Raw genomic sequence first — 56,462 nt, forward strand, 5'->3', positions numbered from 1 at the left:
AGAACTGCTCGAAGCCTGACCACCAGTAATAAATCACCCGCAGTCCACTGCGCTTGCCCTTGCCGCGACGTTGATCGAAGAAGCGGATTTTGCGCAGCCCACCTGTACCCTCAATGAGATCTCCCGCTGCTGGGTTTTTCAGCAGTTCCAGTTGAAAGCTGCGAAACAGATCGTCATCCAGATAGTCGTCTCGGTGTTTCTGAAACGCAGGTAATTCGATAAAAAGAGCATCCATGTTCTGTACGTTGCTTGCGTATAGTGTTGTCTCGATAACCGAATAGGTCAAGGCATAGAAGCCGTCCTTTTCGTCCCTGTTCTCAAGATAGATCCCGGTCGCAAAAACACCTGTAGGACGAGTCGACCGGTGTGGTGAGAACGTTCGATCAAAGAGAGGGGAGACGTCGCAAATGAAGTGTCGGAACAATGCCTCCAGCGAGCAGCAAATGCTGGACTGGATCTAGGGTTCGGCTGAGGACGGTTACGGTGTACTCATGGGAACGCATTTTTATCTGGGGGGGAGGAGCTTGCGATCTACCATGCCTCCTTCGGACTTCAACTGGCCTGCGTGCCCATGGTGAAGAAACTGTGAAGGTATAAACGCAAAAACGGCACCCGAAGGCGCCGTTTCTGTTTTCTACCGAGTGTCGCTTAAGCGATCAACCCGCCAGACCCGCCTGCTGAACCAGCACCAGCAATGGCTGCGGATACAGGCCCAGGAAGAACGCCAGTGCGGCGATGGCCAGCAGCATCACGCCGCCTGCACGTTGTTCCCAGTGCAGTTGTGCATCGTGGCGACGCAGGTTCGGCTCGATCAGGAACAGAGTGACCATCACACGCAGGTAGTAGAAAACGCCGATGGCGCTGCCCAGTACCAGGGAGCCGACCAGCCACCACTGATGCGACTCGACGCCAGTCGCGATGATGTAGAACTTGCCGATGAAGCCCGCGGTCAGCGGGATACCGGCCAGGGACAGCATCATCACGGTCAGCACGGCGGTCAGGTACGGACGGCGCCAGAACAGGCCGCGGTATTCGTACAGGGCATCCGCGTCACGGCCGTTGTACGGCGAGGACATCAGGGTGATCACGCCGAACGCGCCCAGGCTGGTGATCACGTAGGTGACCAGGTACACGCCGATGGCTTCCACGGCCAGACCCTTGCTCGCCACCAGGGCGATCAGCAGGTAGCCGAAGTGCGCGATGGACGAGTAACCCAGCAGACGCTTGAGGTTGCTTTGGGTCAGTGCCAGCAGGTTACCGAACAGGATCGACGCAATGGCGATGATGGTCAGTACGTCGCTCAGCACACCACTGCTTGCCGCTGGAGAGATCTGGAACAGACGCACCATCACGGCGAACACAGCAACCTTGGAAGCGGTAGCGAGGAACGCTGCAACCGGCGCCGGAGCACCTTCGTAAACGTCCGGGGTCCAGAGGTGGAACGGTACCAGCGACAGCTTGAACGCCAGACCGATCAGCATCATGCCCAGGCCCAGTTGTGCCAGCGAGCTTGGCAGACCGGTAGCCGCCAGGGCCTGACCGATACCGACGAAGCTCAGGGAGCCGGAGTCGGCGTACAGCAGGGCCATACCGAACAACAGGAACGCGGAACCGGCAGCCGACAGCACCATGTACTTGATACCGGCTTCCAGCGAACGCTTGTTGAAGAAGGCATACGCCACCAGACCGTAGACCGGTACCGAAAGCAGTTCCAGACCGACGAACAACCCGGCCAGGTGCTGCGCGCTGACCAGAACCAGGCCACCGGCGGCGGACATCAGGATCAGCAGGTAAAGTTCTTCACGGTTGCCCGGGTAACCCGAACCGCCATCGCCGAGGTAGGCGTGGGCGAGGGTTACACAAGCGAGGGTGGCGACCAGGATCAGCGCCATGTACAAGCAAGCGAAGCTATCAATCTGCAGCAGTGGGGTCACCGCCAGGGGCGCGACTTTCAAGGCTGGCAGGATCGACAGTAACGCCAGGTTCAGGCCCGCCACGGAAATCAGGAAGGTCTGCGAGTGGTTGCGGCGCCAGGCGATCGCCAGCATCACCACGATGATCGTGGCGCTGGTGATCAACAACGGCGCTAGCGCGATAAAGTGTTGAGTCGTGAATTCCATAGCGCTCTTACCGGGCCGAAGCGAGTTGAGTGAAGGCGGTGCCAAGCCACTGCTGCACGCCATGCATCGTCGCGGCAGAGGTGTCGAGGAACGGCTGCGGGTACACGCCGATGAAAATCAGCAACGCTGCCAGACCGACCACCATGATCAGTTCGCGACCATCCATGCCATGCAGCACCGCGTCCGATTTGGACGGGCCGAAGTAGGCACGGTGGATCATGATCAGCGAGTAGACCGAACCGAACACCAGGCCGGACGTCGCGAGGATAGTGATCAATGGAGCGCTCGGGAACGTGCCGATCAGGATCAGGAACTCACCCACAAAGTTACCGGTAGCCGGCAAGCCCAGGGACGCGGCGGCGAAGAACAGGCTGATGGCCGGCAGGTAAGCGATCTTCGACCACAGGCCACCCATTTCACGCATGTCGCGGGTGTGAGTGCGTTCGTACAACTGACCGCTGAGGATAAAGAGTGCCGCGGCCGACAGACCGTGCGCCAGCATCTGCATCACCGCGCCCTGCAGCGCCAGTTGGCTGCCGGAGTAGATGCCGATCAACACGAAGCCCATGTGGGAAACGGAGGAGTAGGCGATCAGACGCTTGATGTCGGTTTGGGCGAAGGCCAGGAACGCACCGTAGAAGATCCCGACCAGACCCAGGCTCATGGCAACCGGCGCGAACTCGGCCGACGCATTCGGGAACAGCGGCAGGGCGAAACGCAGCAGGCCGTAAGCAGCTGTCTTCAACAAGATACCGGCCAGGTCGACCGAACCTGCGGTTGGCGCCTGGGCGTGAGCGTCAGGCAACCAGGAGTGGAACGGTACGACGGGCAGCTTGACCGCGAAAGCGATGAAGAAGCCGAGCATCAGGATGTACTCGGTGGTCATCGACATCTTGGTTTTCAACAGGTCGGCGTAGTTGAAGGTAATCACGCCAGTGCTGTTGAAGTTGACCAGGACCAGGCCCAGGATCGCCACCAACATGATCAGGCCGGACGCCTGAGTGAAGATGAAGAACTTGGTCGCCGCGTAGATCCGGGTTTTCTTGCCGTCCGAAGAGCTGTGACCCCAGAGCGCGATGAGGAAATACATCGGCACCAGCATCATTTCCCAGAAGAAGAAGAACATGAACAGGTCGAGGGCGAGGAACACGCCGACGACACCGCCCAGGATCCACATCAGGTTCAGGTGGAAGAAGCCAACGTGACGTTGAATCTCTTTCCACGAGCACAGTACCGAGAGGATACCCAGCAGACCGGTCAGCAGGATCATCAGCAGCGACAGGCCGTCGAGGGCCAGGTGGACGCTGATGCCGAAGCGCTGGATCCAGATGTGCTTGAACTCAAGCGCCCAGGTCGGATCGGCGCCAGGCGCCGGTGCAAATGAGTAGTTACCGTGGGCCCACAGCCAGAGGCCGAGTGCGAGTTCCAGGGTCATGGTCAACAGCGCAATCCAGCGCGGGAGGGTAGAGCCGAAGCGCTCACCCATCCAGCACAGCAGGCCGCCGATGAAGGGGATCAGGATTAGCCAAGGCAGAATCATGACGGGCTCAATTCCTTTCGCAAGTTCGCAAGGTTCATATTCAGACCGCTACCAGCACGATGGCGCCGATGACCAGCACGGAGCCGGCTGCCATCGATGCTGCGTACCAACGCAGTTGACCGGTTTCGGTACGGCTCAGGGCGGTGTGACCACCTTTGGCCATACGCGGGATCAGACCGATGGTCTGGTCGAGCGGGTCTCTGCGCAGTGCGTGGCTGATCGCCAGGTATGGCTTGACGAACAGTTTGTCGTAGATCCAGTCGAAGCCCCAGGCAGCGAACCACCAGGCCGAAAGGAAACGGCCGATGCCGCTGTTGGCGATGGCGGTGACGAAACGACGCTTGCCGAGGAACAGCAGCGCGGCCAGCAAGATACCGGCCAGGGCGATGGCGCCCGACGCGATTTCCAGACTGTGCTTGGCTTCGCCGCCGGCATGGCCGACGCTTTCTGGCAGTACACCGTGCAGCGGCGGAACGATCATCGCGCCGATGAAAGTCGACAACACGATCAGCACCGACAGTGGCAGCCAGTGAGCAATACCGTGACCGGCGTGCGCTTCGGTCTTCGCTTCACCGTGGAACGCGATGAAGATCAGGCGGAATGTGTACAGCGAGGTCATGAACGCGCCGACCAGACCTGCATACAGCAGACCGTGGTTGCCGCTGGCGAACGCTTCCCAGAGGATTTCGTCCTTGGAGTAGAAGCCTGCGGTCACCAGTGGCAGGGCAGACAGTGCCGCGCCGCCGACGATGAAGCTGGTGTAGGCCAGCGGCAGTTTCTTCCACAGGCCGCCCATCTTGAAGATGTTCTGCTCGTGGTGGCAGGCAACGATCACCGCACCGGAGGCAAGGAACAGCAGCGCCTTGAAGAAGGCGTGGGTCATCAGGTGGAAGATCGCGCCATCCCACGCACCAACGCCCAGCGCCAGGAACATGTAGCCGATCTGGCTCATGGTCGAGTAGGCGAGGATACGTTTGATGTCGGTCTGGACCAGGGCTGCGAAACCGGCGAGGACCAGGGTCACGCCACCGACGATGCCTACCAGGTGCAGGATTTCCGGCGCCAGGGTGAACAGGCCGTGGGTACGGGCGATCAGGTAGACACCGGCGGTTACCATGGTTGCGGCGTGGATCAGTGCCGAAACCGGAGTAGGACCGGCCATCGCGTCCGCCAGCCAGGTTTGCAGCGGCAGTTGCGCCGATTTACCGACAGCGCCGCCCAGCAGCATCAGGGTGGCCATGACCATCCAGAAGTCGCCAGCCTGGAATTTCTGCGGTGCCAGCACCAGCAGTTCCTGGACGTTCAGCGTACCCAGTTGAGCGAACAGGATGAACAGGCCGATGGCCATGAACACGTCGCCGATACGGGTGACGATGAACGCCTTGAGTGCCGCGTTACCGTTGTTGCGGTTGCTGTAGTAGAAACCGATCAACAGGTACGAGCACAGGCCCACGCCTTCCCAGCCGAAGTACAGGAACAACAGGTTATCGCCCAGGACCAGAAACAGCATGCTGGCGATAAACAGGTTGGTGTAGGCGAAGAAACGCGAGTAACCGGCTTCACCGCGCATGTACCAGGACGCGAACAGGTGGATCAGGAAGCCGACACCCACGACCACACCGAGCATGGTCACGGACAGGCCATCAAGGTACAGCGCGAAGTTCGGCGTAAAGCCTTCCACCGCCATCCACTGCCACAACACCAGGGTGTAGTGACCGCCCTCAGGCGGGGCGACCTTGAATTGCCAGATCACGTAAGCCGTGACGATGGCCGACAGACCGATGGAACCGACGCCGATCAGCGCCGACAGGTTTTCCGAGAGGCGCCCGCGTGAGAACGCCAGCAGCAGGAAACCTATGAGAGGGAATACGAAAGTCAGATAGAGAAGATTCATCCGCGCATCTCGCTGGCAGCGTCGATATCGAGAGTGTGGAAGCGGCGATACAGCTGCAACAGAATCGCCAGGCCAATACTGGCCTCGGCGGCTGCCAGGCTGATCACCAGGATGAACATGATCTGTCCATCCGGCTGCGCCCAGCGGCTACCGGCAACGATGAACGCCAAAGCGGAGGCATTCATCATGACCTCCAGGCTCATCAGCACGAAGAGAATGTTGCGGCGGACCATCAGGCCGACCAGACCGAGGCAGAACAGGATGCCGGCGACCGCCAGACCATGCTCCATAGGGATAGCAGGCATCGTCATTGCTCCTTGGCTTCGTTGCGGCCCAAGTGGAACGCCGTGACAGCTGCGGCGAGCAGCAACATCGAGGCGAGTTCGACCACCAGCAGATAAGGACCGAACAGGCTGATGCCCACGGCCTTGGCGTCTACGGTGGTGTGGCCGACGGCCTGGCCGCTGGAATGGCTGAACAGCACGTACAGCAGTTCAACCAGCAGCAGGGCGCCGAGAGCAACCGGGCCAAGCCAGATACCGGGCTTGAGCCAGACGCGCTCTTGCTGAACCGAGGCCGGGCCCAGGTTCAGCATCATCACCACGAACACGAACAGCACCATGATGGCGCCAGCGTAGGCGATCACTTCCAGTACACCGGCAAACGGTGCGCCGAGGGCGAAGAACGTCATGGCCACGGCGATCAGCGAAATGATCAGGTAGAGCAGGGCGTGCACAGGGTTGGTGTTGGTGATCACGCGAAGCGTGGACACCACAGCGATACCCGATGCGAAATAGAAAGCGAATTCCATCTTTCTTCCTTAAGGCAGCAAGCTCTTCACGTTGATCGGCTGGGCTTCATTCTGCGCGGAGCCTTTCGGCTTTCCGGCAATCGCCATACCTGCAACACGATAGAAGTTGTAATCAGGGTTTTTGCCGGGGCCGGAGATCAGCAGATCTTCTTTCTCGTAAACCAAGTCCTGACGTTTGAACTCGGCCATCTCGAAATCCGGTGTGAGCTGGATCGCGGTGGTCGGGCAGGCTTCCTCGCAGAGGCCGCAGAAAATGCAGCGCGAGAAGTTGATGCGGAAGAAGTCCGGGTACCAGCGACCGTCTTCGGTTTCAGCTTTCTGCAGCGAGATGCAACCCACCGGGCATGCCACGGCGCACAGGTTGCAGGCTACACAACGCTCCTCGCCATCAGGGTCGCGGGTCAGGACGATACGACCACGGTAGCGCGGCGGCAGGTACACGGCTTCTTCCGGGTACTGCAGCGTGTCGCGCTTGCGGAAGGCGTGGCCGAAAATCATCACCAGGCTGCGAAGCTGGGTGAAGAAGCCATGCACGATGTCAAATATGTACTTCATGATTCTCTATCCTCACTGAGCCGCGACGGCGGGCGTGTTGAGCAACACGATCGCAGCGGTCACCAGCATGTTGACGAGGGTCAGCGGCAGGCAGAACTTCCAGCTGAAGTCCATCACTTGGTCATACCGTGGGCGCGGAATCGAGGCGCGCAGCAGGATGAAGATCATGATGAAGAACGCGGTTTTCATTGCAAACCAGATGAACGGGATCTGCGGCAGGATGCCGAACGGGCCGTGCCAGCCACCGAAGAACAAGGTCACCAGCAGCGCTGAGATCAGCACGATGCCGATGTACTCACCGACGAAGAACATGCCCCATTTCATGCCGGCGTATTCAATGTGGTAACCGTCGGCCAGTTCCTGTTCCGCTTCCGGCTGGTCGAACGGGTGACGGTGAGTCACGGCCACGCCAGCGATGAAGAAGGTCAGGAAACCGAAGATCTGCGGAATGATGAACCACAGGTTCTGAGCCTGGTAATCAACGATGTCGCGCATGTTGAACGAGCCGACCTGGATCACGATGCCCATCAGCGACAGGCCCATGAACACTTCGTACGACACAGTTTGCGCCGAGGCCCGCAAGCTGCCCAGCAGGGCAAACTTGTTGTTACTCGACCAACCGGCGAACAACACCGCGTAGACCGACAGACCGGCCATGGCGAAGAAGAACAGGATACCGATGTTCAGATCCGCCACGCCCCAGGTCGGGGTGATCGGGATGATCGCGAAGGCAATCAGCAGGGCGCTCATGGCCACGACTGGTGCCAGGGTGAAGATCATCTTGTCGGCGAACGGCGGGGTCCAGTCCTCCTTGAAGAACATCTTGATCATGTCGGCCGCGATCTGGAACGCGCCGAACGGGCCGACGCGGTTCGGACCGTAACGGTCCTGCCAGAGGGCGAGCAAACGACGCTCGACCCAGCTCAGCAGCGCGCCGCACACCACCACGGCGAGCAGAATCACGATGGCCTGAATGACTGCGATGATCACGTCGATCACTTCAGGAGTGAACCAAGTCATTGCGCTGCCTCCTGCAGACCATCAACGGATTTGCCAAAGATCGCTGGCGGAATGCCGGCGATGCCCGCAGGCAATGCAACCAGACCGGCACCCAGCTCTTCGTTGATGCGCAGCGGCAGACGCAAGGTCTGGCCAGCGACGTTCAAGCTGAGCATGGCGCCGTCGTTGACACCCAGGCGGTCGGCTTCGGACTTGGCCAATGCGACGTAGGCGGCTGGAATGCGTTCCTGAACCGGCGCGGCTTTCGAAGAGGTCTCTTCGCTGCCCAGCAGGTGGAAGAACGGCACAACCTGCCAGGTGCCCGGAGCCGGGTTGAACGCGCGCGGAACACTGGCGAACCAGTTCAGCGAGTCACCGGTGCTTTCGATCAGGCGGGTGCCCGGGTCGCCAGCGCGGATGTGACCACCGACTTCGTCCTGGAACTTGTTCCAGGCTTGCGGCGAGTTCCAGCCCGGAGACCAGGCGAATGGCACTTGCTGACGCGGTTCGACCGAGCCCGAGTAACCTTCCATCGAGAAGTTGAACGCGGTGTCGTTGTCTTGCGGAGTACGCGGTTCGTGCACGTTGATGTCGGCGCGCATGGCGGTACGACCGGAGTAACGCAGTGGTTCGCGGGCCAGCTTCATGCCTTTGATGCGGAACGAGGCGGACGGTGCGGCATCGACGATGGGGTTCAGAATCGAAGTGCTGGAAGCAACGGCAGCGGTGGCGTGGTCCAGTTGGGTCCAGTCGATCGGCTGGTTCAACAGGGTTGCGCGCAGGGCATGCAGCCAGCGCCAGCCTTCGTGAACCAGGATGCTCGCGTCCATGTACTTCGGATCAAACACCTGGAAGAAGCGCTGGGCGCGGCCTTCCTGGCTGACCAGCGTACCGTCGCCTTCAGCGAAGCTGGCGGCTGGCAGAACCAGGTGCGCGCGATCGCTGGTGGCGGTCTTCTGATGGTCGGCGACGATCAGCACTTTGGCGGCGGTCAGGGCAGCATCGACCTTGGCTTTGTCGGTACGGGTATACAGATCGTTTTCCAGCACGACGATGGCGTCGGCTTTACCGTCGATCACGGCTTGCAGCGCGGCGTCGACCGATTCGCCACCGAGCATGGCCAGGCCGAGGCTGTTGGCCTCTGGCACGATCAGGCTGATGGAACCGTTCTTCTCGCGCAGCTTCAGAGCCTTGGCGATGTTCGCGGCAGCTTCGATCAAGGCTTTGGAGCCCAGGGAAGTACCGGCGATGATCAATGGACGCTTGGCGGCGAGCAGGGCGTCGGCAATGCGCTTGGCCAGTTCGAGGGCTTCAGCGTCCAGGCCTTCAACGGCCGGAGCGTTGGCGTCGAGGGCGTGAGCCACGGCGAAACCGATGCGGGCCAGGTCGTCGGGAGCGGCGTGAACGCACTCTTCGGCGATGTCGTCGAGCTTGGTTTCAGCCAGGCTGGCGATGAACAGCGGGTTCATCGCGTGCTGACCGATGTTCTTCACGGCGGCGTCGAGCCAAGGCTGAACGCGCATGGCGTCGGCCATGTCTTCGGCTTTGCCTTTGACCGATTGACGCAGGGACAGGGCCATGCGGGCTGCGGTCTGGGTCAGGTCTTCACCGAGGACGAACACGGCGTCGTGGTCTTCGATGTCGCGCATGTTCGGGATCGGCAGCGGGCTGTCTTTCAACACCTGCATGACCAGACGAATGCGCTCCAGCTCGGCCGCTTCGATACCGGAGTAGAAGTGCTCGGCGCCGACCAGTTCGCGCAACGCGTAGTTGCTTTCGAGGCTGGCACGTGGCGAACCGATACCGACGATGTTGCGACCGCGCAGCAGGTCAGCGGCTTTGTCCAGCGCTTCGTCGAGGCTCAGCTTGGCGCCGTTGGCCAGCAGTGGCTGACGCGGGCGGTCTTCGCGGTTGACGTAGCCATAGCCAAAACGGCCACGGTCGCACAGGAAGTACTGGTTTACCGAACCGTTGAAACGGTTTTCGATACGACGCAGTTCGCCGTAACGCTCGCCCGGGGAGATGTTGCAACCGCTGGAGCAGCCATGGCAGATGCTCGGCGAGAACTGCATGTCCCACTTGCGGTTGTAGCGCTCGGAGTGAGTCTTGTCGGTGAACACACCGGTCGGGCAGACCTCGGTGAGGTTGCCGGAGAACTCGCTTTCCAGGGTGCCGTCTTCAACGCGACCGAAGTACACGTTGTCGTGGGCGCCGAATACACCCAAGTCGGTGCCGCCGGCGTAATCCTTATAGAAGCGTACGCAGCGGTAGCAAGCGATGCAGCGGTTCATTTCGTGGGAAATGAACGGGCCCAGTTGCTGGTTCTGGTGAGTACGCTTGGTGAAGCGGTAACGGCGCTCGTTGTGGCCGGTCATTACCGTCATGTCTTGCAGGTGGCAGTGACCGCCTTCTTCGCACACAGGGCAGTCGTGCGGGTGGTTGGTCATCAGCCATTCAACAACACTGGCGCGGAAGGCTTTGGATTCTTCATCTTCGATGGAGATCCAGGTGCCATCGGTTGCAGGGGTCATGCAGGACATGACGATACGACCGCGGGTGTCGTTTTCGTCGGTGTACTGCTTGACCGCGCACTGGCGGCAAGCACCAACGCTGCCTAGGGCTGGGTGCCAGCAGAAATACGGGATATCGAGGCCTAGCGACAGACATGCCTGTAACAGGTTGTCTGCCCCATCGACTTCGAGCTCTTTGCCGTCTACGTGGATAGTGGCCATGGTTCAAAGTTCTTCGTTGGCCCGGTGTCAGCGGGCGTGGCTAATGGAATCTTGTTATTCGCGTGAATCAACACAGCCGTTCAAGGCGTCATCACACGAGAAGGCGAACGGCACGGACCGTTCACCTTTTTTAAGCGTTAAGCGCCGACTACGATCGGCCTTGCCAGAGGCGGGACGACGGCGCTGACAGGCGCGATGCCGGCTTCGAACTCATGGCGGAAGTATTTGATTGCGCTGCCCAACGGCTCCACGGCGCCCGGTGCGTGAGCACAGAAGGTCTTGCCTGGGCCGAGGAAGCCGACCAGACCCAGCAGGGTCTCGATGTCGCCGGCTTGCCCTTCACCGTTCTCGATCGCACGCAGGAGCTTGACGCTCCACGGCAAACCGTCACGGCACGGGGTGCAGAAGCCGCAGGATTCGCGGGAGAAGAACTCTTCCATGTTGCGCAGCAGGGAAACCATATTGACGCTGTCGTCGACCGCCATGGCCAGGCCAGTACCCATACGGGTGCCCACCTTGGCGATGCCGCCGGCGTACATTTGTGCGTCCAGGTGTTCCGGCAACAGGAAACCGGTACCGGCGCCGCCTGGCTGCCAGGCCTTGAGCTTGTAACCGTCGCGCATGCCGCCAGCGTAGTCTTCGAACAACTCGCGACCGGTGACGCCGAACGGCAATTCCCACAGGCCCGGGTTCTTGACCTTGCCGGAGAAGCCCATGAGCTTGGTGCCCATGTCTTCACTGCCTTCGCGGGCCAACGATTTGTACCAGTCCACGCCGTCGGCGATGATCGCCGGGACGTTGCACAGGGTTTCCACGTTGTTCACGCAAGTCGGCTTGCCCCAAACGCCAACGGCGGCAGGGAAGGGCGGCTTGGAGCGCGGGTTGGCGCGGCGGCCTTCGAGGGAGTTGATCAGTGCGGTTTCTTCACCGCAGATGTAACGCCCGGCACCGGTGTGGACGAACAGCTCGAAATCGAAGCCGCTGCCCAGGATGTTTTTACCCAGCAGGCCAGCTGCCTTGGCTTCTTCCACGGCACGGTTCAGGTGCTTGGCGGCGGTGGTGTACTCGCCACGCAGGAAGATGTAGCCACGGTAGGTTTTCAGCGCGCGAGCACTGATCAGCATGCCTTCGATCAGCAGATGGGGCAGTTGCTCCATCAGCATGCGGTCTTTCCAGGTGTTCGGTTCCATTTCATCCGCGTTGCACAGCAGGTAACGGATGTTGATGGATTCGTCTTTGGGCATCAGGCCCCACTTAACGCCCGTGGGGAAGCCTGCACCGCCGCGACCTTTGAGGCCGGAGTCTTTCACGGTCTGGACGATGTCGTCCTGAGCCATGTCGGCGAAGGCCTTGCGCGCTGCGGCGTAACCGTTCTTGGCCTGGTACTCGTCGAGCCACACGGCTTCGCCGTCGTCACGCAGACGCCAGGTCAACGGGTGAGTCTCGGCCGAACGCTTGATGCGGTTGGCAGGACCGAAGGAAGTCAGGGTCATACGTAGCCCTCGAGCAATTTGGCAACGCCGGCTGGCTGCACATCACCGAAAGTGTCGTCGTCGATCATCAACGCCGGCGCCTTGTCGCAGTTGCCGAGGCAGCAGACCGGCAGCAGGGTGAAACGACCGTCGGCGGTGGTCTGACCCAGGCCGATGCCCAGCTTGCTCTGGATTTCGCTGACCACGGACTCGTGGCCGCCGATGTAGCAGACCATGCTGTCGCAGACGCGAATGATGTGACGGCCCACTGGCTGACGGAAGATCTGGCTATAGAACGTAGCCACGCCTTCAACGTCGCTGGCCGGAATGCCGAGGATCTCGCCGATGGCGTACAAGGCGCCGTCCGGCACCCAGCCACGTTCCTTCTGGACGATCTTCAGGGCTTCGATCGACGCCGCGCGCGGGTCTTCGTAGTGATGCAGCTCGTGCTCGATGGCCGAGCGCTCGGTTTCACTCAAGGTGAAACGGTCTGTCTGGATAAGCGTGCTATTCATGCTTAGCGGTCCACGTCGGCCATAACGAAATCGATACTACCCAGGTACGCAATCAAGTCCGCGACCATGCTGCCTTTGATCACCGAAGGGATCTGCTGCAGGTGCGGGAAGCTTGGGGTACGAATCCGGGTGCGGTAGCTCATGGTGCCGCCATCGCTCGTCAGGTAATAACTGTTGATGCCCTTGGTCGCTTCGATCATCTGGAAGGATTCGTTGGCCGGCATGACCGGGCCCCACGAAACTTGCAGGAAGTGCGTGATCAGGGTCTCGATGTGTTGCAGCGTGCGCTCTTTCGGCGGCGGCGTGGTCAGCGGGTGATCCGCCTTGTACGGGCCTTCCGGCATGTTGCGCATGCACTGCTCGATGATCTTGATGCTCTGGCGCATTTCTTCGACGCGCACAATGCAGCGGTCGTAGGCATCGCCGTTGGCCGCCAGCGGCACTTCGAATTCGAAGTTTTCGTAACCGGAGTATGGACGAGCTTTACGCAGGTCGAAGTCGCAACCGGTCGAACGCAGGCCGGCACCGGTGACGCCCCATTCCAGGGCTTCCTTGGTGTTGTAGGCGGCGACGCCGATGGTCCGGCCACGCAGGATGCTGTTGTCCAGGGCGGCTTTCTGGTATTCGTCCAGTCGCTTTGGCATCCACTCGACGAAGTCTTTCACCAGTTTTTCCCAGCCGCGCGGCAGGTCGTGAGCGACGCCACCAATGCGGTACCAGGCCGGGTGCAGACGGAAACCGGTAATGGCTTCGATCACCGTGTACGCCTTCTGACGGTCGGTGAACGTGAAGAACACCGGGGTCATGGCGCCGACGTCCTGGATGTAAGTCCCCAGGAACAGCAGGTGGCTGGTGATACGGAAGAACTCGGCCATCATGATGCGGATGACGTCGACCTTCTCGGGCACCTTGATACCGGCCAGCTTCTCGACCGAGAGCACGTACGGCAGGTTGTTCATCACACCGCCGAGGTAGTCGATACGGTCGGTGTACGGGATGAAACTGTGCCAGGACTGACGCTCGGCCATTTTTTCGGCACCACGGTGGTGGTAACCGACGTCCGGCACGCAGTCGACGATCTCTTCACCGTCCAGCTGCAGGATGATGCGGAACGCACCGTGCGCGGAAGGGTGGTTGGGACCGAGGTTGAGGAACATGTAGTCCTCGTTCGCACCGGAACGCTTCATGCCCCAGTCTTCAGGCTTGAAGCGCGCGGCTTCTTCCTCAAGCTGTTGCTTGGCCAGGTTCAGGGTGAACGGGTCGAACTCGGTGGCACGGGCCGGGAAGTCCTTGCGCAGCGGGTGACCTTCCCAGGTCGGCGGCATCATGATGCGGGTCAGGTGCGGGTGACCGGCAAAGTTGATGCCGTACATGTCCCACACTTCACGCTCGTACCAGTTGGCGTTCGGCCACAGACCGGTCACGGTCGGCACGTTGAGGTCGCCCTCGGACAAGGCGACCTTGATCATTACGTCACTATTACGTTCGATCGACATCAAGTGGTAGAACACAGTGAAGTCGGCGCCACTTGGCAGCCCTTGACGCTTGGTGCGCAGACGCTCGTCCACGCCGTGCAGGTCATAGAGCATGACGTACGGCTTGGGCAGGTTACGCAGGAATGTCAGGACTTCGACGAGTTTGGCACGCGCAACCCAAAGCACCGGCATGCCGGTGCGGGTAGGTTGGGCGGTGAACGCCTCCGGGCCAAAACGGTTGTTCAGTTCGACGACCACATCCTGGTCGTCTGCCTTGTAAGGCGGGATGTACAGAGCACTGCCTGTAGTCATGGTTATTTATCGCTTTCGGTCAACGTAAAGAATGAAGCCAGGTTCTCGTTCTATAGAAAGAAGCAGATCTGGATCAGACTTCGTCGGGGCTGCGCAGGTTGGTGACTGCGATTCGCTGTTCGCGGCGCTTTTCCTTTTCGGAAGGCATCTCGGCGCGATACACGCCTTGATCACCAACGACCCAGGAAAGCGGACGACGCTCCTGTCCAATCGACTCTTGCAAGAGCATCAAACCTTGCAGAAAAGCTTCAGGGCGGGGCGGGCAGCCAGGCACGTAGACGTCCACGGGCAGGAACTTGTCCACCCCTTGAACGACGGAGTAGATGTCGTACATGCCACCGGAGTTGGCGCACGAACCCATGGAGATAACCCATTTAGGTTCGAGCATTTGCTCGTAGAGACGCTGAATGATCGGCGCCATCTTGATGAAGCAGGTACCGGCGATAACCATGAAATCCGCCTGACGCGGCGATGCCCGGATAACCTCGGCGCCAAAGCGCGCGATGTCGTGGGGCGCCGTGAAGGCAGTGGTCATTTCCACGTAGCAGCACGAAAGACCGAAGTTATACGGCCACAGGGAGTTCTTGCGCCCCCAGTTGATCGTGCCGTTAAGCACGTCTTCGAGCTTGCCCATGAAAATGTTTTTGTGGACTTGATCTTCTAACGGATCGGAAACGGTTTCCCGTTCGCCAATCGGATACTGCTCGTTAGGAGCATCGGGGTCGATCCTGGTGAGATTGTATTGCATTGCCAAAGCCTCATTGTTTCAGCTTCGCTTGTCGCTTACGACGAGCTTCCGGAGCCCAGTCAAGGGCGCCCACTCGGAATAGGTAGACAAGGCCTGCCAACAGAATTGCTATGAAAACGAGAGCTTCGACGAATCCGGTCCAGCCGCTTTCGCGGACGGACACAGACCATGCAAAGAGAAAGAGGGCTTCGATATCGAAGATCACGAAGAGCATCGCGACCAGATAGAATTTGGCTGAGAGCCGCAGACGGGCGCCACCTGTAGGCAGCATGCCGGATTCGAACGGTTCGTTTTTGCTGCGGCCCCAGGCTTTTGACCCGAGGAGGCTGGAAACGCCGAGCATGAAGGCGCAAAGGCCGACGACGCCCAGAAGGAAAATGGCAAAGCCCCAGTTGTGGGCCATGAGTCCTGTCGCTTCGGGCATGCTGGTAATCCTTAACAGAGAGCAAAGGTCTCTGAGCTTAAAAAAGTAACAACGCAGTGACGATATGTCGCAGCAATCAATCCCGCTGATTTTATGGCTAAACACCCAGCAAGTAAAATTCCTATAGCGAAATTATTTATAGGAATAAGGACATAGCGCACCTCCAAAGCCCCGCAGCCCATGCGCTTCGGGCATTAGCCGGGATTTCATTAATTATGTTTTGCGCAGCGCGTAACGAACATGGTTGCGGCTAAATGATAATCAATATTGTTTGCAGTGATTTTTAAACAGTTTAGCGAGTAGGCGATCAGGAAGTTGCCTTATATGCGCGTTACTGCAAGTAGCGAGCGGGGTTGTTTTACCCTGTTTTCCTAATCGGGAAAATGCTCAGGATCAATGATTTTCCGCACAAAATCCGGCGTGCACGATCCCTGTAGCAGCTGCCGAAGGCTGCGTTCGGCTGCGCAGCCGTCGTAAAACCCGAGTGCACGGTGAAACAGGCACAACACGGTGGATGGTTTCGCGAGGACTTCGTCCTCGAACGCAGCCTTCGGCCGCTGCTACAGGGTTGTGATGGCCTACAAATCGTAGGCAAAAAAACGCCCCGAACCAGTCGGGGCGTCAGATGTGCAGCGTTGCGGTTAGCTTTTTACTCGGTCCGCAGCGGCCACTTGTTCAGGTGAAGCAGATCAGTGGAACTGTTCTTCTTCAGTCGAACCGGTCAGTGCGGTTACCGAAGACGAGCCGCCCTGAATCACGGTGGTCATGTCGTCGAAGTAGCCGGTGCCCACTTCCTGCTGGTGAGCCACGAAGGTGTAACCCTTGGCAGCGTCAGCGAACTCTTGCTCTTGCAGCTTCACGTAGGCAGTCATGTCGTTGCGGGCGTAGTCGTGCGCCAGGTTGAACATGCTGTGCCACATGTTGTGAATGCCGGCCAGGGTGATGAACTGGTGCTTGTAACCCATGGCGGACAGTTCGCGCTGGAACTTGGCGATGGTCGCGTCGTCCAGGTTTTTCTTCCAGTTGAAGGAAGGCGAGCAGTTGTACGACAGCAGTTGGTCCGGGTATTCCTTTTTGATCGCTTCAGCGAAGCGGCGAGCCTCGTCCAGGTCTGGCTTGGCGGTTTCGCACCAGATCAGGTCGGCGTACGGAGCGTAAGCCAGGCCGCGAGCGATGGCCTGGTCCAGACCGGCGCGCACTTTGTAGAAGCCTTCCTGGGTACGTTCGCCAGTGACGAACGGCTGGTCGTACGGGTCGCAATCGGAAGTCAGCAGGTCAGCTGCGTTAGCGTCGGTACGGGCCAGGATGATGGTCGGAGTACCGGCAACGTCAGCGGCCAGGCGAGCAGCGGTCAGCTTCTGTACGGCTTCCTGGGTAGGAACCAGTACCTTGCCGCCCATGTGGCCGCATTTTTTCACCGAAGCCAGTTGGTCTTCGAAGTGAACGCCGGCGGCGCCTGCTTCGATCATGCTCTTCATCAGCTCGTAAGCGTTCAGTACGCCGCCGAAACCGGCTTCGGCGTCAGCTACGATCGGAGCGAAGTAGTCGATGTAGCCTTCGTCGCCCGGGCCTTTGCCGGCTTTCCACTGGATCTGGTCAGCACGACGGAACGAGTTGTTGATGCGCTTGACCACGGTTGGAACCGAATCCACCGGGTACAGCGACTGATCCGGGTACATCGATTCAGCGGAGTTGTTGTCCGCCGCAACCTGCCAGCCCGACAGGTAGATCGCCTGGATACCGGCTTTAACTTGTTGTACAGCCTGGCCGCCGGTCAGGGCGCCCATGCAGTTAACGAAATCTTTCTCAGGGCGGAAGGACGGCTTGGCACCCTGGGTAACCAGGTTCCAGAGCTTCTCGGCGCCCAGTTTTGCAAAGGTGTGCTCAGGTTGAACCGAGCCACGCAGGCGGACGACGTCAGCAGCGGAGTAAGCGCGTGTCACGCCTTTCCAGCGTGGGTTTTCAGCCCAGTCTTTTTCGAGGGCTGCAATTTGCTGTTCGCGTGTCAGTGCCATGGAGATAAACCTCGTCGCGTCTTTACGGAAAGTTGTGCTGCTGTGGAAAATTCATGCTGCGCGCTGACCAGAAGCTTTGGCGGTCAAGTCGGATTTGGCGGGGGTGGCGACGGGATGAACGATGGGCTCGAGGGGAAGTGAGCAGGTAAGGGCGAGCTGGCGAGCGCATTCGGGCATCGTGGGCCTTGGTGCGAACTACAGTGAGTAGCCGGGTTACCTAATTACGCTTCCGTCCCTCGGGACAACTTCGTTCCAGTCGGCAACCTCGTCAAACACACCTTGTGGGCGGTACAGACACGAAGCGGCTCGCGGGGTAGGTGCGAGCATCGCCTCGAAGGCCCTTGCCAGGGCCTCTGATTAGCGGGAGCGAGGCCATCATGCCTTTGCTTTTTTCGATCGTCAAACGTTTTGTAGTGCTTTTTTTCAAGCACTACATCTTTGGTCTAATAAGACTAATCAGTCAGTTATTGGTGCTTTAGTCCAAGGTGTCGACTTTCACCCGCAAAGTCATGTCGTTGCGACTCTGGGTTGAGTAGCTGCGGGTCATGGCCTGTTTGTCGGCCTGGGTCTGGCCGTTCATCCCGGCCAGCAGGATCCACTCACCGAGGCGTCCGGTGACAGTTGTGTCGGTACTTTGCACGTTCACTACATCGGGCCGTTCCTGGCTCATGCGGTCACGGTTTGTGCTGATTGCCAGGTGAACGATGTCGCCGGTGACGCTGGCGGTGACGTAGAAGCCTTGAGTGACGTTGCGGTATTCGGTCTGGCTGCGCAAATCACCGTAGGAGTCGGTTTGCGAGCTGATGAGTGGAACGCTCTGGCCCACCTGAATCAGTGCGGGGGTGCCTTCGTTGGCCTGGACCTGTTGGATGCCGCCGTCACGGCTGTCAGTGCTGTGATTGATGATTCGGGTCTGGCTCGGCTTGGCGCTGTTTACCGAGTAGCCCTGATCGCCCTGGAAGTTGTTTTCATTGGTGTCGACGGTGATCAGCAGGCGTTTGGGTTGGGTATCAAGTTGTGCGATCAGCGCTTTAAGTTCGTCGATTTTGCGTTGATCGGCATTGATGATCAGTTGATTGCCGTAGGCGCTGACCTGTCCTTCCTTGCCAATGAAATCCTGCGCCATGGGCAGCATGTCAGCACTGGTACGGAAGCTCAGCGGCACGATCTCGGTGGCCGCCATGGCCGAAAAACTGCAAGCCAACAGCAAGGTGGTGAGCAGGGTGCGTAGGGACATATCCGTTATCTCCGACATCTTGAAGTGTTGATAGTGCCAGTTTGTCGGCCCGGCGTGGGGCAAGTTGAATCTTAGACAGCAAAACGCCCCGGCATCCGAAGATGGCGGGGCGTTTTGTGTGTTCTTGCGGGCCTCATCGCGAGCAAGCTCGGCTCCTACAGGTATCGCGCTGAATCTGTAGGAGCCGGGCTTGCCTGCGATGGCAGCGCTTCGGTCTCACGCGGAGTGCCGCACCATGTCCACATGCGGAATCCCGGCTTCCAGGAACTCCTCGCTGACCATGCTGAAACCCAGGCGCTCATAGAACGCCGTGGCTTGCACTTGTGCGCTGAGCATTTGCTGCTTCAGCCCACGTTTTTCGGCTTCGCCGATCACCGCTTGCATCAGTGCATCGCCGACCTTCAAGCCGCGCCAGTCCTTGAGTACCGAGACCCGGCCAATGTGCCCATCGGGCAGCAGGCGGGCGGTGCCTATCGGAAAGTCGCCTTCGAAGGCCAGGAAATGCACCGCGGTTGCGTCATCAGCATCCCATTCCAGCTCAGGTGGAACGGATTGCTCGGCGATGAACACCGTCTCACGAATGCGCCGGATCTCGGCGATATCCTTCTGCCAGTCTGCGACACGTACGTGAATTTTATTCATCAGCAAACCCCAGGCTGCCTTGCTTGATCAGTTCGCACAGCAGGCCACGACCGTCTTCATCGGTCAGCCACGCGCCGAGGTTGTCGATGTGCAGTGCGTCGGCAGCGCAAATCAACTTCAGCAGTTCGCGCAGCTTGCCTGGCAGGTAACGGCTTTGGCCGCTGGCAAACAGCAGCAGGTCGTCATCGACTTCGGACCAGGCCAGGCGCGCACTTGGGTTGCGGATCAGTACGGCACCTTGCTCCAGGCTGGCGAGCAGGTCGTCTTCTTCGATCTCTTCCGGGCCGACCACCAGTTCTGGATAGCGCGGCTCGGTCATGTACTGGCCAAACCAGGTCAGCAGCAGACGCTCGTCGCTCATGTGCTCGGCCAGAAGGCTTTTGAGGCGATCAAGGGCGTCATGCTGGATCTGGTGAGGATCAACCGCTGGCAGGGCGTCGGCGTCGGTGTAACGCTCTTCGTCTGTCAGGAACTGGCTGAGGAAGTCGGTGAAGTGGGTCAACACTTCAGCGGCGCTCGGCGCACGGAAACCCACGGAATACGTCATGCAATCATCGACGGCCACGCCGCAGTGGGCCAGGCGTGGCGGCAGATACAGCATGTCGCCCGGTTCCAGGACCCATTCAGCGGTCTCTTCGAATTCCGCCAGGATGCGCAGGTCGGCGTGTTGCAGCAGCGGGCTCTCGGAATCGCACATCTGGCCGATTTTCCAGTTGCGCTTGCCATGGCCTTGCAGCAGGAATACGTCGTAGTTGTCGAAGTGTGGACCGACGCTGCCACCTGGGGCTGCGAAACTGATCATCACGTCGTCAACGCGCCAGCTCGGCAGAAAGCGGAAGTGTTCCAGCAGCTCGCTCACTTCAGGCACAAACTGATCCACCGCTTGAACCAGCAGGGTCCACTCGCGTTCCGGCAGTTTGCTGAACTCGTCTTCGGCAAACGGGCCGCGACGCAATTCCCAAGGGTGCTCGCCGTGCTCGATCACCAGGCGCGATTCGACTTCTTCTTCCAGCGCCAGACCGGCCAGTTCGTCGGCGTCGATCGGGCTTTCGAAATCAGGAATCGCCTGGCGGATCAGCAGCGGTTTTTTCTGCCAGTAGTCGCGCAGGAACTCGCGTGCCGTGATACCGCCCAGAAGTTGAAGAGGAATGTCAGGATTCATGTGTAACCTATTGAAAAAAAGCACTTTTGAGACAGGAATAAAAACGCCCGGCGCTGCCGGGCGTCTCAAGCGGGGCAAGCGGTCAATCAGATGCGTTTGGCTTGCTCTACAGCGTTACCGATGTAGTTCGCCGGGGTGAGCAATTTCAGCTCGGCCTTGGCGGCGGCTGGCATGTCCAGGCCGTCGATGAAAGTCTGCAACGCTTCAGGGCTGATGCCCTTGCCGCGGGTCAGTTCTTTCAGTTTTTCGTACGGGTTTTCGATGTTGTAGCGGCGCATTACGGTCTGGATCGGCTCGGCCAATACTTCCCAGCAAGCGTCCAGGTCGGCAGCGATCTTCTGGGCATTGAGCTCCAGCTTGCTGATGCCTTTGAGGCTGGCTTCGTACGCGATCACGCTGTGGGCGAAGCCGACACCGAGGTTGCGCAGCACGGTGGAGTCGGTCAGGTCGCGCTGCCAGCGGGAGATTGGCAGCTTGCTCGCCAGGTGCTGGAACAGTGCGTTGGCGATGCCCAGGTTGCCTTCGGAGTTTTCGAAGTCGATCGGGTTGACCTTGTGCGGCATGGTCGACGAACCGATTTCGCCAGCGATGGTGCGCTGTTTGAAATAACCCAGGGAGATGTAGCCCCAGATGTCGCGGTCGAAGTCGATCAGGATGGTGTTGAAGCGCGCGATGGCGTCAAACAGCTCGGCAATGTAGTCGTGCGGTTCGATCTGCGTGGTGTACGGGTTGAAACCCAGGCCCAGTTCGTCTTCGATGAAAGCGCGGGCGTTTTCTTCCCAGTTGATCTCAGGGTAGGCCGACAGGTGAGCGTTGTAGTTGCCGACAGCGCCGTTGATCTTGCCCAGCAGCGGAACGGCAGCGACCTGAGCAATTTGACGCTCCAGGCGGTACACCACGTTCGCCATTTCTTTGCCCAGGGTGGTCGGCGAAGCCGGTTGGCCGTGGGTGCGCGACAACATTGGCACGTCGGCAAAACGGATGGCCAGTTCGCGGATGGCTTCGGCGGTCTGGCGCATCAGCGGCAGCATCACGTCATCACGGCCTTCGCGCAGCATCAGGGCGTGGGACAGGTTGTTGATGTCCTCGCTGGTGCAGGCAAAGTGGATGAATTCGCTGACGGCAGCCAGTTCTGGCAGCTTGGCCGCTTGCTCTTTGAGCAGGTATTCGATGGCTTTAACGTCATGGTTGGTGGTGCGCTCGATCTCTTTGACACGCTCGGCGTGCTCCAGAGAAAAGTTTTCCGCCAGGGTGTTCAGTACAGCGTTGGCTTCGGCGGAGAACGCCGGTACTTCGCTGATGGCAGGATGAGCGGCCAGGCGCTGGAGCCAGCGCACTTCAACCAGAACGCGAGCACGGATCAGGCCGTATTCGCTGAAAATTGGGCGCAGGGCCTGGGTTTTGCCGGCGTAGCGGCCGTCAACAGGGGAAACCGCAGTGAGCGAAGAAAGCTGCATGGGGTGTTCTCGGACAGTCGGGCAACGAAATGGGGCGCGTATCATACATGAAAAAATCCGCCGGTCCGTCGCCAACTGACCGGCGTATTACGCGTAACTCGGTGTAAAGGTCTGCCGATGCGAGTTATTCGTTACGCATCAACGGGTAAAGCTCTTTGAGCAATTTGCGGCGGCTGATCACCAGCTGCCAGCGGTGACCGCCCAACTGTCGCCACAAGCGCGCCGAACGAATACCGGCCAGCAACAGGGCGCGGATCTTCGAGGCGTTGCTCGGTTGCTGCAGGTTGCGCATGTCGCCATGGACCTGGATGCGTTGGCGCAGTGTGCTCAACGTGTCCTGATACAACGCGCCGCACGCGGCGATCACGTTTTCATGAGCGGGGCCGAAGTGTTCGACCTGGGATTGAATCTGCGGCAAGCGCTTGCCGATCGCGTCCAGCATGTCGCCACGTTTGGCCAGCTGGCGCTCCAGCCCCAGCATCGCCAGCGCGTAACGCAACGGTTCGCGTTGCAGGGCGCTCGGGTCGCGCTCCAGGGCGCCGATCAGTGCGCGATAACCTTCGCGCAGATTGAGGTCGTCGCCGCCGTAGACTTCCAGCGTGTCCTTGGGGTCGCGAATCAGCAGGCTGCCGAGCATGCAGGTCAGGCCGGCTTCAGAGGTCTGGCCGCTCTTGGCAATCTTGTCGACGAGGACGGCGGCGAGAAACACGCCGCCCAGTGCCGTCAGTTGCTCCTGGGTCGGGCTCATTGAGGCTGGCCTTTGCTGGTCCACGGCTCTGCAATTTCGATCACGCCACCGCCGAGGCAGATTTCACCGTCATAGAACACCACGGACTGGCCTGGAGTGACCGCACGCTGCGGGTCATCGAAGGTCGCGCGGTAGCCGGTGGCGGTTTTCTCCAGCGTGCAAGGCTGATCGCTTTGGCGGTAGCGGACCTTGGCGGTCAACTTGCGCGGTTCGGTCAAATCAATCGGGTTGACCCAATAGATGTCCGAAGCGAGCAGGGCGCGGGAAAACAGGTAAGGGTGGTCATTGCCCTGGCCAACAATAAGCTCGTTGTGTTCCAGGTCTTTGATCAGCACGTACCATGGCTCGTCACTGGCGTCTTTCAAGCCGCCGATGCCCAGGCCCTGGCGCTGACCGATGGTGTGGTACATCAAGCCGTGGTGGCGGCCGATGACTTCGCCTTCGGTGGTCTTGATCTCGCCAGGCTGCGCGGGCAGGTACTGCTTGAGGAAGTCGCTGAAGCGGCGTTCGCCGATAAAGCAGATGCCGGTGGAGTCCTTTTTCTTCGCGGTCGCCAGCTCGTATTTCTCGGCAATTGCGCGTACTTCGGGTTTTTCCAGTTCGCCGACCGGGAACAGGGTCTTGGCAATCTGTTCACCGCCCACGGCGTGCAGGAAGTAGCTCTGGTCCTTGTTCGCGTCCAGGCCCTTGAGCAGTTCGGTGCGGCCGTCGATATCGCGGCGGCGCACGTAGTGGCCGGTAGCAATCAGGTCGGCACCGAGCATCATGGCGTAGTCGAGGAACGCCTTGAACTTGATCTCACGGTTGCACAGGATGTCCGGGTTTGGCGTGCGGCCGGCCTTGTATTCGGCCAGAAAGTGCTCAAACACGTTGTCCCAGTACTCGGCGGCGAAGTTGGCGGTGTGCAGCTTGATACCAATTTTGTCGCACACGGCCTGGGCATCCGCCAGGTCGTCCATGGCGGTGCAGTATTCCGTTCCATCGTCTTCTTCCCAGTTCTTCATGAACAGGCCTTCCACCTCGTAGCCCTGCTCGATCAGCAGGAGGGCGGAAACGGAAGAGTCCACGCCGCCGGACATACCGACAATGACGCGCTTCTTTTGTGTGTCAGAAGGGGCTGGATCACGCATAGGGATTCAATGAGTGTCTTGAAAAAGGACGCGATTCTAACAGGCCGGAGCCCGCAAGGCTAAAGAGAAGGGCGGATCAGTTCGAGACTGAAGTGATTGCCGTCCAGATAATCATCGATACAGCGGATGATCAGCTCACTGCGCCAGTTTGCGCGCTGTTCCAGCAATTCGTCACGCGTCAGCCACTTGGCGCCGACGATGCCGTCGTCCAATTGATAGTCCGGGTGGTGCTTGAGCGGTTTTGCAATGAAGCAGACTCGCTGGTAAGTCACGCCATTGCTGGGGGCGGTATAGAGATAAATGCCGACGACGCCGGTCGGCTCGACGTCCCAGCCGGTTTCTTCGAGGGTTTCGCGGATGGCGGCTTCTGTCAGGGTTTCGTCCGGGTCGAGGTGGCCAGCGGGCTGGTTCAGTACCGCTCGTCCGTGTTTGAGTTCTTCGACCATCAGAAAGCGGCCGTTGTCTTCGACGATGGTGGCGACGGTGATGTGGGGTAGCCAATCCATGAGATGCCCTCAATTTGAATGTTGAAATACGGTCCTTGTGGGAGCTGGCTTGCCTGCGATGGCATCACCGCGGTGTGTCAGGCATACCGCAGTGATGCCATCGCAGGCAAGCCAGCTCCCACAGTTGATCTGTGTTTGTGCTGGAATTGAGGCCAGAAACAGAAACCCCGGCACTGGGCCGGGGCTTCTTTGCTTCCTTACAACCTTAAACCAGCGCAGCAACCGCCGCGTTGAAGGTTGCGCTCGGGCGCATGGCCTTGCTGATCAGCTCGGCGTCGGCGTGGTAGTAACCGCCGATGTCCACAGGCTTGCCCTGAACGGCGTTGAGTTCGGCAACGATGGTTGCTTCGTTCTCGGTCAGGGTTTTGGCCAGGGTCGCGAACTGCGATTGCAGTGCAGCGTCTTCAGTCTGGGCGGTCAGGGCTTGAGCCCAGTACAGCGCCAGGTAGAAGTGGCTGCCGCGGTTGTCGATGTTGCCGACTTTGCGCGATGGCGACTTGTTGTTGTCCAGGAACTGGCCGGTGGCCTGGTCCAGGGTCTTGGCCAGAACCAGCGCCTTAGGGTTGTTGTAGGTCACACCCAGGTGCTCAAGGGATGCGGCCAGGGCCAAGAACTCGCCCAAGGAATCCCAGCGCAGGAAGTTTTCTTCCAGCAACTGCTGAACGTGCTTCGGAGCCGAACCACCGGCGCCGGTTTCGAACAGACCGCCACCGTTCATCAGTGGAACGATCGACAGCATCTTGGCGCTGGTGCCCAGTTCCATGATCGGGAACAGGTCAGTCAGGTAGTCGCGCAATACGTTGCCGGTCACCGAGATGGTGTCCTTGCCTTCGCGGGTGCGCTGCAGGGTGAACTTCATTGCGTCGACCGGCGACATGATCTGGATGTCCAGACCGGCAGTGTCGTGATCCTTCAGGTAGGCCTGAACTTTCTCGATCATCACGCCGTCGTGGGCGCGCATTGGGTCCAGCCAGAAGATCGCTGGCGTGCTGCTTGCGCGAGCGCGGTTGACGGCCAGTTTGACCCAGTCCTGGATCGGCGCGTCTTTGGTCTGGCACATGCGGAAGATGTCGCCGGCTTCAACCGATTGCTCCAGCAGCAGGGCGCCTTTGCCGTCGGTGACGCGGACAACGCCGTTGGCCTTGATCTGGAAGGTCTTGTCGTGCGAGCCGTACTCTTCGGCTTTCTTCGCCATCAGGCCAACGTTTGGCACGCTGCCCATGGTGGTTGGGTCGAAAGCGCCGTTTACCTTGCAGTCTTCGATGACGGCCTGGTAGATGGTCGCGTAGCAGCGATCCGGGATCACAGCCTTGGTGTCGTGCAGCTGGCCGTCAGTGCCCCACATTTTGCCGGAGTCACGGATCATCGCCGGCATCGAGGCGTCGACGATCACGTCGCTCGGCACGTGCAGGTTGGTGATGCCTTTGTCGGAGTTGACCATGGCCAACGATGGGCGAACGGCATAGACCGCTTGAATGTCAGCTTCGATCTGAGCTTGCTGCTCGGCCGGCAGGGCCTTGATGCGAGCGTACAGGTCGCCAATGCCGTTGTTCAGGTTGAAGCCGATCTGTGCCAGCACGTCAGCGTGCTTGGCCAGTGCGTCTTTATAGAACTCGGCAACGATCTGGCCGAACATGATCGGGTCGGAGACCTTCATCATGGTGGCTTTGAGGTGAACCGACAGCAGCACGCCTTGTTGCTTGGCGCTTTCGATCTCGGCGGCAATGAAGCTGCGCAGAGCGTTTTTGCTCATGACTGCGCAATCGAGGATCTCACCGGCTTGTACGGTGGTTTTTTCTTTCAGGACGGTGGTGGTGCCGTCTTGAGCGATCAGCTCGATTTTTACAGTGTCAGCGGCATCGATCAGGGCGGCTTTTTCGCTGCCGTAGAAATCGCCGGTGCTCATGTGCGCGACGTGAGACTTGGAGTCTTTAGCCCAGGCACCCATTTTGTGCGGGTGCTTGCGAGCGTAGTTCTTGACCGACAGTGGTGCGCGGCGATCCGAGTTGCCTTCGCGCAGAACCGGGTTCACGGCGCTGCCCTTGATCTTGTCGTAGCGCGACTTGGCGAGCTTGTCGGCGTCGCTGGTCACGGTTTCCGGGTAGTCAGGAAGCGCGAAGCCCTGGGCTTGCAGTTCCTTGATCGCTGCTTGCAGCTGAGGAACGGAAGCACTGATGTTCGGCAGCTTGATGATGTTGGCTTCAGGCGTAACGGCCAGGTCGCCCAGTTCGGCGAGGTGGTCGGCTACGGCTTTGTCACCCAGTTGCTCGGGGAAGCTGGCCAGAATGCGTCCTGCAAGAGAGATATCGCGGGTTTCAACGGCGATATCAGCCGAGGCGGTGAAGGCCTCTACGATAGGCAACAGTGAATAGGTGGCGAGGGCTGGGGCTTCGTCGGTGAAGGTATAGATGATCTTCGAGCGGGTGGGCATATTCGGATTAACTCTCTCTTCTTTGCTAAAGCGTGCGCAGAAACTCGAGGTGCGCCGGGTAAGCGCGTTCGTTCAAAGTCATCCATGAGCCGAATATCGAGGTTTCGTTGCTGTGATGTTGGGTGCATCAGTAGGGCGTCAAGCGTTCGGGCTGCGGTAACAGACCGGCTTATCGGGCTGAAAGTCTCGTCATAGAGCCCCTCAGTCGTCGTGACCCTTTGGTCAGCGGCGGCATTATACATAGGTAGCTGGCAATCTGCCGATGGTTCATGAGTAACGATTCTCGTCCATTGGTCTAAAGGTCGCAGGGGCGAGTGCGGCGTAGAGTCGTTCGGCGTGCTTGAGTTTGGCGCTTTTCCCTTTGTTTTCAGGCTTGTAGCTCGCAAGTAATGCAGCTTTGCGGCAGATGGATGGAACATAGGGTTTGCGCGCCGATTTAACTGGGTTACGCTCGAACGAAGCCAGATGTTCAATCCAAACAATGGAGTTCAGCATGGGATACAAGAAGATTCAGGTTCCAGCAGTCGGCGACAAAATCACCGTCAACGCGGACCATTCTCTCAATGTTCCTAACAACCCGATCATCCCCTTCATCGAAGGCGATGGTATTGGCGTTGATATCAGCCCGGTCATGATCAAGGTTGTCGATGCTGCTGTTAAGAAGGCTTACGGCGGCGAGCGCAAAATTTCCTGGATGGAAGTCTACGCCGGGGAGAAAGCGACTCAGGTTTACGATCAGGACACCTGGCTGCCCCAGGAAACCCTGGACGCGGTCAAGGATTATGTAGTTTCCATCAAAGGTCCCCTGACCACTCCGGTCGGCGGCGGCATCCGCTCGCTGAACGTGGCGCTGCGCCAACAACTCGACCTGTATGTCTGCCTGCGCCCGGTGCGCTGGTTCGAAGGCGTGCCAAGCCCGGTCAAGAAGCCAGGCGACGTCGACATGACGATCTTCCGTGAGAACTCGGAAGACATCTACGCCGGTATCGAGTGGAAAGCCGGTTCGCCGGAAGCGACCAAAGTCATCAAGTTCCTTAAAGATGAAATGGGCGTCACCAAGATCCGCTTCGACGAAAACTGCGGTATCGGCATCAAGCCGGTTTCGCTGCAAGGCACCAAGCGTCTGGCACGCAAGGCTCTGCAGTATGTGGTCGACAACGACCGTGATTCGCTGACCATCGTGCACAAAGGCAACATCATGAAGTTCACCGAGGGTGCCTTCAAGGAATGGGCCTACGAAGTGGCGGCGGAAGAGTTCGGCGCGACCCTGCTCGATGGCGGTCCGTGGATGCAGTTCAAGAACCCGAAAACCGGCAAGAACGTCATCGTCAAGGACGCCATCGCTGACGCCATGCTGCAGCAGATCCTGCTGCGCCCTGCCGAATACGATGTGATCGCGACCCTGAACCTGAACGGCGACTACCTCTCCGACGCCCTGGCGGCGGAAGTGGGCGGCATCGGTATCGCACCGGGTGCCAACCTGTCCGACACCATTGCCATGTTCGAAGCGACCCACGGTACTGCGCCGAAGTACGCTGGCAAGGACCAGGTCAACCCGGGCTCGCTGATCCTGTCGGCTGAAATGATGCTGCGTCACATGGGCTGGACCGAAGCGGCTGATCTGATCATCAAGGGCACCAACGGCGCGATTTCCGCCAAGACCGTGACCTATGACTTCGAACGTCTGATGGAAGGCGCGAAGCTGGTTTCGTCTTCCGGGTTTGGCGATGCGCTGATCTCGCATATGTAAGAAAACGCAGGCACACAAAAACCGCCTGATTCAAGTGATTGAGTCGGGCGGTTTTTTTATGACTGGATGACGCTGCGGTCTTAGGCTGTCACGGTCTGTTGCACTGCAGGCGCGTCGGTATTCAAGACATCCACGGGGTTGCCGATGTTGATCGCGTGCAGGCCTTTGGGGCCCTGGATGATATCGAATACGACAGCTTGCCCGGCTTTCAGGGTTTTATATCCGTCCATCTTGATGGCTGAATAATGGGCGAAGAGGTCTTCGCTATCACCATCCTTATTGATGAAGCCATAACCCTTGGCATTGTTGAACCATTTGACCTTGCCTTTTACAGTGCCTTTGGCTGCTGGCTTGTCACCCTTGTTTTCTATAGTGCCTTTAGCAACCGGCTCATGACCCTTGACACCTGACATACCCAACTCCCTCTGCAACAGACTCCATCACTGGAGTATCATCCAGTACATCCGCAGTCTAATCTTGGAATTAAGATTGACTCCGCGGACCTTTTTTACCCACTGTGGGCTCTATTGGTTGTAACACCGTTTTCCCGATAGTCAAGGTGACCGGGCGGTCGGTGTTGAAATCGTCCATAGCCGCCCCCACCACTGTATTCGCACAACTGACGAACCTTTCTTTCCATGCATGCAATCAGCCAGATTCGACTAACATTCAATCAGGATCGCCCTGATTCACACGACGACGATTCAGCGGGTATTGCTGTTCAGGAGGCAAAGCCTGCGTTACAGGCGCCGCCGATGTACAAGGTGGTTTTGTTCAACGATGACTACACGCCGATGGATTTCGTCGTCGAAGTGCTCGAGGTGTTTTTTAACCTGAATCGCGAGCTGGCGACCAAGGTCATGCTGGCCGTCCATACAGAAGGACGGGCAGTATGTGGAGTGTTTACCCGCGACATCGCCGAGACAAAGGCCATGCAGGTCAACCAGTACGCCAGGGAAAGCCAGCATCCGCTACTCTGTGAAATCGAGAAGGACGGTTAATCGCCGACCACTTGGGTATGAGGTGAAGCTATGTTAAACCGCGAGCTCGAAGTCACCCTCAATCTTGCCTTCAAGGAGGCTCGTTCGAAGCGTCATGAGTTCATGACCGTCGAACATCTCCTGCTGGCCCTATTGGACAATGAGGCTGCCGCCACCGTTTTGCGTGCCTGCGGCGCAAACCTCGACAAACTCAAGCATGACCTGCAGGAGTTCATTGACTCCACCACGCCTTTGATCCCCGTGCATGACGAGGATCGTGAAACCCAGCCAACCCTGGGCTTCCAGCGTGTACTGCAGCGTGCTGTGTTCCACGTACAGAGCTCGGGCAAGCGTGAAGTGACTGGCGCCAACGTGCTGGTCGCGATCTTCAGTGAGCAAGAGAGTCAGGCGGTGTTTCTGCTGAAACAGCAGAGCGTAGCGCGCATTGATGTCGTCAACTACATCGCTCATGGCATTTCCAAAGTGCCGGGGCATGGCGATCACTCTGAAGGTGAGCAAGATATGCAGGACGACGAGGGCGGTGAGTCTTCTTCTTCAGGCAATCCGCTGGATGCTTATGCCAGCAATCTCAATGAACTTGCGCGCCAGGGTCGAATTGATCCATTGGTAGGTCGTGAGCTGGAAGTCGAGCGCGTTGCTCAGATTCTGGCGCGTCGTCGCAAAAACAATCCGCTGTTGGTGGGCGAGGCGGGCGTGGGTAAAACCGCGATTGCCGAAGGCCTGGCCAAGCGCATTGTCGACAACCAGGTGCCGGACCTTCTGGCCAACAGCGTGGTGTATTCCCTCGACTTGGGCGCCTTGCTGGCCGGGACTAAATACCGTGGCGATTTCGAGAAGCGCTTCAAGGCGCTGCTCAATGAACTGAAAAAACGTCCGCAGGCGATCCTGTTCATCGACGAAATCCACACCATCATCGGTGCAGGTGCCGCGTCCGGTGGCGTCATGGATGCCTCGAACCTGCTCAAGCCGCTGCTGTCCTCGGGTGATATCCGTTGCATCGGTTCGACTACGTTCCAGGAATTTCGCGGGATTTTCGAGAAGGACCGTGCCTTGGCCCGGCGCTTCCAGAAAGTCGATGTGTCGGAGCCTTCGGTGGAAGACACCATTGGCATCCTGCGCGGCCTGAAAGGCCGTTTCGAGGCGCACCACAACATCGAATACAGTGATGAAGCGCTGCGTGCGGCGGCTGAACTGGCTTCGCGCTATATCAATGACCGTCACATGCCGGACAAGGCCATTGACGTGATCGACGAGGCGGGCGCCTATCAGCGTCTGCAACCGATCGAGAAACGTGTGAAGCGCATTGAGGTGCCTCAGGTCGAGGACATCGTTGCGAAAATCGCGCGGATTCCGCCTAAGCACGTCACCAGCTCCGACAAAGAGCTGCTGCGTAACCTTGAGCGTGACCTGAAGCTGACCGTATTTGGCCAGGATGCCGCCATCGATTCGTTGTCGACGGCGATCAAACTGTCCCGTGCCGGCCTCAAGTCGCCTGACAAGCCTGTCGGTTCGTTCCTGTTCGCAGGGCCGACCGGTGTCGGTAAAACCGAAGCGGCGCGTCAGTTGGCCAAGGCGTTGGGCATCGAGCTGGTTCGTTTCGACATGTCCGAGTACATGGAGCGCCACACCGTATCGCGTCTGATCGGTGCACCTCCGGGTTATGTCGGGTTCGATCAGGGCGGCCTGCTGACCGAAGCCATCACCAAGCAGCCTCACTGCGTGCTGTTGCTCGATGAAATCGAGAAGGCGCACCCGGAAGTCTTCAACCTGCTGCTGCAGGTCATGGACCACGGTACGCTGACCGATAACAACGGGCGCAAGGCGGATTTCCGTAACGTGATCGTCATCATGACGACCAACGCCGGTGCCGAAACAGCTGCGCGTGCTTCGATCGGTTTCACGCACCAGGACCACTCGTCCGACGCGATGGAAGTGATCAAGAAAAGCTTCACGCCGGAGTTCCGCAACCGTCTGGACACCATTATCCAGTTTGGTCGCCTCAGTCACGAGGTCATCAAGAGCGTGGTGGACAAGTTCCTTACCGAGCTTCAGGCGCAGCTGGAAGACAAGCGCGTGCAGCTGGAAGTAACGGACGCCGCGCGCAGCTGGCTGGCAGCAGGTGGTTACGACACGGCAATGGGCGCTCGACCAATGGCGCGTTTGATCCAGGACAAGATCAAGCGTCCGCTGGCCGAAGAGATCCTCTTTGGCGAACTGGCCGACCATGGTGGCGTGGTGCACATCGATCTGAAGGACGGCGAGCTGACCTTCGAGTTCGAGACCACGGCTGAAATGGCCTGACGGCTGTAAAGCGAAAAGGCGCCTTCGGGCGCCTTTTTGTTGTCTATTAGATTTGGTGTATATCCGTTGCTGCGGTAACGGCTGCTTAGGGTTTCGCCCTTACGGCGACTCACTTTTTTTACAAGCGCCTAAAAAAAGTAAGCAAAAAAACGCTCGCCCCGAGCGTCCGGCCCCTCGCTTGGGCTCGGCGTTCCTTCGCTCCGGTATCCATCTTGGGGCATTGCCCTCCGGTCTGCTTCGCTACGACCTACATGCAATGTGTTCGACTGCGTCGAACGGCGCTGCGCGCCAATCCCCAGATGAACACCTCCACTCAGCCTCCCGAAGGGGCGGGCAGATCAAAAGCTGCAGGCGAGCTAACGCTCGGCCTGTTGACTGGTGAGGAACCATGGGTGTACACAGATTCAATGTGGGAGCGGGCTTGCTCGCGAAGGCGGCCTGACAGCCAACCAATCCCCATCAGATGTATCCAATCCAATTGTAGGAGTGAGCCTGCTCGCGAAGCTTTTCGCTTTGGCTTTGGCTTTGGCTTTGGCTTTGGCTTTGGCTTTGGCTTTGGCTTTGGCTTTGGCTTTGGCTTTGGCTTTGGCTTTTGACGTTGATCTTGATTTTGATTTTGATCTTTTGCCCCTTCGGCAGGCCGAGCGTAGGTGTTCATCAGGGGATCAGGCGCGTAGCGCCGTTCGGCGAAGCCGAACACATCGAGAGGAGGTCGTAGCGAAGCAGACCGTAGGCGATGTCCCCTGATGGATACCGTAGCGAGGGAACACTGAGCCTTAGCGAAGTGCCGTACGCCGGGGCAAAGCCTTTTGGTTCCTTTTTGGCGTTTGAAAAAGGGACTCGCTGTAAGAGCGAAACCCTAAGCAGCCGTTACCGCAGCAACGGATATACACCCAAAACCCAAGAACCCAAAAACCCACCAAATCGCAGACAAACAAAAACGCCCGGCATAAACCGGGCGTTTTGTATTGACTTGATTAGCGAGCGCGGTAAGTGATGCGCCCTTTGCTCAAGTCATAGGGCGTCAGCTCGACGCGCACTTTGTCACCGGTAAGAATACGAATGTAGTTCTTGCGCATCTTGCCGGAAATATGCGCGGTTACGACGTGCCCATTTTCCAACTCCACACGAAACATGGTGTTGGGCAGGGTGTCGACGACAGTGCCTTCCATTTCGAAGCTGTCTTCTTTCGACATGCAGTAAAGCCCTCGGTGTCCAATGAATGGCCCGGTGCAACTGCGCCAGGCAAAAGCGGCGTGCATTGTGCCCGAAAAATGGGGTTTAAGCCAAGGGGTTCTAGTTCAGGATGACCCAGCGTTGATTAATCAGCAGCTCGATTGGGCGATATTGGGTCTTGTAGCTCATTTTTTTGCAGTTTTTGATCCAGTAGCCGAGGTAGACGGCTTCCAGTCCGAGGCGTCGGGTCTCGGCAATCTGCCAGAGGATCGCGTATCGCCCCAGGCTACGGCGTTCTGCATCGGGTTCGTAAAAGGTATAAACCGCCGACAGACCGTTGGGCAGTAAATCGGTGACGGCTACCGCGAGCAGTCGGCCTTCAAGGCGAAACTCATAGAAGCGCGAGAACGGCAGGTCGCGAACCAGGAAGGTCGAAAACTGATCGCGACTCGGCGGGTACATATCGCCGTCGGCGTGACGCTGTTCGATGTAGCGCTGATAGAGGTCGAAATACTCTTCGCTGAACTGTGCCCTGGCGGGGCGGACCTGCAGGTCGGCGTTGCGTTTGAAGATACGTTTCTGTTGGCGGTTGGGGGTGAATTGCGCCACGGGGATGCGCGCCGGCACGCACGCATTGCAGTTTTGGCAATGAGGCCGGTAGAGATGATCGCCGCTGCGCCGAAAACCCATTTCAGACAAATCTGCGTAGACATGCACGTCCATGGGCTGGCTAGGGTCGAGAAACAGGGTCGTGGCCTGTTCATCTGGCAGATAGCTGCAAGAGTGGGGCTGAGTGGCATAAAACTTCAAACGCGCCAACTCGGTCATGATCAACCCTCGGAATAAGCTTGTGAATTAAGTGTAAGCCACACGCGCAAAAGCCGCTCAGGAAACCCATGTGGCGCGGTTGGGTTGATCCAGGTGTTGCGCCAGATAGCCGGCAAATTCACGGCGAGGAATCGCCCGGGCGCCAAGGCTGTGCAGATGGTCGGTCGGCATCTGGCAGTCGATCAGCACAAACCCCGAGTCTTTCAGGTGCCGTACGAGCGTCGCAAAACCAAATTTCGAGGCGTTATCGGCTCGGCTGAACATGGACTCGCCGAAGAACAGCTGTCCCATCGCCAGGCCGTAGAGTCCGCCGACCAGCTCGTCCTGATCCCAGACTTCCACCGAATGGGCATGGCCACGCCTGTGCAGTTCAGTGTAAGCGTCCTGCATGGCTTGGGTGATCCAGGTGCCGTCGGCGTAATCACGCGGTGCGGCGCACGCGCGGATGACGGCGGTGAAATCCTGATCGAAGGTCACGGTATAGCGCTGTTGACGCAGCAATTTGGCCAGGCTTCGGGAAACATGCAGTTCGTCGGGAAACAGCACGGTGCGTGGATCTGGCGACCACCAGAGAATGGGCTGGCCCTCGGAAAACCACGGAAAACAACCGTGGCGATAGGCTTGAATCAGACGATCGGCAGACAGATCGCCACCCGCCGCCAGCAGCCCGTTGGGGTCGCGCATGGCTTTTTCCAGCGGGGGGAAGGTCAGGGTATTGCGTTGTAACCAAGTCAGCATGGCATCCGGGCTTGCAGAAGGGGAGGGCGGTAGCGGGCTGGTAGGCCCGCCTTAAAGTGTGCCGTTAAACGGCGGGAATGTCGTCGAGGTATTTCTCGGCATCCAGCGCGGCCATGCAGCCAGCCCCGGCCGACGTGACGGCTTGGCGGTAAACGTGATCGGCGACATCGCCGGCGGCAAACACGCCGGGGATTTCGGTGGCGGTGGCGTCGCCGTCGTTGCCGCTCCTGACCCGCAGATAACCGTCGCGCATGGGCAACTGATCGATAAACAGATCGGTATTGGGTTTGTGGCCGATGGCAATGAATACGCCGGCCAGCGCCAATTCACGGGTTTCGCCAGTGAGGCTGTCGCGCAGTCGGGCGCCAGTCACTCCGCTGGCGTCACCCAACACTTCATCCAGATGCTGGTTCCAATGCAGGCGAATGTTGCCGTTGGCGGCTTTTTCGAACAGTTTGTCCTGCAGGATCTTTTCCGAGCGCAACTTATCGCGACGGTGAATCAAATGGACTTCCTTGGCGATGTTCGACAGATACAAGGCTTCCTCGACAGCGGTATTGCCGCCGCCGACCACCGCGACCACCTGATTGCGATAGAAGAAACCGTCGCACGTGGCGCAGGCTGAAACCCCTTTGCCGGCAAATGTCTCTTCCGAGGGCAGTCCCAGGTATTGCGCCGAAGCGCCAGTGGCGATTATCAGTGCGTCGCAGGTGTAGGTGCCGCCGTCGCCGATCAGTTCGAAGGGGCGTTGTTGCAACTTGGCGGTATGGATGTGGTCGTAAACGATCTCTGTGTCAAAGCGTTCGGCGTGACGTTGCATGCGTTCCATCAATACCGGGCCGGTGAGTCCTTCGACATCGCCGGGCCAGTTGTCGACTTCGACAGTGGTGGTGAGCTGGCCACCGGCCTGTATGCCGGTAATGACAACGGGTTTGAGGTTGGCGCGGGCGGCATAAACGGCTGCGCTGTAACCGGCAGGGCCGGAACCCAGAATGATCAGGCGTGAATGCTTCGCTTCGCTCATAAAAACACCTCATAAGCCTTTGTCACAAAAGAGAATGCATGCTCAAATTGAACGCATGTCATGGTGCTTTTGACTATGCTACACCTAGCGCCACAAGCATGGCATCGGACGAACAAACCCGTACAATGCCTGCCTGTATAGAGGGTTGTAACAAAATAAGCAGTGCGCGCCGTGTTTATAAAAGACGGGGTGCAGTGTTAAAAGTAGTCCCAGTTGCGCCTGTTAACTTTTTTACCTGCCTGGATTGGGCAGTTTTTTATAGTCTTTCAACAGATGGACGCGCCCCAGGCGCAGGAAAAGTAGCGTTTTGAAGAAATCCACCGCAGCACCCAAAACAGTCGTTCCGCTCTGGCGCCAGCATTTGCACTACCGGCTCAAGGAAGGTGCATTGATCGCCATCGGTGCCTTGTGCCTGTTCCTGATGATGGCCTTGCTGACCTACGGCAAGGACGATCCGGGCTGGAGCCATAACAGCAAGATTGATGACGTGCAGAACTTCGGGGGGCCGGCCGGTTCCTACAGCGCCGACATCCTGTTCATGGTGCTGGGTTACTTCGCCTACATTTTCCCGTTGCTGCTGGCGATCAAGGTGTATCAGATCTTCCGTCAGCGTCACGAGCCGTGGCAATGGAGTGGCTGGCTGTTCTCCTGGCGCCTGATCGGCCTGGTGTTCCTGGTGCTGTCCGGCGCGGCGTTGGCGCACATCCATTTTCACGCTGCCACCGGTCTGCCGGCGGGTGCTGGCGGTGCTTTGGGCGAAAGCCTCGGCGATCTGGCCAGGAATGCGCTGAATATCCAGGGCAGCACACTGCTGTTCATCGCGCTGTTCCTGTTCGGCCTGACGGTGTTCACCGACCTGTCGTGGTTCAAGGTAATGGACGTCACCGGCAAGATTACCCTCGACCTGTTCGAGCTGTTCCAGGGTGCGGCCAATCGCTGGTGGGCGGCTCGTACCGAGCGCAAGCAACTGGTTGCGCAGCTGCGTGAAGTTGATGATCGCGTCCATGACGTGGTCGCGCCGACCGTCACCGACAAGCGCGAGCAGGCCAAGGTCAAGGAGCGCCTGATCGAACGTGAGCAGGCCCTGAGCAAGCACATGTCGGAACGCGAAAAGCAGGTACCACCCGTCATCGCGCCAGCCCCGCCGAAGCCGGTGGCACCGAGCAAGCGTGTGGAAAAAGAGAAACAGGCCCCATTGTTCGTCGACAGTGCGGTGGAAGGCACCTTGCCGCCGATCTCGATTCTCGACCCCGCAGAAAAAAAACAACTCAATTACTCGCCCGAATCCCTGGCCGCGGTTGGCCATTTGCTGGAAATCAAGCTCAAGGAGTTCGGCGTCGAAGTCACGGTGGATTCGATTCACCCGGGCCCGGTGATTACCCGTTACGAAATTCAACCGGCCGCCGGTGTGAAAGTCAGCCGCATTTCCAACCTGGCGAAAGACCTGGCGCGTTCCCTGGCCGTGACCAGCGTGCGTGTGGTTGAGGTGATTCCCGGCAAGACCACCGTCGGTATCGAGATTCCCAATGAAGACCGCCAGATCGTGCGCTTTTCCGAAGTACTGTCGACGCCCGAGTACGACAACTTCAAATCGCCGGTTACCCTGGCCCTGGGTCATGACATCGGTGGCAAGCCGGTCATCACTGACCTGGCAAAAATGCCTCACCTGCTGGTGGCGGGTACCACCGGTTCCGGTAAGTCGGTGGGTGTGAACGCCATGATCCTGTCGATCCTGTTCAAGTCTGGCCCGGAAGACGCCAAGCTGATCATGATTGACCCGAAAATGCTTGAACTGTCGATCTACGAAGGCATTCCGCATTTGCTGTGCCCGGTCGTGACCGACATGAAGGACGCGGCCAACGCCCTGCGCTGGAGCGTGGCGGAGATGGAGCGTCGCTACAAACTGATGGCGAAGATGGGCGTGCGTAACCTGTCCGGCTTCAACGCCAAGGTCAAGGAAGCCCAGGACGCCGGCACGCCGCTGACCGATCCGTTGTACAAGCGCGAAAGCATTCACGACGAAGCCCCGCTGCTGACCAAGCTGCCGACCATCGTCGTGGTCGTCGACGAATTTGCCGACATGATGATGATCGTCGGCAAGAAGGTGGAAGAGCTGATCGCCCGTATCGCCCAGAAGGCTCGTGCCGCCGGTATCCACTTGATCCTCGCGACCCAGCGTCCGTCGGTTGACGTGATCACCGGCCTGATCAAGGCCAACATCCCCACGCGCATGGCGTTCCAGGTGTCGAGCAAGATCGACTCCCGGACCATCATCGACCAGGGTGGCGCCGAGCAACTGCTGGGTCATGGTGACATGTTGTATATGCCGCCTGGCACCAGCCTGCCGATTCGTGTTCACGGCGCCTTCGTGTCCGATGATGAAGTTCACCGCGTCGTGGAAGCCTGGAAGCTGCGCGGTGCACCTGAATACAACGACGACATCCTCAACGGTGTCGAAGAGGCCGGCAGTGGCTTCGAAGGCAGCAGCGGTGGCGGCGACGGCGACGATCCGGAAGCCGACGCGTTGTACGACGAAGCAGTGCAGTTCGTCCTGGAAAGCCGTCGTGCGTCCATTTCTGCGGTTCAGCGCAAACTGAAAATTGGCTACAACCGCGCCGCACGCATGATCGAAGCCATGGAAATGGCCGGGGTCGTGACGTCCATGAACACCAACGGTTCGCGTGAAGTCCTGGCGCCTGGCCCGGTACGCGACTGATTTGATTTGAAGCAGAGTGGCGCAGTGACGCGCCACTCGCATCCCCCACGAATATCAAGAGGACTCCCATGCGTCTTATCCGCATGCTGTTGCTGCCGGTACTGGCTTTGACCACGCTCTCGGCCCACGCCGATGACAAAGACGTGGCGCGTTTGACTCAATTGCTGGAAAAATCCCAGACCCTGACCGCACGCTTCTCCCAGTTGACCCTCGATGGCAGTGGCACCCAACTGCAAGAAACCGCTGGTGATATGTCGTTGCAGCGCCCAGGCCTGTTCTACTGGCACACCAATGCGCCGGCCGAACAAACCATGGTGTCCGACGGCAAGAAGGTCACGCTGTGGGACCCGGATCTGGAGCAGGTCACTATCAAGACCCTCGACATGCGTCTGACCCAGACTCCGGCGCTGCTGCTGTCCGGTGACGTGTCCAAAATCAGCCAGAGCTTCGACATCAGCGCCAAGGAAGCCGGCGGCGTAATCGACTTCACCCTGAAGCCGAAAACCAAGGACACCCTGTTCGACAGCCTGCGTCTGTCGTTCCGTAATGGTCTGGTCAACGACATGCAACTGATCGACAGCGTCGGTCAGCGCACCAATATCCTGTTCACCGGTGTGAAGGCCAACGAGCCGATCCCGGCATCCAAGTTCAAGTTCGATATCCCCAAGGGTGCGGACGTAATTCAAGAGTAAAACGCAAAACCTGTGGGAGCGGGCTTGCTCGCGAAGGCGGTGTGTCAGTTAACATTGATGGCGACTGACACACCGCCTTCGCGAGCAAGCCCGCTCCCACATTGTCCTGCGGTGTTCAAGTAGTGAGGTTTCGCAAGTAGTGATGGACCTGTTTCGCAGTGCCCCGATCGCTCAACCCTTGGCCGCTCGCTTGCGAGCAGCCAATCTGGACGAGTACGTCGGTCAGGAACACCTGCTCGCTCGCGGCAAGCCATTGCGCGAAGCCCTGGAGCAGGGAGCCCTGCATTCGATGATTTTCTGGGGCCCGCCAGGTGTGGGCAAAACCACCCTGGCGCGGCTGTTGGCGGAAGTCTCGGATGCGCACTTCGAAACGGTCTCGGCCGTGCTGGCCGGCGTCAAGGAAATCCGTCAGGCGGTGGAAATCGCCAAGCAACAGGCCGGGCAGTATGGCCGGCGCACCATCCTGTTCGTTGATGAGGTGCACCGCTTCAACAAGTCCCAGCAGGATGCGTTCCTGCCGTACGTTGAAGACGGCACATTGATTTTCATCGGCGCGACCACCGAAAACCCCTCCTTCGAACTCAACAATGCATTGCTCTCCCGGGCTCGCGTCTATGTGCTCAAGAGCCTTGACGAAGCGGCCCTGCGCAAGTTGGTGCAGCGCGCACTGACCGAAGAACGTGGCCTGGGCAAGCGGCAACTGAGCCTCAGCGATGAAGGCTTTCAGATGCTGTTGTCTGCCGCCGATGGCGATGGCCGGCGCCTGCTGAATCTGTTGGAAAACGCCTCGGACCTGGCCGAAGACAACAGCGAGATCGGCGTCGACCTCCTGCAAAGTCTGCTCGGCGATACCCGTCGACGTTTCGACAAGGGCGGCGAAGCGTTCTACGACCAGATTTCGGCGCTGCATAAATCCGTACGGGGTTCCAACCCCGATGGCGCGCTGTATTGGTTTGCGCGGATGATCGACGGCGGGTGCGATCCGCTGTACCTGGCGCGGCGTGTGGTGCGCATGGCCAGCGAAGACATTGGCAACGCCGACCCGCGCGCCTTGAGCCTGTGCCTGGCGGCGTGGGAAGTGCAGGAGCGTCTGGGCAGCCCCGAAGGCGAGTTGGCGGTGGCCCAGGCCATCACCTATCTGGCTTGTGCGCCGAAAAGCAATGCGGTGTATATGGGCTTCAAGACCGCACTGCGCGCCGCCGCTGAACACGGCTCGCTGGAGGTGCCGCTGCATCTGCGCAATGCGCCGACCAAACTGATGAAGCAGTTGGGTTATGGCGATGAATACCGCTATGCCCACGATGAACCGGACGCCTATGCCGCCGGCGAAGATTATTTCCCGGAAGAGCTGGACCCGATTCCGTTCTATCAGCCGGTGCCGCGTGGCCTGGAATTGAAGATTGGTGAAAAGCTCAATCACCTGGCCAAACTCGATCGTTTAAGCCCCCGGCAGCGGAGAAAATAGTGCTTCCAGTGATCGTTGCGGTTTCCGTCGGCGGGATGGCCGGTACGTTGTTGCGCTTTGCCACGGGCAACTGGATCAACGCTAATTGGCCGCGGCACTTCTATACCGCGACGCTGGCCGTTAATATCGTGGGCTGTTTGCTGATCGGCGTTCTATACGGTCTGTTTTTGATACGCCCGGAGGTGCCGTTTGAGGTGCGTGCCGGGTTGATCGTCGGCTTCCTCGGAGGGCTGACGACTTTTTCATCCTTTTCACTGGATACGGTGCGCTTGCTGGAAAGCGGGCAAGTGCCGCTGGCCCTGGGCTATGCGACGCTCAGCGTATTCGGCGGGCTGCTCGCCACCTGGGCCGGCCTGTCCTTGACCAAACTTTGATAAACGAGAAACCGACATGCTCGATTCCAAACTGTTACGTAGCAACCTTCAGGACGTAGCGGACCGCCTGGCATCCCGTGGCTTTGTGCTGGATGTTGCGCGCATCGAAGCGCTGGAAGAACAGCGCAAGACCGTCCAGACCCGCACCGAAGCACTGCAGGCTGAACGTAATGCCCGTTCCAAATCCATCGGTCAGGCCAAGCAGCGCGGTGAAGACATCGCGCCGTTGATGGCGGATGTCGAGCGCATGGCGAACGAATTGAGCGCTGGTAAAGTCGAGCTGGACGCGATCCAGACCGATCTGGATTCGATCCTGCTGGGCATCCCGAACCTGCCGCACGAGTCGGTGCCGGTTGGCGATGACGAAGACGGCAACGTCGAAGTGCGCCGCTGGGGCACCCCGACCGCCTTCGATTTCCCGGTTCAGGACCACGTCGCCCTGGGCGAAAAGTTCGGCTGGCTGGACTTCGAAACCGCCGCCAAGCTGTCGGGTGCGCGTTTCGCCCTGTTGCGTGGCCCGATTGCCCGTCTGCACCGCGCCCTGGCGCAGTTCATGATCAACCTGCACGTCACCGAGCACGGCTACGAAGAGGCTTACACGCCTTATCTGGTTCAGGCCCCGGCGTTGCAAGGCACCGGTCAGTTGCCGAAATTCGAAGAAGACCTGTTCAAGATCACTCGCGAAGGCGAAGCCGATCTGTACCTGATCCCGACTGCTGAAGTGTCGCTGACCAACATCGTGGCCGGCGAAATCGTCGATTCGAAACTGCTGCCGATCAAATTCGTTGCCCACACGCCATGCTTCCGCAGTGAAGCCGGTGCGTCGGGTCGTGATACGCGCGGCATGATCCGTCAGCACCAGTTCGACAAAGTCGAAATGGTCCAGGTCGTTGAGCCATCGACCTCGATGGAAGCACTGGAAGGCCTGACCGCCAACGCCGAGAAAGTCCTGCAACTGCTGGAACTGCCTTACCGCACCCTGGCGCTGTGCACCGGCGACATGGGCTTCAGCGCGGTCAAGACCTACGACCTGGAAGTGTGGATTCCGAGCCAGGACAAATACCGCGAGATTTCGTCGTGCTCCAACTGCGGCGACTTCCAGGCCCGTCGTATGCAAGCGCGTTTCCGCAACCCGGAAACCGGCAAGCCTGAACTGGTTCACACCCTGAACGGTTCTGGTCTGGCAGTCGGTCGTACCTTGGTCGCGGTGCTGGAAAACTATCAGCAGGCCGACGGCTCGATCCGTGTGCCGGAAGTGCTGAAGCCGTACATGGGTGGCATTGAGGTCATCGGCTAAATGAACTATCTGCCGCTGTTTCACAACCTGCGCGGCAGTCGTGTGTTGGTCGTCGGTGGGGGGGAAATTGCCTTGCGCAAATCCCGCCTGCTGGCCGATGCCGGTGCGCTGCTGCGGGTGGTTGCACCTGAAATCGAACTGCAACTGCGCGAACTGGTTGCCGGCAGCGGTGGCGAGTGCCTGTTGCGTGGTTACGTCGAGGCGGATCTGGACGGTTGCGGGCTGATCATTGCCGCCACCGACGACGAATCGTTGAACGCACAAGTCTCCGCCGATGCTCATCGGCGGTGTGTGCCGGTCAATGTGGTGGATGCACCTGCGCTGTGCAGCGTGATCTTCCCGGCGATTGTCGATCGTTCCCCCTTGATTATTGCCGTGTCCAGCGGCGGCGATGCGCCGGTGTTGGCACGCTTGATCCGCGCCAAGATCGAAACCTGGATTCCTTCCACTTATGGTCATCTGGCCGGACTGGCCGCTGGCTTTCGCCATCAAGTGAAAAAACTGTTCCCGGATGTGCAGCAGCGCCGGGCGTTCTGGGAAGACGTATTCCAGGGGCCGATTGCCGACCGCCAGCTAGCCGGACAGGGCGCCGAAGCCAAGCGCCTGCTGCAAGCGAAAGTCGATGGCGAGGCGCCAGTGACCACCGGTGAGGTATATCTGGTGGGCGCAGGGCCGGGGGATCCCGATCTGCTGACGTTCAAGGCGCTGCGCCTGATGCAGCAAGCCGATGTGGTGCTGTACGACCGTCTGGTGGCGCCGGCGATTCTGGAGTTGTGCCGCCGCGACGCCGAGCGGGTCTACGTCGGCAAGCGCCGCGCCGATCACGCTGTGCCGCAGGATCAGATCAACCAGCAATTGGTGGTCCTGGCCAAGGCCGGCAAGCGTGTAGTGCGGTTGAAGGGCGGTGATCCGTTCATCTTCGGTCGCGGCGGTGAAGAGATCGAAGAGCTGGCGGCCCAGGGCATCCCGTTCCAGGTGGTGCCGGGTATCACGGCGGCCAGCGGTTGCGCGGCCTATGCCGGGATTCCGTTGACTCACCGCGATTACGCGCAGTCCGTGCGATTTGTTACCGGGCATTTGAAGGACGGTTCCACCGATCTGCCGTGGGCCGATCTGGTCGCGCCGGCGCAGACATTGGTGTTCTACATGGGCCTGGTGGGCTTGCCGATCATCTGCGAGCAATTGATCAAGCACGGTCGCGGGGCGGACACCCCGGCAGCGTTGATCCAGCAGGGCACCACCGTTAATCAGCGTGTATTCACCGGTACCTTGGCGGATTTGCCACAGTTGGTGGCGGAGCATGAAGTGCATGCGCCGACGCTGGTGATCGTGGGCGAAGTGGTGCAACTGCGCGAGAAACTGGCGTGGTTCGAAGGGGCTCAGGGGCAGGTCTAGAAACCGGCTAACTGATCATTCCCACGCTCTGCGTGGGAACGATCAGCTGTCAGGCCCAGCGCCAAACCCCTTTCCCATTCAACCGCGCCCGGTCATGCGGCACATTGAAATCCTGCTCTGGCCCCTTAGGCACAACCCCCGTCGGGTTGATGGTCTTGTGGCTGCCGTAGTAGTGGTTCTTGATGTGGGTGAAGTCCACCGTCTCGGCGATTCCTGGCCACTGATAAATCTCACGCAACCAATTCGACAGGTTCGGATAATCGGCAATCCGTCGCAGATTGCATTTGAAGTGCCCGTAATACACCGCGTCAAAACGGATCAGCGTGGTAAACAGCCGAATATCCGCTTCAGTCAGGTATTCACCCGTCAGATAGCGGTTGGCGCCCAATAGCTGGTCCAATCGATCCAGTTCTTCAAACAAGCCATCGAACGCTTCTTCATAGGCCTGTTGCGACGTTGCAAATCCAGCCCGGTAAACGCCGTTGTTCACCGCGGGGTAAATTCGCTCGTTCACCGCATCGATCTCGGCGCGCAGTGGCTGCGGATAGAAATCCAGGTCATTGCCCGTTAAGTCATCGAATGCGCTGTTGAACATGCGGATGATCTCCGCCGATTCATTGTTGACGATGCGATTCTGCTGCTTGTCCCACAAAACCGGCACCGTGACGCGGCCGGTGTAGTGGGCAGTGTCGGTGGTGTAGCGTTGGTGCATGAAGTCGAGGTGATCGAGCTTGTCACCGGTAGAGCCCAGGCTCTGGTCGAAGGTCCAGCCGTTTTCCAGCATCAGCCAACTGACTACAGAGACGTCGATCAGGCTGTCGAGGCCTTTGAGTTTGCGCAGGATCAGCGTGCGGTGGGCCCACGGGCAGGCGAGGGACACGTAGAGGTGATAGCGACCGGCCTCGGCGGCAAAGCCACCGACGCCCGTCAGCCCCGGCTTGCCGTCGGTGGTCACCCAGTTGCGACGTTGTGCCTGTTCACGCTGGAAAGCGCCGTCCTTGCTGCTTTCGTACCACTTGTCTTGCCAACGGCCATCGACTAACAAACCCATGTTCAAGACTCCTGAACCAATAATCGTTGGAGTTGAGTCTATTCCCATGAACCTGAACAAAAAGCGCAAAGATCGGGAGAAAATGATCGGTTAAATAGATTTGTTGCGTGCAACCCAATACTGCTCGGCGGTTTCGAAGGCTTGCTCGCGGCTCTGACCGAGCCCGCGCAAGGCCAGGGCCATGGTCGAAATCAGGGCCATTTGCGGATAGCTGTCGACCACGTCGCCGCGCCAGACGGCCTTCAAATGCTCGGGGTCGAGGGACGCCGGTTTGACGTGACGCTGGGCCGACAGTTGCGGCCATTCTTCATCCCAGCTTTCGCCGCCCGTGGTGCCGTACAAATGGCTGTCGGCGTCCGGGTTGATCTCGATCTCGCCGCCGTCGCCCTTGACCACAATGGCCGTGTCGCCCAGCAAGCCGCTGGCATCGCGATGCACGGCCTGATAGCCGGGGTGGAAAATACTTTGCAGGCCGCAGCGAGCGCCCAGCGGATTGAGGATGCGCGTCAGGGAATGGATCGGCGAACGCAGGCCCAAGGTGTTGCGCAGGTCGATCATGCGCTGGAGTTGCGGCGCCCAATCCACCAGCGGCATGAACGCCAGGCCACCGTTATCGAGTGCATCACCGACCTGTTGCCAGTCGCGGCACAGGGGGATGTTCAGGTCATTGAGCAATTGTTCGCTGTACAGCCGACCGGCCGTGTGTGCGCCCGCGCCGTGCATGAAGATACGCACACCGTTCTGCGCCAGGCACTTGGCCGCCAGCAGGTACCACGGCAAATGACGTTTCTTGCCGGCATACGTCGGCCAGTCCAGATCGACATTTAAGAAGGGAGCTTGCAATCGTTCACGCAGGGCCTCGGTGAAACCGGCCATTTCCTCGGCGCTTTCTTCCTTGTGTCGCAGCAACATCAAAAACGCCCCGAGCTGGGTGTCTTCGACCTTGTCGTCGAGCACCATGCCCATGGCTTCGCGGGCTTCTTCATGTGTCAGGTCGCGGGCGCCGCGCTTGCCTTTACCGAGGATTCGCACGAACTGGGCGAACGGATGCTCGGCAGGTGTTTCGAGGGTCAACGCTGGGAAGTCGGTCATAAGCAATTCGTCGGTTTGGGCAGGCCCGCCAGTTTCGCGGCGAGTTTGGCGGGGGTGCCTTTAAACAGTCGGTTGAGGTGCAGGCTGTTGCCTTTTTCCGGGCCGAGCTTCAATGCGGTGTATTTGATCAAGGGGCGGGTGGCCGGCGACAGCTGGAACTCGTCGTAGAAACGGCGCAGCAGTTCGAGGATTTCCCAGTGCTCAGGGCTCAACTCGATGTCTTCGGCTGCGGCCAGGGCGGCAGCGACGTCGGCGGACCAGTCACTGAGTTCGACCAGAAAACCGTCCTTGTCCAACTCGATGGCGCGGGCGCCGACCGTCAGGGAATTCATAGCCAACTGTTGACCTTGTCATGGTGAATCGACAGCTCGACGAAGGCCGGGTAGTTGATGGCCTTGGCCCAATCCGGGGTTTCAATGGACCGGGCTTGAACATCCTCGGCCAGCACGAAAAGGTTCAGGGCGCGAGAGTTCAGTGTATTGAACGGCGCAGTGCCCGGCTGCAGGGCATACACCGCGTCGCCGCTCAGCAAGAGCGCATCGTTCGCGCCGATCACGCGCAGGCAACTGCTCAGGCGATCGTCGCCGAACGGGGAGCGAGACAACACATGCAAAGTCGACATCAGAGGGTGATCACCTGGTCGTAGCGGTCAATAAGGGCGGTGATTTCGGGAGCGGTCAGCGTCCGGGCTTCTTCGAGCGGCAGGCTGTTCGGGTCCAGCCCACGTTCTGCGGCACTGTCGGCACAGACGAACAGCTCGTCGACACCGAACATCGGCAGGGCTTGCAGGTTGGCGCTCAGGTCTTTTTGTTGCAGGGCCTTGGCGTCCTGTTTCGCGGCGAGCTGGAACACCCCGTCATCGAGAAACAGCAGGCCGATGGGCAGGTCGAAGGCGCCGCCGGCGAGGACGATGTCCAGTGCTTCACGCGCATTCGGTCCGGACCAAGGCGCCTGTCGGCTGATAATCAGCAAGGATTTAGGCATCTTACGCGCCTCCAAAGCAGATCAAACGGTCGGCGCCCTGCACCGCGTCATGCAATTGCCCCAGACCGGACAATTCCCACGGCGCGCCCACGGCAACGGCGTCACGTTGATAACGCCCGGCTTCTTCTTCGTTCAATACCCCGCGACGCAGGGCCGCGGCGATACACACGACGCCATCCAGTTGGTGCTCGCTGACAAAGGCGCGCCATTGTTTGGGCACGTCCAGCTCATCTTGCGGCGTGACCACGCTGGCGGACGCGTTGTAGACGCCATCCTGATAAAAAAACAACCGGACAATCTCATGCCCGCCGGCCAGCGCAGCCTGAGCAAACAGCAAGGCGCGGCGCGAGGAGGGCGCATGGGCGGCGGAAAACAGCGCAATGGCGAATTTCATGACGGACTCGATCAACAAACTGCGGCCATGATAAAGCTTTATCGGCGGGGCGGCTAAATCGATGTTGTCTGGGCGGGCCTCATCGTCGGAACGCCGCCCGGAGCAGGCTCAGTCCTGCAGGAGGTTGGGTGTTGCCTGAGATTGCAGTTTCACCACAACCATCTGTAGGAGTGAGCCTGCTCGCAATAGCGGTCTAACAGGCAACACCTGAATCAACGCGGCATATACCCCAACTGCCAGCGCCGCGGAATCTTCAACGACACCACCCCCAGCACCCCCGCCAGCAATCCGCTGGCAAACAATGCCTGAAGTCCCAAATGATGTTCCAGCACCGCCCCAAGGACAGCCCCGGCGAACATCCCGGTCCAGGGGATCAGTTGCACGCGCCAGCCATTGCGCCGTTCGCCGAGCATCCAGCGCCCCAGCCCCCGTCCGAAGCGCGACAGGGCGCCGGTGACATAGGTCAGGCCAACCGGCAGGCCGTTCACTTCCTCGACGGCGGCATTGAGCATGCCCATGGCGATGATCGCCGCCAGCAGCGCAGGCAATTGTTCGTCGTAAGGCCAGGTGGCGGCCGCGCACAGCAACGCGGCGATGGTCAGCATCAAGGGCAGCGCCCGTCGCCCGCCGAGGCGGCTGACGACAATGCCCAAGGCGTTGCCAACGATGAACGTGGCCACGAGCAGCAGCAAACGCCCGGTCAGCCCCAGATCGCCGACGCTGATGGCCACGGCGAGCCGAGTGGTATTGCCACTCATGAATGAAACGAAATCGCCGCTGGCCATGAAGCCGATTGCGTCGGTCATGCCGGCCAGTACCGAGAGCATCGCTACCAGGGTCATGCCAATGCGCCCACGCCACTTTTGCGTGTGCAGGTGACCGGGGCTGGCGTGGGAGGTTGAGGCGGAAGGCAGCATGGGCGATGACATCCTTGAGCGGTGGTTACGGTTGTATCCCGTACATCTCGCAATAGTCCAGCCAGTCCATGCCAGCCATCTCCGCGACTTCGATGTGCACTTCCCTGCGCTGGGCTTCGTATTCTTGTGGTGTAGCCGCCGTCAGCCGCAGCGTCAGTTCCCAGGCGAACAACCCTTGGCGCTCGGCCTCATCTTCGAACGCTTCATGCAAGCGCTCGTCGCGATACTGCGCCTGGGTTTCACCCTTGGCTTGTGCCAGCAGCGGGTTGAGGTTGTCGAGTTCGTGGCGCAGTTCAGGGCGCTCTTCGAGAAACTTCTTCAACGCTTGCTCGTGTTGCTGTTCGGTTGCCGCCATGGTCGCTCCTTGAGAATGGATTACGAAGACTGCTTCTTGCTGGCCTTGGCCGCTGCCGCCAGGCATTCGAGGGCGAACTGTTCGGTGTAGGTCATCTGGATTGGCGTGGTTTCGCCTTTGACGGTGCGTTCGCCGTCGAGGATGTAACGAATGCGCTTGTCGGTGACGCCAATGCGCTTGGCGATCCAGGAAGGCGTCTGGCCGATCTGGCTGATCAGTTTGTCGGCGTATTCGGTGGTCGGTTTGTAGAATTCGGCGTTGGGTGTCATTGGGCTTTCCAGAAATAGACGCGATGCGGCATGAATGGCGCGACAGGGTGCGCGAATCATCGCGCGGTGTCGCGGTATAAATGAAGTAAAGCAGAACGAAACGGCGCGCCACGATGATACAGTCCGCTTTTTCTTGATGAGCGAATGCAATGCGAATTCTGATGGTGGCGCTGGCCGTAACGTTGCTGGCGGGATGCGCGGGCTCGGTGATGGACGATGCTCGTACCAAGACCCCGTACAAAACCCTGAACTCGGACAAGCCGTCATTGGCCGTGGCCCAGTGCGTGCAGTTTTCCTGGCAGGACGAAGCGGTATTCGGCGTCGATGCCGCCGCTTATCTGCAGCCTGGCAAAAAGGGCGGGTCGACCGTCTACACGCGGTCGGCGGAGTCCTTTGTGGACGTGACCACCGATGCGTCCGGTACCGTGCTGAGTTACTACGCGCAACATGACGACTTCGTCGCCAAGCGCCGTTTGGCAGCGTTGGCGACCTGTTTGTAAGCGATTCAGGCGTTTATCAGGCGCTTCTGAAAAAAGAAGCGCTTGTGGCCGGGCGGGTAGTCGGCAATCTGGCCCAGCTCGCTGTAGCCGAGCTTTTCGTAAAACTTCGGCGCCTGAAAGTCGAAGGTGTCCAGCCAGATCCCCACGCATTCCTTTTCCCGTGCGAGATCTTCGGCCATCTGCATCAACTTCGAGCCCAGGCCCTGTCCCCGGCCCTGTTCGGGCACCGACAGCAATTCGATGTACAACCACTGGTAAAAGAAGCGGCCATACAACCCGCCGAGAATCTCGCCGTGGTCGTCGCGCACCAGCAAGGCCAGCGGTTGCGCATTGGACGGGCCGGCCTGAGCCGCGTTGTAGGCGCGCAGTGGTGTGAGGATGGCCTCACGTTGTTCATCAGTGGGGTTTTGCGACTGTTCAATTCGCAGGGGCATGAGCGACATCCTTATGGCAATGAATCAGGAGCCTAGCGTGGTGATGGCGTTTGTTCTATCCCTGGCGCACCAAAGGAACCGTCGTGGTGGCACGGATGTCTAGCCTAAACAGCGTCACCCCGGAACGCCGCCGATGAGGACAACCCGTGAATATTTTCGAAGCCCTGCGCGAAAGCCACGAACGTCAAAGGACCTATGCCAAGGCACTGATCAAAACCAGTGGTGACACCCCGGAGCGGGTCGAGGCTTACCAGCAACTCAAGTCCGAGCTTCAAGCCCACGCTACTGCCGAAGAACGCCACTTCTATATCCCGCTGATGGAATTCGACAACGGCGTCGACCTGAGCCGCCATGCCATCGCCGAACACCACGAGATGGACGAAATGATGGAGGAACTGGACGGCACCGAGATGTCCAGCCCGTCATGGCTTGTGACCGCGAAAAAGCTGTCCGAGAAGGTTCATCATCACCTCAAGGAGGAAGAGCAGAAGTTCTTCCAGATGGCCGGCAAACTGCTCGATGACAAGCAAAAAGAAGCGCTGGCCGGCCAGTACGAGAAGGAATACAAGGCTCAGTTGTCCTGAGCCTGTGGCTGGACCCGTTAAGGAGCTGCTACAAGGTTCGCATTAGGGAGATGCCAGGCTTTTTCGTTTTCGCCTACCATGAGCACTTTTCACGAAAAAGGATGCGGTGCCATGGCGAACACAGCCGAACGGGTCAACATCATCCAATCCCAGGTGTTGTCCCACGACTGGTATCTGCTGAAGAAAATCACCTTCGACTATCAGCGTAACAACGGCGACTGGCAGCGCCAGACCCGCGAGGTCTATGACCGTGGTAACGGCGCGGCGATTCTGCTGTTCAATCGCCAGAAGCGAACCGTGGTGCTGACCCGGCAGTTCCGCTTGCCGGTGTTCGTCAACGGCCATGACGGATTACTGATCGAAGTGGCCGCCGGCTTACTTGAAGGTGCCGCGCCGGAAGAACGCATCCGCGCCGAAGCCGAAGAAGAAACCGGTTACCGCGTGCACCATGTGCAGAAGGTCTTCGAGTCGTATATGAGCCCCGGCTCGGTCACTGAAAAACTGCATTTTTTCATCGCCGAATACGACGCTGCTTCAAAAGTCAGCGAAGGCGGCGGGCTGGAAGAAGAGACCGAAGAACTGGAAGTGCTGGAGTGGGCGTTCGATGAGGCACTTGAGGCGTTTTATCGCGGGGAGATCTGCGACGCCAAGACCATCATGCTGCTGCAATATGCGGCGATGAAGAATATTTTCGTGCCAGCCTGACAGTGCTGCATGCCCAGCCGTCGCCACCCGGTGGAGGAATGCGGCTTTCGTTGCTATGCCTTATGCGTGGCAAGAATGAACCCTGGAGGTTTGTTGAAAGTGATTGGATGAAACGTGCAGTACTGTCGCCCGTCTGCCACTTCAGTCGCCCGTTTTCAACAGGAGGACAGGAAATGCCAATTACAGGAACAGGTTGGGAAATGTGCATCACCCGAAAGTCCGAACAACGCCGTGCCAGTGATGGGAAGCGAAGAACGGTGGGTGACTATCAGATTTATCACGATGGGCAAAAACAGACAGGAGCAGGTCTTTCAGGGATGGTCGCGGAAACCCGTGGCCCTGGCGATAATACCCACGAGAATAACAATCGGCGAGTGGAGGCGGGGCGCTATCCCTTGGCAACTCAGGATGGCGTTAAGTACGTGACGATTGGTTATAAAAATTCGGACAGTATTTCTACGCGACCCAGGCCCGGGATCGAACTGAAGGAGACCGATCCGCGGACGGAAATTTTAATTCATCCGGGGATAGGCTTTCTCGCCAGTATCGGTTGCATCAATCCTTGCACATCGCTACCCAACGCAGATGAGCCGATCGACTTTATCCCCAGCCGCAAGCGCGTCATCGCCATTATTGAAGATTTGAAGAACTACCTGGGTGATGATTTCCCATCGAAAAACGGCAAGAAAATTCCCAAGGCATTTGTGGTCATTGATGGGGAGCCCGAGTTCGAGGGTTAGGTTGCAGTACGCGAGTGCTCAGTCCCACAAATCGCCCATATTTTTCGAGCCTGACCACTCGCACCCTTCAAGCGTCAGCAACCGCTCTTTCGCCTCAAGCCCACCCGCAAACCCGGTGAGCTTCCCCGACGCACCGATCACCCGATGGCAGGGCGCCACAATCGATATCGGGTTCTTGCCATTCGCGGCTCCCACTGCCCGAACCGCGCTCGGATTGCCGATTTGCTCGGCTATCTGGCTATAGCTGCGCGTTTCTCCGAACGGGATGGTCAGCAGCGCCGCCCACACCTTCTTCTGAAATTCCGTGCCGACAAAATCCAGTTCCAGCTCGAAGCGATCGCGCGTGCCGGCAAAGTATTCCTGCAACTGCTGAGCGGCGCGTACCAGAATCGGGTTGTCCGGGGCTTCGTGCATCGGGCCAAGCCGAACCCGGTTCGGTTTGTCGTTTTCCCAGAGGATGGCCGCCAGTCTTGCGTCTTTCGCTACCAGCTTCAGTTCGCCAACCGGGGACGCCAGAGTGGTGAAGGTGTAGGTCATGCTGACGGACTCCGCAGAGGGGCTGAATAGAGGCCCAGCATACTGTTCCGACGGGGAGGCGCAATACGTAATCCCGACCATACTTGCCTGTGCTTTTGAACTGCTCACTCTGTTTTGTGCAGAGCCCAAAAACAAAAAAGAGACCGACTGATGAAGTACGAACCTTTTGCCAAATCGCTCATAGCGACCTCCTTGGCGCTTAGTTGCCTGACTGCCCATGCCGCTTCCGTAGCCCCGGTTGCGGCCGAAAACGGCATGGTGGTCACCGCCCAGCATCTGGCCTCCCAGGTGGGGGTCAATGTGCTCAAGAACGGCGGCAACGCCGTGGATGCCGGCGTCGCGGTGGCGTATGCGCTGGCGGTGGTGTATCCCGCAGCGGGCAACCTGGGCGGCGGCGGTTTCATGACCATTCAGCTGGCGGACGGGCGCAAGACGTTCCTCGATTTCCGTGAAAAAGCGCCGCTGGCTGCCACCGCCAACATGTACCTGGATAAAGAAGGCAATGTCATCCCCGACCTCAGCACCCGTGGCCACCTGGCCGTCGGCGTGCCGGGGACTGTGTCCGGCATGGAACTGGCCCTGACCAAGTACGGCACCAAGCCGCGCAAGGAAGTGATTGCCCCGGCGATCAAACTGGCGGAAGACGGTTTTGTCCTGGAGCAGGGCGATGTCGATTTGCTGGACTACGCCACCGACGTGTTCAAGAAAGACATGAAGGACTCGGGCTCGATTTTCCTGAGCAAAGGCGAGCCGATGCAGGTCGGACAAAAACTGGTGCAGAAAGACCTGGCCAAAACCCTGCGGGAAATTTCCGAGAAGGGTGCCGACGGTTTCTATAAAGGGTGGGTCGCCGACGCCATCGTCACGTCCAGTCAGGCCAACAAAGGCATCATCACCCAGGCCGATCTCGACAAATACAAGACCCGAGAACTGGCGCCGATAGAGTGCGATTACCGGGGGTATCACGTGGTGTCGGCACCGCCACCGAGCTCCGGCGGGGTGGTGATCTGCGAGATCATGAACATCCTTGAAGGCTACCCGATCAAAGACCTCGGCTACCACTCGGCCCAGGGCATGCACTATCAGATCGAAGCCATGCGCCACGCTTATGTGGACCGCAACAGCTACCTCGGCGACCCGGACTTCGTGAAAAACCCGATCGCGCACCTGCTGGATAAAAATTACGCCACCAAAATCCGCGACGCCATCGACCCGAAAAAGGCCGCTATCTCCAGCGAGCTCAAACCCGGCGTAGCGCCGCATGAGGGCAGCAACACCACGCACTTCTCCATCGTCGACAAATGGGGCAATGCGGTGTCGATGACCTACACCCTCAACGACTGGTTTGGCGCTGGCGTCATGGCCAGCAAAACCGGGGTCATCCTCAACGACGAAATGGACGACTTCACCTCGAAAATCGGTGTACCGAACATGTACGGCCTGGTGCAAGGGGAGGCCAACGCTATCGCACCCGGCAAAGCACCGCTGTCGTCGATGAGCCCGACCATCGTCACCAAGGACGGTAAAGTCGTGATGGTCGTCGGCACACCGGGCGGCAGCCGCATCATCACTGCGACCTTGCTGACCATGCTCAACGTGATCGACTACGGCATGAACATCCAGGAAGCGGTGGATGCACCGCGGTTCCACCAGCAATGGTTGCCCGAAGAAACCAACCTGGAGACCTTCACCACCAGCCCGGACACGGTGAAAATCCTCGAAAGCTGGGGTCACAAGTTTGCCGGGCCACAGGATGCCAACCACGTGGCGGCAATCCTGGTCGGTGCGCCTTCGCTGGACGGCAAACCGGTCGGCAAAAACCGTTTCTACGGCGCCAACGACCCACGCCGTAACACCGGGTTGTCACTCGGTTACTAAGGGTTGTGTTTAACAGGGGACGGATCTGCTTTTTCGTCCCCTGATCTACCGACTGATCAAGGAAGGGGCCATGGCTACCGCACTGCTAATTATCGACGTCCAGAGGGCGCTGTGCTCGGGCGAGTACGCGTGCTTTGAGATCAACCGCGTCATCGAGAACATCAACCACCTCAGCACCCGAGCCCGGATAGCCGGGGTGCCGGTTGTTTTCATTCAGCACGAAGAAGAGGGCAGCCCTCTGGCATATGGCACCGATGGCTGGCAACTGGCCGAAAGCCTGGAAGCCGAGCCCAAGGATTATTACGTACGCAAAACCACACCGGATTCGTTCTATCAGACCAACCTTCAACAGCTGCTGTCGAAAGAGGAATTCGAGCGTCTGATCATCTGTGGTTTGCAAACCGATTATTGCGTCAACGCGACCGTGCGCCAGGCACTGAAAATGGGATATGACGTGGTGCTGGCGGCCGACGCGCACTCCACCGTCGACAACGGTAACCAAAGTGCCGAAGACATCATCGTCGAGCACAATAAGGACTTGGCGCACCTGACCGGTTCGGTGGCGCGTATCGACGTCATGCCGGCGGGTGAGATCAAAATCTGAGCCGCGGCGAAACGACCCGCCACGCAGGCACATTCAGTTGTTTGTGAACTTACGTTGCAGCAAAAATCTCGATCAGCTCCGTGAGGAATGCACTCACCACGTCGCGCTGCCGCGCCGAATGCCGAACGGCCGCATGGAAGCCGACTTCATAGCGCAACTGCTCAGGGTTCAGCGGATGCAACTGCCCCAGTTGTTGATGCTTGGCCGCGTAGTGCTGTGGCAGAAAGCCCAGGTGCTGGCCCGACAGAATGAGCAGGGCGGCACCGTCCATGCTGTCGGTGAGTACGGTCAACCGCTCGAGGGTGGTGGGCGCGGGCATTTCCGGCAGCGGGTGGCTGGGCCAGACCCAATCGTAATCGCGGACGTCATCGCGGGTCAGTGCGCCGACGTGATCGAACAATGGGTGCGCCGGGGCGCAGTAGGCGATTTGGGTTTCCTGAAACAAGGGGAAGTAATCGATGTTGGGCAAACGATGCCAGAAGTACCCGATGGCCAGATCGATATGGCCGTTGATGATTTTTTCTTCCAGCAAGGATGACGACAGCTCGGTGAAGTGGAAGTACAGGCCTTCATGTTGCGAGCGCAAACGCGCGATGGCCAGGGCGATGTTCTTGTTGGCGGAGGGATCGATTTGACCCAGCAGGCCGATGTTGATGTTGCCCGACACCTTGCGATTGATGTGCTGGACCTCAACCCGAAACCCTTCGGCCGCCGCCAGTAATCGACGGGCCGCTTCGACAAACTGCCCCCCTTTGGGCGTCACCGAAAACCCTCCGCGACCTCGCTCGCACAGACGAAACCCGACCCTCGCTTCGAGCGTCGCCAATTGCGCACTGATGGTGGGCTGAGTGGTGTTGAGCGCCGTTTGCGCGGCCGAGATGCCGCCCGCCTCAACGACAGTCAGGAAGACCCGGATCAAGCGCAAATCCAGTTCCGATACAGTGCCCAGCATGTGTGCCCCCCTGTTTGCCACATAGATGCCGATCTATGTAAACAGTGTGCCTGCGATATTTTACTGCCCTGACTAACGCCCTACATTGCAATGAAACCGGCGCTTTGCCCATAAAAACAACAATTACCAGCATAGGAACAATCGTATGTCAGGTTCTCCACAGTCTGTGCACGCCATTGCAGCGAGCAGCGGGTTGGCCATCGAAGGCCGCTCGATCGATTACATTCCGGAAAATGAACGTCACGCCAAACTGAGCAGCCAAGGGCCTTTCTGGTTTCTGGGCAACTTCCACTTCTTCACCATCTCCATCGGTTTTGTCGGCCCGAGCCTTGGGTTGTCGGCGCTGTGGACCCTGCTGGCCGGTGCGCTGGGCATTATGTTCGGCACCATTTTCATGGCGTTTCACGGCTCGCAAGGTCCGGAGATGGGCCTTCCGCAAATGATCCAGTCCCGCGCCCAGTTTGGTTATCGCGGTGTGATCCTGGCCTTGATGGCGACGATGTTTGTGTTCGTCGGTTTCAACGTGGTGAACATCTCGCTGATCATGAACGGCCTGGAACATGTCTTCGGTTTTGACCCGACGATTGTCGCCGTGGCGGTGGTACTGATTGGCGCGCTGTTGTCGATCTACGGCCATGACCTGATGCACAAAGCGTTCAAATGGGCATTGTTGGCGACGTTGCCCCTGTATGCACTGGTGACCATCGCCTTGATGTTCGGTGCCGGCCAGGAAGGCGTCACCCCGGCGACAGACCTGGGTTTCAACTGGGTTGCGTTTGCCACG

Annotated in this window: 57 protein-coding genes (2 of these 57 only partly in view); 16 read left to right on the forward strand and 41 right to left on the reverse strand. The window is 59.1% G+C overall.

What is annotated here, in order from left to right:
* From BMS17_RS23145 to BMS17_RS23260, 24 genes are all read right to left on the reverse strand, one after another.
* Nucleotides 1–235, reverse strand: partial view of a toxin gene (locus BMS17_RS23145; RefSeq protein WP_046032496.1) — the 5' portion only. It extends 116 nt beyond the left edge of the window; 235 of the gene's 351 nt are visible here — the first part of the coding sequence; its start codon is at nt 233–235; its stop codon lies off the left edge, out of view.
* Between the two features lie 421 nt (nt 236–656).
* Nucleotides 657–2,120 (reverse strand): NADH-quinone oxidoreductase subunit NuoN, encoded by a 1,464-nt coding sequence (gene nuoN, locus BMS17_RS23150; RefSeq protein ID WP_046032495.1) that lies wholly within the window; start codon nt 2,118–2,120, stop codon nt 657–659.
* A gap of 7 nt (nt 2,121–2,127) precedes the next feature.
* A complete protein-coding gene (nuoM, locus tag BMS17_RS23155; protein WP_046032494.1) occupies nt 2,128–3,660 on the reverse strand; it encodes an NADH-quinone oxidoreductase subunit M in 1,533 nt (510 codons plus the stop codon).
* A gap of 40 nt (nt 3,661–3,700) precedes the next feature.
* Nucleotides 3,701–5,554, reverse strand: a complete 1,854-nt coding sequence (gene nuoL, locus BMS17_RS23160) for an NADH-quinone oxidoreductase subunit L (RefSeq protein WP_046032493.1) — start codon at nt 5,552–5,554, stop codon at nt 3,701–3,703.
* Nucleotides 5,551–5,859: an NADH-quinone oxidoreductase subunit NuoK gene (nuoK, locus tag BMS17_RS23165; protein ID WP_007946416.1), complete on the reverse strand. Its 309-nt coding sequence runs from the start codon at nt 5,857–5,859 to the stop codon at nt 5,551–5,553. The genes nuoL and nuoK overlap by 4 nt, the downstream gene beginning before the upstream one ends.
* Before the next feature lie 2 nt (nt 5,860–5,861).
* A complete protein-coding gene (nuoJ, locus tag BMS17_RS23170; protein WP_033057072.1) occupies nt 5,862–6,365 on the reverse strand; it encodes an NADH-quinone oxidoreductase subunit J in 504 nt (167 codons plus the stop codon).
* A gap of 9 nt (nt 6,366–6,374) precedes the next feature.
* A complete protein-coding gene (gene nuoI, locus BMS17_RS23175; RefSeq protein WP_007946418.1) occupies nt 6,375–6,920 on the reverse strand; it encodes an NADH-quinone oxidoreductase subunit NuoI in 546 nt (181 codons plus the stop codon).
* A gap of 12 nt (nt 6,921–6,932) precedes the next feature.
* Nucleotides 6,933–7,940 carry an NADH-quinone oxidoreductase subunit NuoH gene (nuoH, locus tag BMS17_RS23180; protein ID WP_007946419.1) on the reverse strand — a complete coding sequence of 336 codons (1,008 nt, stop codon included), beginning with the start codon at nt 7,938–7,940 and terminating at the stop codon, nt 6,933–6,935.
* Nucleotides 7,937–10,651: an NADH-quinone oxidoreductase subunit NuoG gene (gene nuoG / locus BMS17_RS23185; protein WP_077431872.1), complete on the reverse strand. Its 2,715-nt coding sequence runs from the start codon at nt 10,649–10,651 to the stop codon at nt 7,937–7,939. The genes nuoH and nuoG overlap by 4 nt, the downstream gene beginning before the upstream one ends.
* 137 nt (nt 10,652–10,788) lie before the next feature.
* Nucleotides 10,789–12,144: an NADH-quinone oxidoreductase subunit NuoF gene (gene nuoF / locus BMS17_RS23190; RefSeq protein ID WP_046032490.1), complete on the reverse strand. Its 1,356-nt coding sequence runs from the start codon at nt 12,142–12,144 to the stop codon at nt 10,789–10,791.
* On the reverse strand, nt 12,141–12,638 hold the full coding sequence (nuoE, locus tag BMS17_RS23195) for an NADH-quinone oxidoreductase subunit NuoE (RefSeq protein WP_008020715.1): 498 nt from the start codon (nt 12,636–12,638) through the stop codon (nt 12,141–12,143). The genes nuoF and nuoE overlap by 4 nt, the downstream gene beginning before the upstream one ends.
* Nucleotides 12,639–12,640: 2 nt before the next feature.
* Nucleotides 12,641–14,425 carry an NADH-quinone oxidoreductase subunit C/D gene (gene nuoC / locus BMS17_RS23200; protein WP_046032489.1) on the reverse strand — a complete coding sequence of 595 codons (1,785 nt, stop codon included), beginning with the start codon at nt 14,423–14,425 and terminating at the stop codon, nt 12,641–12,643.
* 73 nt (nt 14,426–14,498) lie between these two features.
* Entirely contained in the window at nt 14,499–15,173 is a 675-nt protein-coding gene (locus tag BMS17_RS23205; protein ID WP_007946424.1) for an NADH-quinone oxidoreductase subunit B family protein, read from the reverse strand.
* 10 nt (nt 15,174–15,183) lie between these two features.
* A complete protein-coding gene (locus tag BMS17_RS23210; RefSeq protein WP_003223812.1) occupies nt 15,184–15,597 on the reverse strand; it encodes an NADH-quinone oxidoreductase subunit A in 414 nt (137 codons plus the stop codon).
* Between the two features lie 689 nt (nt 15,598–16,286).
* Nucleotides 16,287–17,612 (reverse strand): isocitrate lyase, encoded by a 1,326-nt coding sequence (aceA, locus tag BMS17_RS23215; RefSeq protein ID WP_008032724.1) that lies wholly within the window; start codon nt 17,610–17,612, stop codon nt 16,287–16,289.
* 475 nt (nt 17,613–18,087) lie between these two features.
* Nucleotides 18,088–18,849 carry a secretin N-terminal domain-containing protein gene (locus BMS17_RS23220; RefSeq protein ID WP_046032488.1) on the reverse strand — a complete coding sequence of 254 codons (762 nt, stop codon included), beginning with the start codon at nt 18,847–18,849 and terminating at the stop codon, nt 18,088–18,090.
* A gap of 216 nt (nt 18,850–19,065) precedes the next feature.
* On the reverse strand, nt 19,066–19,491 hold the full coding sequence (locus tag BMS17_RS23225) for a GNAT family N-acetyltransferase (protein ID WP_046032487.1): 426 nt from the start codon (nt 19,489–19,491) through the stop codon (nt 19,066–19,068).
* A complete protein-coding gene (locus tag BMS17_RS23230) occupies nt 19,484–20,653 on the reverse strand; it encodes a cupin domain-containing protein (protein WP_046032486.1) in 1,170 nt (389 codons plus the stop codon). The genes BMS17_RS23225 and BMS17_RS23230 overlap by 8 nt, the downstream gene beginning before the upstream one ends.
* Nucleotides 20,654–20,739: 86 nt before the next feature.
* Complete coding sequence (gene purB, locus BMS17_RS23235; protein ID WP_046032485.1) at nt 20,740–22,110, reverse strand: adenylosuccinate lyase; 1,371 nt, start codon at nt 22,108–22,110, stop codon at nt 20,740–20,742.
* A gap of 124 nt (nt 22,111–22,234) precedes the next feature.
* Nucleotides 22,235–22,858: a high frequency lysogenization protein HflD gene (gene hflD / locus BMS17_RS23240; RefSeq protein ID WP_046032484.1), complete on the reverse strand. Its 624-nt coding sequence runs from the start codon at nt 22,856–22,858 to the stop codon at nt 22,235–22,237.
* Complete coding sequence (gene mnmA, locus BMS17_RS23245; protein WP_046032483.1) at nt 22,855–23,988, reverse strand: tRNA 2-thiouridine(34) synthase MnmA; 1,134 nt, start codon at nt 23,986–23,988, stop codon at nt 22,855–22,857. The genes hflD and mnmA overlap by 4 nt, the downstream gene beginning before the upstream one ends.
* Nucleotides 23,989–24,047: 59 nt before the next feature.
* Complete coding sequence (locus tag BMS17_RS23250) at nt 24,048–24,494, reverse strand: NUDIX hydrolase (RefSeq protein ID WP_046032482.1); 447 nt, start codon at nt 24,492–24,494, stop codon at nt 24,048–24,050.
* 205 nt (nt 24,495–24,699) lie between these two features.
* A complete protein-coding gene (locus tag BMS17_RS23255) occupies nt 24,700–26,925 on the reverse strand; it encodes an NADP-dependent isocitrate dehydrogenase (RefSeq protein WP_046032481.1) in 2,226 nt (741 codons plus the stop codon).
* Between the two features lie 267 nt (nt 26,926–27,192).
* On the reverse strand, nt 27,193–27,420 hold the full coding sequence (locus tag BMS17_RS23260) for a hypothetical protein (protein ID WP_077431873.1): 228 nt from the start codon (nt 27,418–27,420) through the stop codon (nt 27,193–27,195).
* Here BMS17_RS23260 and icd point away from each other — a divergent pair.
* Nucleotides 27,419–28,675 carry an NADP-dependent isocitrate dehydrogenase gene (icd, locus tag BMS17_RS23265; RefSeq protein WP_017339594.1) on the forward strand — a complete coding sequence of 419 codons (1,257 nt, stop codon included), beginning with the start codon at nt 27,419–27,421 and terminating at the stop codon, nt 28,673–28,675. The genes BMS17_RS23260 and icd overlap by 2 nt on opposite strands.
* Nucleotides 28,676–28,755: 80 nt before the next feature.
* On the opposite strand, the gene cspD is transcribed toward icd, so the two are convergent.
* On the reverse strand, nt 28,756–29,046 hold the full coding sequence (gene cspD, locus BMS17_RS23270; RefSeq protein ID WP_046032618.1) for a cold shock domain-containing protein CspD: 291 nt from the start codon (nt 29,044–29,046) through the stop codon (nt 28,756–28,758).
* 267 nt (nt 29,047–29,313) lie between these two features.
* On the opposite strand from cspD, the gene clpS reads away from it, so the two are divergent.
* Both clpS and clpA read left to right on the forward strand, forming a co-directional pair.
* Nucleotides 29,314–29,676, forward strand: coding sequence for an ATP-dependent Clp protease adapter ClpS (gene clpS / locus BMS17_RS23275; protein WP_046032480.1), 363 nt, complete (start codon nt 29,314–29,316; stop codon nt 29,674–29,676).
* Nucleotides 29,677–29,706: 30 nt separating this feature from the next.
* Nucleotides 29,707–31,977, forward strand: a complete 2,271-nt coding sequence (clpA, locus tag BMS17_RS23280) for an ATP-dependent Clp protease ATP-binding subunit ClpA (RefSeq protein ID WP_046032479.1) — start codon at nt 29,707–29,709, stop codon at nt 31,975–31,977.
* A 977-nt stretch (nt 31,978–32,954) separates the two neighbouring features.
* Here the strand turns inward: clpA and infA are convergent.
* From infA to trxB, 4 genes are all read right to left on the reverse strand, one after another.
* A complete protein-coding gene (gene infA / locus BMS17_RS23290; RefSeq protein ID WP_002553999.1) occupies nt 32,955–33,173 on the reverse strand; it encodes a translation initiation factor IF-1 in 219 nt (72 codons plus the stop codon).
* Nucleotides 33,174–33,273: 100 nt separating this feature from the next.
* Nucleotides 33,274–33,981 (reverse strand): arginyltransferase, encoded by a 708-nt coding sequence (locus tag BMS17_RS23295; RefSeq protein ID WP_046032478.1) that lies wholly within the window; start codon nt 33,979–33,981, stop codon nt 33,274–33,276.
* A gap of 57 nt (nt 33,982–34,038) precedes the next feature.
* Nucleotides 34,039–34,719 (reverse strand): leucyl/phenylalanyl-tRNA--protein transferase, encoded by a 681-nt coding sequence (aat, locus tag BMS17_RS23300; RefSeq protein ID WP_046032477.1) that lies wholly within the window; start codon nt 34,717–34,719, stop codon nt 34,039–34,041.
* A gap of 64 nt (nt 34,720–34,783) precedes the next feature.
* Nucleotides 34,784–35,743, reverse strand: a complete 960-nt coding sequence (trxB, locus tag BMS17_RS23305; RefSeq protein ID WP_077431876.1) for a thioredoxin-disulfide reductase — start codon at nt 35,741–35,743, stop codon at nt 34,784–34,786.
* Between the two features lie 307 nt (nt 35,744–36,050).
* On the opposite strand from trxB, the gene BMS17_RS23310 reads away from it, so the two are divergent.
* The 6 genes from BMS17_RS23310 to cysG all read left to right on the forward strand — a co-directional run bounded on the left by BMS17_RS23310 (nt 36,051) and on the right by cysG (nt 43,682).
* Nucleotides 36,051–38,459 carry a DNA translocase FtsK gene (locus BMS17_RS23310; RefSeq protein WP_077431877.1) on the forward strand — a complete coding sequence of 803 codons (2,409 nt, stop codon included), beginning with the start codon at nt 36,051–36,053 and terminating at the stop codon, nt 38,457–38,459.
* Between the two features lie 68 nt (nt 38,460–38,527).
* The gene (lolA, locus tag BMS17_RS23315; protein WP_027925132.1) at nt 38,528–39,151 is read left to right on the forward strand and encodes an outer membrane lipoprotein chaperone LolA; all 624 of its coding nucleotides are present in this window, start codon (nt 38,528–38,530) and stop codon (nt 39,149–39,151) included.
* 142 nt (nt 39,152–39,293) lie between these two features.
* The gene (locus BMS17_RS23320; protein WP_046032474.1) at nt 39,294–40,616 is read left to right on the forward strand and encodes a replication-associated recombination protein A; all 1,323 of its coding nucleotides are present in this window, start codon (nt 39,294–39,296) and stop codon (nt 40,614–40,616) included.
* A complete protein-coding gene (gene crcB / locus BMS17_RS23325; RefSeq protein WP_046032473.1) occupies nt 40,616–40,990 on the forward strand; it encodes a fluoride efflux transporter CrcB in 375 nt (124 codons plus the stop codon). Before BMS17_RS23320 ends, crcB begins: the two co-directional genes overlap by 1 nt.
* A gap of 16 nt (nt 40,991–41,006) precedes the next feature.
* A complete protein-coding gene (serS, locus tag BMS17_RS23330; protein WP_046032472.1) occupies nt 41,007–42,287 on the forward strand; it encodes a serine--tRNA ligase in 1,281 nt (426 codons plus the stop codon).
* Nucleotides 42,288–43,682 (forward strand): siroheme synthase CysG, encoded by a 1,395-nt coding sequence (gene cysG / locus BMS17_RS23335; protein ID WP_046032471.1) that lies wholly within the window; start codon nt 42,288–42,290, stop codon nt 43,680–43,682.
* Nucleotides 43,683–43,731: 49 nt separating this feature from the next.
* On the opposite strand, the gene BMS17_RS23340 is transcribed toward cysG, so the two are convergent.
* From BMS17_RS23340 to BMS17_RS23380, 9 genes are all read right to left on the reverse strand, one after another.
* Nucleotides 43,732–44,733: a glutathione S-transferase family protein gene (locus BMS17_RS23340; RefSeq protein WP_046032470.1), complete on the reverse strand. Its 1,002-nt coding sequence runs from the start codon at nt 44,731–44,733 to the stop codon at nt 43,732–43,734.
* A 90-nt stretch (nt 44,734–44,823) separates the two neighbouring features.
* Nucleotides 44,824–45,825, reverse strand: coding sequence for a glycosyl transferase family protein (locus BMS17_RS23345; protein WP_077431878.1), 1,002 nt, complete (start codon nt 45,823–45,825; stop codon nt 44,824–44,826).
* A complete protein-coding gene (locus tag BMS17_RS23350; protein ID WP_046032468.1) occupies nt 45,822–46,157 on the reverse strand; it encodes a TusE/DsrC/DsvC family sulfur relay protein in 336 nt (111 codons plus the stop codon). The genes BMS17_RS23345 and BMS17_RS23350 overlap by 4 nt, the downstream gene beginning before the upstream one ends.
* Nucleotides 46,154–46,447: a sulfurtransferase complex subunit TusB gene (gene tusB, locus BMS17_RS23355; RefSeq protein WP_077431879.1), complete on the reverse strand. Its 294-nt coding sequence runs from the start codon at nt 46,445–46,447 to the stop codon at nt 46,154–46,156. Before tusB ends, BMS17_RS23350 begins: the two co-directional genes overlap by 4 nt.
* A complete protein-coding gene (gene tusC / locus BMS17_RS23360; protein ID WP_046032466.1) occupies nt 46,447–46,809 on the reverse strand; it encodes a sulfurtransferase complex subunit TusC in 363 nt (120 codons plus the stop codon). The genes tusB and tusC overlap by 1 nt, the downstream gene beginning before the upstream one ends.
* 1 nt (nt 46,810) lies before the next feature.
* Nucleotides 46,811–47,203, reverse strand: coding sequence for a sulfurtransferase complex subunit TusD (gene tusD, locus BMS17_RS23365; protein ID WP_046032465.1), 393 nt, complete (start codon nt 47,201–47,203; stop codon nt 46,811–46,813).
* Nucleotides 47,204–47,415: 212 nt separating this feature from the next.
* The gene (locus tag BMS17_RS23370; RefSeq protein WP_046032464.1) at nt 47,416–48,120 is read right to left on the reverse strand and encodes a YoaK family protein; all 705 of its coding nucleotides are present in this window, start codon (nt 48,118–48,120) and stop codon (nt 47,416–47,418) included.
* Nucleotides 48,121–48,145: 25 nt separating this feature from the next.
* A complete protein-coding gene (locus BMS17_RS23375; protein ID WP_046032463.1) occupies nt 48,146–48,475 on the reverse strand; it encodes a DUF6388 family protein in 330 nt (109 codons plus the stop codon).
* Nucleotides 48,476–48,495: 20 nt separating this feature from the next.
* Entirely contained in the window at nt 48,496–48,744 is a 249-nt protein-coding gene (locus BMS17_RS23380; protein WP_034146936.1) for a hypothetical protein, read from the reverse strand.
* A gap of 149 nt (nt 48,745–48,893) precedes the next feature.
* Between BMS17_RS23380 and BMS17_RS23390 the strand changes: the two genes are divergently transcribed.
* Nucleotides 48,894–49,244 carry a hypothetical protein gene (locus BMS17_RS23390; protein WP_046032462.1) on the forward strand — a complete coding sequence of 117 codons (351 nt, stop codon included), beginning with the start codon at nt 48,894–48,896 and terminating at the stop codon, nt 49,242–49,244.
* Between the two features lie 5 nt (nt 49,245–49,249).
* Here the strand turns inward: BMS17_RS23390 and BMS17_RS23395 are convergent, their stop codons facing one another.
* Nucleotides 49,250–49,678, reverse strand: a complete 429-nt coding sequence (locus BMS17_RS23395) for a GNAT family N-acetyltransferase (protein ID WP_046032461.1) — start codon at nt 49,676–49,678, stop codon at nt 49,250–49,252.
* A 146-nt stretch (nt 49,679–49,824) separates the two neighbouring features.
* Between BMS17_RS23395 and BMS17_RS23400 the strand changes: the two genes are divergently transcribed.
* From BMS17_RS23400 to BMS17_RS23410, 3 genes are all read left to right on the forward strand, one after another.
* Entirely contained in the window at nt 49,825–50,262 is a 438-nt protein-coding gene (locus BMS17_RS23400; protein ID WP_046032460.1) for a hemerythrin domain-containing protein, read from the forward strand.
* 111 nt (nt 50,263–50,373) lie between these two features.
* Nucleotides 50,374–50,967, forward strand: coding sequence for an NUDIX domain-containing protein (locus tag BMS17_RS23405; RefSeq protein ID WP_046032459.1), 594 nt, complete (start codon nt 50,374–50,376; stop codon nt 50,965–50,967).
* Nucleotides 50,968–51,167: 200 nt separating this feature from the next.
* Nucleotides 51,168–51,707 (forward strand): hypothetical protein, encoded by a 540-nt coding sequence (locus BMS17_RS23410; protein ID WP_371916708.1) that lies wholly within the window; start codon nt 51,168–51,170, stop codon nt 51,705–51,707.
* A gap of 18 nt (nt 51,708–51,725) precedes the next feature.
* On the opposite strand, the gene BMS17_RS23415 is transcribed toward BMS17_RS23410, so the two are convergent.
* On the reverse strand, nt 51,726–52,244 hold the full coding sequence (locus BMS17_RS23415) for a methylated-DNA--[protein]-cysteine S-methyltransferase (RefSeq protein WP_046032457.1): 519 nt from the start codon (nt 52,242–52,244) through the stop codon (nt 51,726–51,728).
* A gap of 150 nt (nt 52,245–52,394) precedes the next feature.
* Between BMS17_RS23415 and ggt the strand changes: the two genes are divergently transcribed.
* Together ggt and BMS17_RS23425 are read left to right on the forward strand one after the other, a co-directional pair.
* Nucleotides 52,395–54,122: a gamma-glutamyltransferase gene (gene ggt / locus BMS17_RS23420; protein WP_046032456.1), complete on the forward strand. Its 1,728-nt coding sequence runs from the start codon at nt 52,395–52,397 to the stop codon at nt 54,120–54,122.
* Between the two features lie 70 nt (nt 54,123–54,192).
* Nucleotides 54,193–54,726: a cysteine hydrolase family protein gene (locus tag BMS17_RS23425; protein WP_077431880.1), complete on the forward strand. Its 534-nt coding sequence runs from the start codon at nt 54,193–54,195 to the stop codon at nt 54,724–54,726.
* Between the two features lie 49 nt (nt 54,727–54,775).
* Here the strand turns inward: BMS17_RS23425 and BMS17_RS23430 are convergent, their stop codons facing one another.
* Nucleotides 54,776–55,678 (reverse strand): LysR family transcriptional regulator, encoded by a 903-nt coding sequence (locus BMS17_RS23430; protein WP_046032454.1) that lies wholly within the window; start codon nt 55,676–55,678, stop codon nt 54,776–54,778.
* A 145-nt stretch (nt 55,679–55,823) separates the two neighbouring features.
* Here BMS17_RS23430 and BMS17_RS23435 point away from each other — a divergent pair, with 145 nt between their 5' ends.
* On the forward strand, nt 55,824–56,462 hold the beginning of the coding sequence (locus tag BMS17_RS23435) for a cytosine permease (protein ID WP_046032453.1). It continues 861 nt past the right edge of the window; the window shows 639 of its 1,500 coding nt (coding positions 1–639); the start codon lies at nt 55,824–55,826; its stop codon lies beyond the right edge, outside the window.

The sequence above is a fragment of the Pseudomonas sp. C9 genome, from assembly GCF_002000165.1.
GTDB lineage: Bacteria > Pseudomonadota > Gammaproteobacteria > Pseudomonadales > Pseudomonadaceae > Aquipseudomonas.

Coding starts and splice junctions, on each gene's coding strand:
- nuoL (WP_046032493.1), bottom strand. CDS start 5,554: ATGAATCTTCTCTATCTGACTTTCGTATTCCCTCTCATAGGTTTCCTG.
- nuoC (WP_046032489.1), bottom strand. CDS start 14,425: ATGACTACAGGCAGTGCTCTGTACATCCCGCCTTACAAGGCAGACGAC.
- BMS17_RS23345 (WP_077431878.1), bottom strand. CDS start 45,825: ATGACCGACTTCCCAGCGTTGACCCTCGAAACACCTGCCGAGCATCCG.
- serS (WP_046032472.1), top strand. CDS start 41,007: ATGCTCGATTCCAAACTGTTACGTAGCAACCTTCAGGACGTAGCGGAC.
- clpS (WP_046032480.1), top strand. CDS start 29,314: ATGCATGCAATCAGCCAGATTCGACTAACATTCAATCAGGATCGCCCT.
- BMS17_RS23430 (WP_046032454.1), bottom strand. CDS start 55,678: ATGCTGGGCACTGTATCGGAACTGGATTTGCGCTTGATCCGGGTCTTC.
- nuoH (WP_007946419.1), bottom strand. CDS start 7,940: ATGACTTGGTTCACTCCTGAAGTGATCGACGTGATCATCGCAGTCATT.
- aceA (WP_008032724.1), bottom strand. CDS start 17,612: ATGGCACTGACACGCGAACAGCAAATTGCAGCCCTCGAAAAAGACTGG.
- BMS17_RS23205 (WP_007946424.1), bottom strand. CDS start 15,173: ATGCAATACAATCTCACCAGGATCGACCCCGATGCTCCTAACGAGCAG.
- aat (WP_046032477.1), bottom strand. CDS start 34,719: ATGCTGACTTGGTTACAACGCAATACCCTGACCTTCCCCCCGCTGGAA.
- BMS17_RS23415 (WP_046032457.1), bottom strand. CDS start 52,244: ATGACCTACACCTTCACCACTCTGGCGTCCCCGGTTGGCGAACTGAAG.
- BMS17_RS23225 (WP_046032487.1), bottom strand. CDS start 19,491: ATGAATAAAATTCACGTACGTGTCGCAGACTGGCAGAAGGATATCGCC.
- BMS17_RS23375 (WP_046032463.1), bottom strand. CDS start 48,475: ATGGCGGCAACCGAACAGCAACACGAGCAAGCGTTGAAGAAGTTTCTC.
- nuoI (WP_007946418.1), bottom strand. CDS start 6,920: ATGAAGTACATATTTGACATCGTGCATGGCTTCTTCACCCAGCTTCGC.
- nuoK (WP_007946416.1), bottom strand. CDS start 5,859: ATGCCTGCTATCCCTATGGAGCATGGTCTGGCGGTCGCCGGCATCCTG.
- BMS17_RS23410 (WP_371916708.1), top strand. CDS start 51,168: ATGTGCATCACCCGAAAGTCCGAACAACGCCGTGCCAGTGATGGGAAG.
- mnmA (WP_046032483.1), bottom strand. CDS start 23,988: ATGCGTGATCCAGCCCCTTCTGACACACAAAAGAAGCGCGTCATTGTC.
- nuoN (WP_046032495.1), bottom strand. CDS start 2,120: ATGGAATTCACGACTCAACACTTTATCGCGCTAGCGCCGTTGTTGATC.
- nuoM (WP_046032494.1), bottom strand. CDS start 3,660: ATGATTCTGCCTTGGCTAATCCTGATCCCCTTCATCGGCGGCCTGCTG.
- BMS17_RS23350 (WP_046032468.1), bottom strand. CDS start 46,157: ATGAATTCCCTGACGGTCGGCGCCCGCGCCATCGAGTTGGACAAGGAC.
- BMS17_RS23320 (WP_046032474.1), top strand. CDS start 39,294: ATGGACCTGTTTCGCAGTGCCCCGATCGCTCAACCCTTGGCCGCTCGC.
- infA (WP_002553999.1), bottom strand. CDS start 33,173: ATGTCGAAAGAAGACAGCTTCGAAATGGAAGGCACTGTCGTCGACACC.
- cysG (WP_046032471.1), top strand. CDS start 42,288: ATGAACTATCTGCCGCTGTTTCACAACCTGCGCGGCAGTCGTGTGTTG.
- nuoJ (WP_033057072.1), bottom strand. CDS start 6,365: ATGGAATTCGCTTTCTATTTCGCATCGGGTATCGCTGTGGTGTCCACG.
- icd (WP_017339594.1), top strand. CDS start 27,419: ATGGGATACAAGAAGATTCAGGTTCCAGCAGTCGGCGACAAAATCACC.
- BMS17_RS23210 (WP_003223812.1), bottom strand. CDS start 15,597: ATGCCCGAAGCGACAGGACTCATGGCCCACAACTGGGGCTTTGCCATT.
- trxB (WP_077431876.1), bottom strand. CDS start 35,743: ATGAGCGAAGCGAAGCATTCACGCCTGATCATTCTGGGTTCCGGCCCT.
- tusC (WP_046032466.1), bottom strand. CDS start 46,809: ATGCCTAAATCCTTGCTGATTATCAGCCGACAGGCGCCTTGGTCCGGA.
- tusB (WP_077431879.1), bottom strand. CDS start 46,447: ATGTCGACTTTGCATGTGTTGTCTCGCTCCCCGTTCGGCGACGATCGC.
- clpA (WP_046032479.1), top strand. CDS start 29,707: ATGTTAAACCGCGAGCTCGAAGTCACCCTCAATCTTGCCTTCAAGGAG.
- BMS17_RS23255 (WP_046032481.1), bottom strand. CDS start 26,925: ATGCCCACCCGCTCGAAGATCATCTATACCTTCACCGACGAAGCCCCA.
- ggt (WP_046032456.1), top strand. CDS start 52,395: ATGAAGTACGAACCTTTTGCCAAATCGCTCATAGCGACCTCCTTGGCG.
- hflD (WP_046032484.1), bottom strand. CDS start 22,858: ATGAGCCCGACCCAGGAGCAACTGACGGCACTGGGCGGCGTGTTTCTC.
- BMS17_RS23250 (WP_046032482.1), bottom strand. CDS start 24,494: ATGGATTGGCTACCCCACATCACCGTCGCCACCATCGTCGAAGACAAC.
- BMS17_RS23220 (WP_046032488.1), bottom strand. CDS start 18,849: ATGTCCCTACGCACCCTGCTCACCACCTTGCTGTTGGCTTGCAGTTTT.
- BMS17_RS23390 (WP_046032462.1), top strand. CDS start 48,894: ATGCGAATTCTGATGGTGGCGCTGGCCGTAACGTTGCTGGCGGGATGC.
- BMS17_RS23380 (WP_034146936.1), bottom strand. CDS start 48,744: ATGACACCCAACGCCGAATTCTACAAACCGACCACCGAATACGCCGAC.
- BMS17_RS23370 (WP_046032464.1), bottom strand. CDS start 48,120: ATGCTGCCTTCCGCCTCAACCTCCCACGCCAGCCCCGGTCACCTGCAC.
- nuoF (WP_046032490.1), bottom strand. CDS start 12,144: ATGACCCTGACTTCCTTCGGTCCTGCCAACCGCATCAAGCGTTCGGCC.
- tusD (WP_046032465.1), bottom strand. CDS start 47,203: ATGAAATTCGCCATTGCGCTGTTTTCCGCCGCCCATGCGCCCTCCTCG.
- nuoE (WP_008020715.1), bottom strand. CDS start 12,638: ATGAATAGCACGCTTATCCAGACAGACCGTTTCACCTTGAGTGAAACC.
- nuoG (WP_077431872.1), bottom strand. CDS start 10,651: ATGGCCACTATCCACGTAGACGGCAAAGAGCTCGAAGTCGATGGGGCA.
- BMS17_RS23260 (WP_077431873.1), bottom strand. CDS start 27,420: ATGCTGAACTCCATTGTTTGGATTGAACATCTGGCTTCGTTCGAGCGT.
- BMS17_RS23340 (WP_046032470.1), bottom strand. CDS start 44,733: ATGGGTTTGTTAGTCGATGGCCGTTGGCAAGACAAGTGGTACGAAAGC.
- BMS17_RS23230 (WP_046032486.1), bottom strand. CDS start 20,653: ATGAATCCTGACATTCCTCTTCAACTTCTGGGCGGTATCACGGCACGC.
- BMS17_RS23395 (WP_046032461.1), bottom strand. CDS start 49,678: ATGCCCCTGCGAATTGAACAGTCGCAAAACCCCACTGATGAACAACGT.
- BMS17_RS23425 (WP_077431880.1), top strand. CDS start 54,193: ATGGCTACCGCACTGCTAATTATCGACGTCCAGAGGGCGCTGTGCTCG.
- lolA (WP_027925132.1), top strand. CDS start 38,528: ATGCGTCTTATCCGCATGCTGTTGCTGCCGGTACTGGCTTTGACCACG.
- BMS17_RS23405 (WP_046032459.1), top strand. CDS start 50,374: ATGGCGAACACAGCCGAACGGGTCAACATCATCCAATCCCAGGTGTTG.
- BMS17_RS23295 (WP_046032478.1), bottom strand. CDS start 33,981: ATGACCGAGTTGGCGCGTTTGAAGTTTTATGCCACTCAGCCCCACTCT.
- purB (WP_046032485.1), bottom strand. CDS start 22,110: ATGCAGCTTTCTTCGCTCACTGCGGTTTCCCCTGTTGACGGCCGCTAC.